General features: G+C 65.0%; 42 protein-coding genes, 3 tRNA genes and 1 pseudogene (1 of these 46 running past the window's edge). 20 read left to right on the top strand and 26 right to left on the bottom strand.

The window, feature by feature from the left end; genetic code table 11:
* Window positions 1-605, top strand: the 3' portion of a protein-coding gene (locus tag A6A04_RS00275; RefSeq protein WP_068489248.1) for a cytochrome c. Its footprint begins 121 nt before the window's first position; 605 of the gene's 726 nt are visible here — the last part of the coding sequence; the start codon falls outside the window, past its left edge; its stop codon occupies window positions 603-605.
* Window positions 606-617: 12 nt separating this feature from the next.
* On the opposite strand, the gene A6A04_RS00270 is transcribed toward A6A04_RS00275, so the two are convergent.
* The 10 genes from A6A04_RS00270 to A6A04_RS00225 all read right to left on the bottom strand — a co-directional run bounded on the left by A6A04_RS00270 (window position 618) and on the right by A6A04_RS00225 (window position 9010).
* Window positions 618-1304 carry an ABC transporter ATP-binding protein gene (locus tag A6A04_RS00270; RefSeq protein WP_068489246.1) on the bottom strand — a complete coding sequence of 229 codons (687 nt, stop codon included), beginning with the start codon at window positions 1302-1304 and terminating at the stop codon, window positions 618-620.
* Between the two features lie 2 nt (window positions 1305-1306).
* Entirely contained in the window at window positions 1307-2440 is a 1134-nt protein-coding gene (locus A6A04_RS00265; RefSeq protein ID WP_068489244.1) for an ABC transporter permease, read from the bottom strand.
* The gene (locus A6A04_RS00260) at window positions 2437-3549 is read right to left on the bottom strand and encodes an efflux RND transporter periplasmic adaptor subunit (protein ID WP_245651029.1); all 1113 of its coding nucleotides are present in this window, start codon (window positions 3547-3549) and stop codon (window positions 2437-2439) included. Before A6A04_RS00260 ends, A6A04_RS00265 begins: the two co-directional genes overlap by 4 nt.
* Before the next feature lie 128 nt (window positions 3550-3677).
* A complete protein-coding gene (locus tag A6A04_RS00255) occupies window positions 3678-5300 on the bottom strand; it encodes an ABC-F family ATP-binding cassette domain-containing protein (protein ID WP_068489240.1) in 1623 nt (540 codons plus the stop codon).
* A gap of 69 nt (window positions 5301-5369) precedes the next feature.
* Window positions 5370-5446 (bottom strand) — tRNA-Arg (locus A6A04_RS00250).
* A 14-nt stretch (window positions 5447-5460) separates the two neighbouring features.
* Window positions 5461-5769 (bottom strand): ETC complex I subunit, encoded by a 309-nt coding sequence (locus A6A04_RS00245; RefSeq protein ID WP_068489238.1) that lies wholly within the window; start codon window positions 5767-5769, stop codon window positions 5461-5463.
* 187 nt (window positions 5770-5956) lie between these two features.
* Window positions 5957-6033 (bottom strand) — tRNA-Pro (locus A6A04_RS00240).
* A 42-nt stretch (window positions 6034-6075) separates the two neighbouring features.
* Entirely contained in the window at window positions 6076-6540 is a 465-nt protein-coding gene (locus A6A04_RS00235) for a DUF192 domain-containing protein (protein ID WP_068489236.1), read from the bottom strand.
* A gap of 463 nt (window positions 6541-7003) precedes the next feature.
* The gene (locus A6A04_RS00230) at window positions 7004-8284 is read right to left on the bottom strand and encodes a hypothetical protein (protein ID WP_068489234.1); all 1281 of its coding nucleotides are present in this window, start codon (window positions 8282-8284) and stop codon (window positions 7004-7006) included.
* A gap of 30 nt (window positions 8285-8314) precedes the next feature.
* Window positions 8315-9010 carry a fumarylacetoacetate hydrolase family protein gene (locus tag A6A04_RS00225; protein WP_068489232.1) on the bottom strand — a complete coding sequence of 232 codons (696 nt, stop codon included), beginning with the start codon at window positions 9008-9010 and terminating at the stop codon, window positions 8315-8317.
* A gap of 101 nt (window positions 9011-9111) precedes the next feature.
* Here A6A04_RS00225 and A6A04_RS23350 point away from each other — a divergent pair, with 101 nt between their 5' ends.
* Window positions 9112-11115 carry a methyl-accepting chemotaxis protein gene (locus A6A04_RS23350; protein WP_156612398.1) on the top strand — a complete coding sequence of 668 codons (2004 nt, stop codon included), beginning with the start codon at window positions 9112-9114 and terminating at the stop codon, window positions 11113-11115.
* 4 nt (window positions 11116-11119) lie between these two features.
* On the opposite strand, the gene A6A04_RS00215 is transcribed toward A6A04_RS23350, so the two are convergent.
* Together A6A04_RS00215 and A6A04_RS00210 are read right to left on the bottom strand one after the other, a co-directional pair.
* Window positions 11120-11674, bottom strand: coding sequence for an SCO family protein (locus A6A04_RS00215; RefSeq protein ID WP_082914575.1), 555 nt, complete (start codon window positions 11672-11674; stop codon window positions 11120-11122).
* A 58-nt stretch (window positions 11675-11732) separates the two neighbouring features.
* Window positions 11733-12893, bottom strand: coding sequence for a GGDEF domain-containing protein (locus A6A04_RS00210; protein ID WP_068489226.1), 1161 nt, complete (start codon window positions 12891-12893; stop codon window positions 11733-11735).
* Window positions 12894-13163: 270 nt separating this feature from the next.
* Here A6A04_RS00210 and A6A04_RS00205 point away from each other — a divergent pair, with 270 nt between their 5' ends.
* From A6A04_RS00205 to A6A04_RS00175, 7 genes are all read left to right on the top strand, one after another.
* Window positions 13164-13508 (top strand): DUF2946 family protein, encoded by a 345-nt coding sequence (locus tag A6A04_RS00205; RefSeq protein ID WP_068489224.1) that lies wholly within the window; start codon window positions 13164-13166, stop codon window positions 13506-13508.
* Window positions 13509-13603: 95 nt separating this feature from the next.
* Complete coding sequence (locus tag A6A04_RS00200) at window positions 13604-15757, top strand: TonB-dependent receptor (protein ID WP_245651028.1); 2154 nt, start codon at window positions 13604-13606, stop codon at window positions 15755-15757.
* Window positions 15758-15840: 83 nt separating this feature from the next.
* Entirely contained in the window at window positions 15841-16542 is a 702-nt protein-coding gene (locus A6A04_RS00195) for an energy transducer TonB family protein (RefSeq protein WP_172822705.1), read from the top strand.
* 68 nt (window positions 16543-16610) lie between these two features.
* Complete coding sequence (gene hemN / locus A6A04_RS00190) at window positions 16611-17966, top strand: oxygen-independent coproporphyrinogen III oxidase (protein WP_068489220.1); 1356 nt, start codon at window positions 16611-16613, stop codon at window positions 17964-17966.
* A gap of 53 nt (window positions 17967-18019) precedes the next feature.
* On the top strand, window positions 18020-18445 hold the full coding sequence (locus A6A04_RS00185) for a deoxycytidylate deaminase (protein WP_245651027.1): 426 nt from the start codon (window positions 18020-18022) through the stop codon (window positions 18443-18445).
* Between the two features lie 149 nt (window positions 18446-18594).
* Window positions 18595-19971: a ribulose-bisphosphate carboxylase gene (locus A6A04_RS00180; protein WP_068489216.1), complete on the top strand. Its 1377-nt coding sequence runs from the start codon at window positions 18595-18597 to the stop codon at window positions 19969-19971.
* A 27-nt stretch (window positions 19972-19998) separates the two neighbouring features.
* Entirely contained in the window at window positions 19999-20892 is an 894-nt protein-coding gene (locus tag A6A04_RS00175; protein WP_068489214.1) for a phosphoribulokinase, read from the top strand.
* A 56-nt stretch (window positions 20893-20948) separates the two neighbouring features.
* Here the strand turns inward: A6A04_RS00175 and A6A04_RS00170 are convergent, their stop codons facing one another.
* The 3 genes from A6A04_RS00170 to A6A04_RS00160 are packed head-to-tail and all read right to left on the bottom strand — an operon-like array spanning window position 20949 to window position 26026.
* Entirely contained in the window at window positions 20949-22052 is a 1104-nt protein-coding gene (locus A6A04_RS00170) for an Ntn hydrolase family protein (RefSeq protein ID WP_068489212.1), read from the bottom strand.
* A complete protein-coding gene (locus A6A04_RS00165; protein WP_068489210.1) occupies window positions 22045-25455 on the bottom strand; it encodes an acyl-[ACP]--phospholipid O-acyltransferase in 3411 nt (1136 codons plus the stop codon). Before A6A04_RS00165 ends, A6A04_RS00170 begins: the two co-directional genes overlap by 8 nt.
* Complete coding sequence (locus A6A04_RS00160; RefSeq protein ID WP_068489208.1) at window positions 25448-26026, bottom strand: TetR/AcrR family transcriptional regulator; 579 nt, start codon at window positions 26024-26026, stop codon at window positions 25448-25450. Before A6A04_RS00160 ends, A6A04_RS00165 begins: the two co-directional genes overlap by 8 nt.
* 269 nt (window positions 26027-26295) lie before the next feature.
* On the opposite strand from A6A04_RS00160, the gene A6A04_RS00155 reads away from it, so the two are divergent.
* From A6A04_RS00155 to A6A04_RS00125, 7 genes are read left to right on the top strand one after another with little or no spacing between them, the layout of a single operon-like run.
* Window positions 26296-26883: a DUF4337 domain-containing protein gene (locus A6A04_RS00155; RefSeq protein ID WP_172822704.1), complete on the top strand. Its 588-nt coding sequence runs from the start codon at window positions 26296-26298 to the stop codon at window positions 26881-26883.
* Window positions 26884-26935: 52 nt separating this feature from the next.
* Window positions 26936-34144, top strand: coding sequence for a LamG-like jellyroll fold domain-containing protein (locus tag A6A04_RS00150; protein ID WP_068489205.1), 7209 nt, complete (start codon window positions 26936-26938; stop codon window positions 34142-34144).
* Window positions 34145-34158: 14 nt separating this feature from the next.
* On the top strand, window positions 34159-37224 hold the full coding sequence (locus A6A04_RS00145) for an ABC transporter substrate-binding protein (protein WP_068489202.1): 3066 nt from the start codon (window positions 34159-34161) through the stop codon (window positions 37222-37224).
* Window positions 37225-37234: 10 nt separating this feature from the next.
* The gene (locus tag A6A04_RS00140; protein ID WP_068489199.1) at window positions 37235-38893 is read left to right on the top strand and encodes an ATP-binding cassette domain-containing protein; all 1659 of its coding nucleotides are present in this window, start codon (window positions 37235-37237) and stop codon (window positions 38891-38893) included.
* Entirely contained in the window at window positions 38890-40194 is a 1305-nt protein-coding gene (locus A6A04_RS00135; RefSeq protein ID WP_068489197.1) for an HlyD family type I secretion periplasmic adaptor subunit, read from the top strand. Before A6A04_RS00140 ends, A6A04_RS00135 begins: the two co-directional genes overlap by 4 nt.
* A gap of 2 nt (window positions 40195-40196) precedes the next feature.
* Window positions 40197-41498 carry a TolC family protein gene (locus tag A6A04_RS00130; RefSeq protein WP_068489195.1) on the top strand — a complete coding sequence of 434 codons (1302 nt, stop codon included), beginning with the start codon at window positions 40197-40199 and terminating at the stop codon, window positions 41496-41498.
* A 16-nt stretch (window positions 41499-41514) separates the two neighbouring features.
* On the top strand, window positions 41515-41883 hold the full coding sequence (locus A6A04_RS00125; RefSeq protein ID WP_068489193.1) for a hypothetical protein: 369 nt from the start codon (window positions 41515-41517) through the stop codon (window positions 41881-41883).
* A 196-nt stretch (window positions 41884-42079) separates the two neighbouring features.
* On the opposite strand, the gene A6A04_RS00120 is transcribed toward A6A04_RS00125, so the two are convergent.
* On the bottom strand, window positions 42080-42481 hold the full coding sequence (locus A6A04_RS00120; protein WP_172822703.1) for a TerB family tellurite resistance protein: 402 nt from the start codon (window positions 42479-42481) through the stop codon (window positions 42080-42082).
* Between the two features lie 70 nt (window positions 42482-42551).
* The gene (hrpB, locus tag A6A04_RS00115) at window positions 42552-45056 is read right to left on the bottom strand and encodes an ATP-dependent helicase HrpB (RefSeq protein WP_068489189.1); all 2505 of its coding nucleotides are present in this window, start codon (window positions 45054-45056) and stop codon (window positions 42552-42554) included.
* A 125-nt stretch (window positions 45057-45181) separates the two neighbouring features.
* Here hrpB and A6A04_RS00110 point away from each other — a divergent pair, with 125 nt between their 5' ends.
* Window positions 45182-46660 (top strand): hypothetical protein, encoded by a 1479-nt coding sequence (locus A6A04_RS00110; protein WP_068489332.1) that lies wholly within the window; start codon window positions 45182-45184, stop codon window positions 46658-46660.
* Window positions 46661-46786: 126 nt separating this feature from the next.
* Here A6A04_RS00110 and A6A04_RS00105 read toward each other — a convergent pair whose 3' ends face one another.
* Window positions 46787-49147 (bottom strand): Orn/Lys/Arg family decarboxylase, encoded by a 2361-nt coding sequence (locus tag A6A04_RS00105; RefSeq protein WP_068489187.1) that lies wholly within the window; start codon window positions 49145-49147, stop codon window positions 46787-46789.
* 318 nt (window positions 49148-49465) lie between these two features.
* Between A6A04_RS00105 and A6A04_RS23000 the strand changes: the two genes are divergently transcribed.
* Window positions 49466-50281 carry a hypothetical protein gene (locus A6A04_RS23000; protein ID WP_245651026.1) on the top strand — a complete coding sequence of 272 codons (816 nt, stop codon included), beginning with the start codon at window positions 49466-49468 and terminating at the stop codon, window positions 50279-50281.
* Between the two features lie 33 nt (window positions 50282-50314).
* Window positions 50315-50890, top strand: a complete 576-nt coding sequence (locus A6A04_RS22995; protein ID WP_245651025.1) for a GGDEF domain-containing protein — start codon at window positions 50315-50317, stop codon at window positions 50888-50890.
* Between the two features lie 27 nt (window positions 50891-50917).
* Here the strand turns inward: A6A04_RS22995 and A6A04_RS00095 are convergent, their stop codons facing one another.
* Window positions 50918-52276: a TrpB-like pyridoxal phosphate-dependent enzyme gene (locus tag A6A04_RS00095; protein WP_068489185.1), complete on the bottom strand. Its 1359-nt coding sequence runs from the start codon at window positions 52274-52276 to the stop codon at window positions 50918-50920.
* Window positions 52277-52453: 177 nt separating this feature from the next.
* Here A6A04_RS00095 and A6A04_RS00090 point away from each other — a divergent pair.
* Window positions 52454-52529 (top strand) — tRNA-Lys (locus A6A04_RS00090).
* Between the two features lie 100 nt (window positions 52530-52629).
* On the opposite strand, the gene A6A04_RS21430 is transcribed toward A6A04_RS00090, so the two are convergent.
* From A6A04_RS21430 to A6A04_RS22800, 7 genes and pseudogenes are all read right to left on the bottom strand, one after another.
* Window positions 52630-53049, bottom strand: coding sequence for a tyrosine-type recombinase/integrase (locus A6A04_RS21430; protein ID WP_407670230.1), 420 nt, complete (start codon window positions 53047-53049; stop codon window positions 52630-52632).
* Window positions 52983-53444 carry an HD domain-containing protein gene (locus A6A04_RS22990; RefSeq protein ID WP_245651024.1) on the bottom strand — a complete coding sequence of 154 codons (462 nt, stop codon included), beginning with the start codon at window positions 53442-53444 and terminating at the stop codon, window positions 52983-52985. Before A6A04_RS22990 ends, A6A04_RS21430 begins: the two co-directional genes overlap by 67 nt.
* Window positions 53441-54250, bottom strand: coding sequence for a hypothetical protein (locus A6A04_RS00075; RefSeq protein ID WP_156612394.1), 810 nt, complete (start codon window positions 54248-54250; stop codon window positions 53441-53443). The genes A6A04_RS22990 and A6A04_RS00075 overlap by 4 nt, the downstream gene beginning before the upstream one ends.
* A 40-nt stretch (window positions 54251-54290) precedes the next feature.
* Entirely contained in the window at window positions 54291-55487 is a 1197-nt protein-coding gene (locus tag A6A04_RS00070; RefSeq protein ID WP_068489179.1) for a FliG C-terminal domain-containing protein, read from the bottom strand.
* Entirely contained in the window at window positions 55484-56884 is a 1401-nt protein-coding gene (locus A6A04_RS00065) for a FliG C-terminal domain-containing protein (protein WP_068489177.1), read from the bottom strand. The genes A6A04_RS00070 and A6A04_RS00065 overlap by 4 nt, the downstream gene beginning before the upstream one ends.
* A 240-nt stretch (window positions 56885-57124) precedes the next feature.
* A pseudogene (locus A6A04_RS21425) lies at window positions 57125-57436 on the bottom strand (IS5 family transposase); the annotation flags it as partial.
* A gap of 35 nt (window positions 57437-57471) precedes the next feature.
* A partial coding sequence (locus tag A6A04_RS22800) for a hypothetical protein (RefSeq protein WP_216636063.1) occupies window positions 57472-57671 on the bottom strand: 200 nt, incomplete at its 5' end.

Below are 57671 nucleotides of genomic sequence, written 5' to 3'. Positions count from 1 at the left end.
GGCGCGTCGAATTCGCCATCCGCGATGGCGGCGTTCGGGCCTGGGTGCGCGACCACGACGACAAGCCAGTCGCCGCCTCGGGCAAGGTCGTCCTGCTGGTGGGCGGCAAGAAGGTCGAAGCCGCGCTCAAAGCCGATGGCGAGGCCCTGAGCGCGGATATCGCCGTCAATGCCGCGGACAAGGTCACGGCCATCCTGTCACTATCGGTGGGCGGCAAGCCGAGCTCGGCCCGCTTCGCTCAGGAAGCGGTGACGATCCCGGCCCTCAATCCCCAGGCGGCCGCGGGCAAGCAAACCTTCGATCGGGTCTGCGCCACCTGCCACGGCCCGGCCTTGCGGGGATCGGACGCGGCACCGCCGCTGCTGCACCCGCTTTACGCTCCCGGATCGGGACACGGCGATGATGTGGTGCTGGCGGCAATCCGTACCGGGGCCAAATCCCATATGTGGAAATTCGGCGACATGCCCAAGCCGGAAGGGGTGAAATCCGGCCAGGAGACCGACATTCTCGCCTATATCCGGTCCATTCAGGCGGCCAACGGGCTCGGAAATGCCCCGGCCATCACCGATCCCGCCGCACCCCGGCCCCATGCCGGCCATCATTGACCATGCCGCCGGTCATCCCAGCACGCCGTCCCGGACATGCAGCATCCGGTCGAACCGGTCGAAGATCTTCTCGTCATGGCTGACCACCAGAACGGTTGCGCTCTGTTCCGTGGCCACCTTGCGCAGCAGGTCCATGACGATCCCCGCCCGCTGCGAGTCGAGGGCGGCGGTCGGCTCATCCGCCAGGATCAGGCGCGGATGATTGGCCAAGGCGCGGGCGATGGCGACCCGCTGGGCTTCGCCGCCGGACAATTGCGAGGGAGACGCCAAGGCGCGATTGGAGACCTCCAGATAATCCAGCAATTCGTCGGCCCGCTGGCGGGCTGCCGATCTGCTTTGCCCGGCCAGTTCCAGGACCACCGCCACATTGTCGCGGCTGTTCAGGAAGGGCAGCAGGTTGTGAAACTGGAAAATGAAGCCGATCTTGTCCAGGCGCAAACGGCGCAGATCGGCGCCGGAGGAGCGGCCATCGAACACCAGTTTGCCGTCAAGTGCCATCCGGCCCTGGTTGGGCTCGATGACGCAGCCGATGATGTTGAGCAGGGTGCTTTTCCCGGAACCGCTGGGACCGAGCAAGCCCACCACTTCCGAGGGATAGAGCGACAGCGTGACATCGCGGAGTGCGTCGACACGGGTTTCGCCCTCGCCGAAATGCTTGGAAATGCCGCTCAATTCAGCCAGCGGTGCCCTGGGCGTCATGGTCAGCCTCCCAATGCCGCCGCGGGTTCGATCCGAAGGGCAAGGCGCACGCCCAAGGAACTGGCAAGAACGCAAACCAGCACGACCGTGCCCGCCAGCATCACCGCATCCTCGGGCATCAGCAGAACCCGCCGGGGGAACCTGTCCGCCACCAGATTGACCAGGACCCAGCCAAACCCAAAGCCGATCAGGCCCATGGCCAGCGCCTGCTGCAAAATCAATCCGACAATGGTGCGATCCGACGCGCCAATCAGCTTCAAGGTGGCGATGTCGCGCATCTTGTCCATGGTCATGGTGTAGATGATCAAGGCGATGACAACGGTGGAGACCGTCATCAGGATGACGGTGAACAGACCGATCTGGCGGCGCGCCTTTTCCACCACGGATTGGACCAGGATGGCTTCCTGCTGGGCCTGGGTGTTGGTGCCGAGATGCTTCCAGCGCCCAATCTCGCGCGAGACTTCTTCCGGAGAGATGCCCGCCCCCAGTCTGGCCACCACCGCATTGATGGTATCCAGCGCCGGAGGCGGCGCGCCGCGCGCCTGGTCCCGGCGGTAGGTCGCGGGCTTGGGGAGGAATTGCAGGTCCTGGGCATCGCGCAGACTGAGAAACAACACGGGGTCGCCGCCGGTGGAAACATGATGGCGGGTCAGGCCGACCACCAGATAATCGTCGCGTCCCAGATGGATACGATCGCCAAGAGCCATTCCCGCCCGGATATCGGCGACGACCTCGCCATGGCGGATGGCGATGGCGCGTCCCTCGGCGATGGCGGCGGGGCCGCCCATCCGCCCCGGCTCGTAGCCAACCACCTGCAGGCGCAGGGTCTGGCCGCCATAATGGGTCTCCACCGTCTGATAGGTCACCGAACCGGCCTCGGCCACGCCGGGAATGCGGGCCACCATCTCGCGGGTATCGCCGGGCATGCGGGAGGCCTCGGCGAAGGGGCCTCGTGTCCCGGCCTCGACCACCCAAAGATCGGCGGCCGGAGCACGAACCAGAGACAACGCGTCATCCACGAGCCCCCGGTAGATGCCGATCATGGAGAGCACGACACCCAGCAACAAGGACAGCCCCAGGCAGGTCAGCAGGAAGCGCCCCAGCTTGTGACGAATGTCGCGTAGCGCCAGATTCACGGTGACGCCTCGGTCGTTCGCACCGAACGCCCCTCGCCCAGGCCGGAGACGATCCGGGTGACGATCCGCGCTCCATCGGGCACATCGCCCGCCACCTCCAACCGGCCGTCCAAGGTGCGGTGGGCGAAGAAGATCTTGCGCCGCGCCAATTTTCCGGCCTCGACCGTCCAGACCGTGCCTTGACGGCCGTCGAAGCCTTGGATGGCGGCGATGGGAACCAGCAAGGCATTATCCAGACGGGCGGTGTCGATCATCACCTCGGCCTGCTCCCCCAGATGTTGGGGGCAATCACGGCAGGCGATGTAGATTCTCCGCTCCTCGGTGGTGCGGTCACTCTCGACATCGATGCGAACCACCGAACCGGCAAAGCGCTTGGCCGGAGCCGATCGCAACCGGACCTCGGCGGATTGCCCCACCGCGACACCACCAGCCAGGGTCTCGTCCACATAGGCGAGCACCCAGACCGTTTCGGGATCATAGACGGTGAAGACAGCCTCGCCGGGGGCCAGAACGCTCCCCAATTCCTTGGAGCGGAACGCCACACGCCCGTCATAGGGAGCGACAAGGGTATGGCGGGCCAGCAGAACCTCGTTCAAGTCCAATTGGGCCCGGGCGTCGGCCAGGGTCGCCAGCGCCAGCGCCACCTCGGCCGAAGCCGACTGGGCGTCCGCCCCGGCGCTGATCGCTGCCGCGTGGGCATCGCCGTAGGTTTCCTCGCTGACCGTGCCCGATGCCACCAGGGATTTGCGCCGTTGACTGACCCGTTCCTTTTGCGCCCGATTGGCGGCAGCCTTCGCGACGATGGCACGGGCCGAGGCCGATTGAGCCATGGCCTTGTCATACTGGGCACGGGCCGCCGCGAGCCTGGCCTTCTGCTCCCCATCGTCCAGCCGACCGAGCACGGCCCCCTTCGCCACCATCTCGCCCGCATCGACCCTGAGCTCCGAGAGGGTTCCGCCAACAGCGAAGCCGAGCTTGGAGGACACTTTCGCTTCGATGGTGCCGAGACCGTAAACCTTGATCGGCACGTCCTTGGATGGCACGGCCACCTCGACCGTCAATCCGCCGAATGCCAGACGAAGGAGTGCCGCGACGGCGAGAACGGCCACGGCCCCCGCGATCAACGTCCGGCGAGAGGGAAGCGATAGCTTGGGGGGCATCAGGAGCCTCTGCCGGAATTGAATATAACTTTAGATTATACTAATATTTTGAATACCGGAAGGGAGGAGTTGCTCCCTCAGCTGTGCAGGCCGGGAGCTTCCTGGCCGGTGCTCTCCACGTATTCCGTATAGCCGCCGGCGTATTGATGGATGCCCTCGGGCGTCAGTTCCAGGACCCGGTTGGACAGGGTCGCCAGGAAGTGCCGGTCGTGGGAGACGAACAGCATGGTGCCTTCGTAATTGGCCAGGGCCTTGATCAGCATTTCCTTGGTATCGAGGTCGAGATGGTTGGTCGGCTCGTCCAGCACCAGGAAATTGGGCGGATTGAACAGCATGAGCGCCATGACCAGCCGGGCCTTCTCGCCCCCCGACAGAAAGCGGCACTTCTTTTCCACGTCGTCGCCGGAAAAGCCGAAACAGCCCGCCAGCGCCCGCAGCGACCCCTGATTGGCGGTCGGAAAGGTGGAGTCCAGGGTCTCGAACACCGTGGACTCGCCGTCCAGAACCTCCATGGCATGCTGGGAGAAATAGCCCATGCGGACGCTGCCCCCGACCGAGACGGTTCCCGTATCCGGCTCGGCAGCCCCCGCCACCAGTTTCAACAGCGTCGACTTGCCCGCGCCATTGACCCCCATGACGCACCAGCGCTCCTTGCGGCGGATGGTGAGATCAAACCCCTGATAGATGCTGCGGCTGCCATAGCTCTTGTGGACATTGCGCAACACCGCCACGTCCTCGCCCGAGCGCGGAGCGGGCGGGAAGTCGAAGGCCACCAGTTGGCGGCGGCGCGGCGGCTCGAACCGTTCGATCTTGTCCAGCTTCTTCACCCGGCTTTGCACCTGGGCCGCGTGCGAGGCCCGGGCCTTGAAGCGTTCGATGAATTTGATTTCCTTGGCCAGCATGGCCTGCTGGCGTTCGAACTGTGCCTGTTGCTGCTTTTCGTTCAGCGCCCGCTGGCGCTCATAGAACTCATAGTCGCCGGAATAACTGGTCAGGGTTCCGCCATCGATCTCGATGATCTTGGTGACGATGCGGTTCATGAACTCGCGGTCGTGCGAGGTCATCAGCAGGGCACCGTCATAGCCCTTGAGAAAGCCCTCCAGCCAGATCAGGCTTTCGAGGTCCAGGTGGTTGCTGGGCTCGTCCAGCAGCATGGCGTCGGGCCGCATCAGCAGGATTCGGGCAAGGGCGACGCGCATCTTCCAGCCGCCCGACAGCGTCCCCACATCGCCGTCCATCATCTCCTGGCTGAAGCTGAGGCCCGCGAGCACTTCGCGGGCGCGGCCCTCCAACTCGTAGCCGCCCAGTTCCTCGAAGCGGGCCTGAACCTCGCCATAGCGCTCGATGATGGTGTCCATCTCGTCGGCGCGGTCGGGATCGGCCATGGCCGCCTCAAGCGCGGCCAGCTCTTCCGCCACGGCGCTGACCGGCCCGGCGCCGTCCATCACCTCGGCGACCGCGCTACGGCCCGACATCTCGCCCACATCCTGGTTGAAATAGCCGATGGACACCTGCTTCTCGATGGACACCTGACCGGCGTCGGGCGCTTCCTCGCCGGTGATCATCCGAAACAGCGTGGTCTTGCCCGCCCCGTTGGGACCGACCAGTCCGATCTTTTCACCCCGATTGAGAGCGGCGGAGGAGTCGAGAAAGAGAATCCGGTGACTGTTCTGCTTGCTGATATTTTCGAAACGGATCATGTGCGGCAGGATTCCCGAAGCGTGGCAGGTCTTCCGGCGCGCCAGAGGTTGTCTTGATTGCCGTGGAAATGGCGCGCCCTGCTGGATTCGAACCAGCGGCCTGCCGCTTAGAAGGCGGCTGCTCTATCCAACTGAGCTAAGGGCGCTGTTGGCCTATTGATCAGAAACGGCCGAATTCCAGCTTGTCGTAGCGGAAGTTGTCGGCGTAGTTCTTGGGCTTCTGCTGACGGGCATTCTCGGCGAACACCTGATAGTCCAGCCCCTTCTTCTTGGCGAACGCCACCGCCGCGTCACAGCTGTCGAACTTGATGCGCAACTGCGACCGGGTATCGTCCGAACCCAGCCAGCCCATCAGATTGTCCGGCTGCTTGGGAGCGGCGGGCTCATACTCAAGCACCCAGGACTTGGCATTGCCGGAACGTCCGGACTGCATGGCGGTCTTGGCCGGGCGATAGATGCGGACCTGCATCGGGGTTCTCCTGCTCGTCAATCCAATGATGGCGCTGGGCGCCGCGTCCTGTCCCGGGCATCGGCAAACCAATGCCCCAAATTGTCCGACGAAGGGTTAGCACAGCCGCGCAAAACCGGCAATGCGCGTTTCCGCTCGACCTTTGTCATCGACATGGCCGACACATCGAACCAACGCGGCTGGGAAATGGTCGGGGCGATAGGATTCGAACCTACGACATCCAGCTCCCAAAGCTGGCGCTCTACCAGGCTGAGCTACACCCCGATGGGCGGTTTGTAAGGGGTTTCGCCCCGAATGGCAAGGCCATCAGGGCTGCTTGAACATGGGGTGCTCCACCCGATCGCCGGGCTTCAGCCCCAGGCGCCGCGCCGTACCGGCCGCCAGTTCCAGCACGCCAAGAATCGGTTCGTTGGGTCCTCGGGGAATCAGGCTGCCGGGAACCGCGAATTCCTCCACATGGACAACCCGCCCCCGCCGGTCCATGAACAGCATATCGAGCGGGATCAGGGTGTTCTTCATCCACATGGAAACGGGCCGCGACTGACCGAAATCGAACAGCATGCCCGCATCCGGCTCCAGTGACCGGCGAAACATCAGTCCCTGGGCCAGTTGGTCAGGGCTTGAGGCCAATTCGACCCGGAAGGAATGGCGACGCCCCTGGTCGGTGACCAGGTCGAGATGCGATGTGGGAAAGGTCACCGACTGCGCCAGGGCGGGAGGACCAGTCAAGACCAGCAGCATCAGGATAGAAAAAAGGACTCGTGGCATCATCCCCCACCTTCCCCAAAAGTTTCTCTTCCAAGCTGCGCCGCTTCCACTTCGGAGACAAGCGCGCCCATATATAGGATTTTATTCTAGACGCAGATAGACGCCATCGGCTGGAACTATACCATCTCGCCTCAGCCGAAGCCTAAAACCACTCCAGACTGGTCGGACCAAAGGCGCTGAATTCCTATAAAGTCAGCATTTTCATAAAATTTTATGCAAATGCATTATTAAATAGCCACGTAGTTGATCTTTGATTTGAGTAAAATTGAGCGGGTGATCTTCCTGTTTTAATCCACCGAATACTTTGCTAGTCTAACTTTTGTGAGCCGGACAGAGGCAACCGCCGAAATCCCGGTTCCGGAAAATCTGCTAAGGGGGGCCTTCCCGCCCATCCCCACCCTCCTCAGCAGGGAAACGCCGCCGCACAGTGCGGCGTTTCCGCTTTCCGGGCGCCCGTGCGGGCCTTTCACAAGCTGGTGTAAAGCCGCCCCAACTCCGCCCCCACCGCCCGAACCTCCCCCGCCATCTTGCCGTGCTTGTCGTCCTCCTTGGCCTCGGCCGAGACGATATCCGCGATGGCATCCACCAGGGGCATCCCCAGCAGATGGCGCAGATCGCCGAAGGCAAGCGGCAAGCCCCGAACCTGGAAATAATGGCTACACGCCAACAGGGCCGCCTGGTCCAACTGCCAGGTCAGCAGGCTGGGATGCCCCAATTCTGGCAGGCAATAGGCCTGAAGGGCGTGGATGAAGCCGCGGGCGTCGGCAGAGGTGCCGAACCACATCACCGAGGCTTGCCAGACCGAGCCCGGCTCGTCGCGGCCAGTGCCGAAGCAGGCGAAATCCAGGTTGCGACAGGCCGAGGCCAGCCCCAGCCCTTCCACCGCCGCCCTCACCTCGCCATCCAGCGAGATCATCGGCCGTCCGAACCGGGCAAGCAATTGCTCCACCACGAAAAAGCGGGCCGAGGCGAAATAGGTCACCGTCGAGAAGAGCGGCCGGTCCTCGACGCTGGCGGCAAAGCGTCCGGAAAAAGATAGCGCCAGGGCCTCCAGCCTTTCCAGGCTCGCCTCCGACGGTCCGATGACATGCAGCACCAGCGGCGTGGAGGGATTGGCGGCCAGGTTGGCCTCGACGAAGGCCGGGCCGAACAGGGTGAAATAGCGATCGTCCAGGCAGGTGAACAGCACAGGCCCCTCGCCCGCCGCGATCTCGCCCACCAGCCGCGACGCGGGCGAAGTCCTTGGGGTGGCGAGACGGCGATCGATCTCGTCGGGACCGGCGATGCAGCGCCCCTGGCGATAGACCATGCTGAGCAGCGGATGGGCGCTGAAATTGATATGGGCGGCATAGAAGCGAACATGGCGGCGGAACCAGTCGAAGCGGTCCACCGCGCTGCCCATGTCGCCCAGCATCATGCGGGCGCAACCGCCGAAATAGACGGCCAGGATATGGACCGGGCTGTCCTGGGCGATGGATTGCTCGGCCGCCACCAGCTCCTGGTGATGACCGTCGCCCAACAGGCAATGCAGCACGGTGGCGGTGATGATCCAGCCCTTGGCCTCGCCCGCCGCCAGATTGAGATGCTCGGCCAGCCGGGGCAACTCGGCGGCGCGGCCCAGCATGACCAGGGCGCAGCCCATGGCGCAGGCGGCGCCCTCGTCGGCGGGATCTCCCGCCAGCGCGGCATTGGCCACGGTCAAGGCTTCGGCGGGGCGACCGGCGCGATAGAGGTCGAAGGCGGTCATGACGGGTGGCACGACGCGGCCCGACCCTGTCTATTCCGCCGGGCCGATGGTCAGGCCGATGGAGCCGACGCCGTCGATGCTGCCCTCGATGCGGTCGCCCGCCTTGACCGGCCCCACCCCTTCCGGCGTGCCGGTATAGATCAGGTCACCCGGCTCCAGATGATAATACTGGGACAGATAGGCCACCAGCGCCGGAACCGGATGGATCATCTGGTCGATATCGGAATCCTGGCGGGTCTGGCCGTTGACCGACAGGGTGATGCGGGCCTTGGCGGGATGGCCGATGCGAGTGGCGGGAACAATGGCCGACAGCACCGCCCCGTTCTCGAAATTCTTGCCGAAATCCCACGGCCGCTGCTTGTCGCGGGCGGCGAACTGCAGGTCGCGCCGGGTCATGTCCAGGCCGCAGGCATAGCCGAAGACATGATCCGCCGCCGTCTCGGCCGGAATGCGGAATCCCGCCTTGCCGATGGCGGCCACCAGTTCCATCTCGTGGTGCAGATTGGCGGTGCCCGGTGCATAGGGAATGGTGGCGTCCGATGGGCAATAGGCGTAGCTGCCCTTCATGAAATAAAAGGGCGCCTCGCGATCCGCCACCGCGCCCATCTCCTTGGCATGGGCTTCGTAATTACGGCCGACGCAGAAGATGCGGTGAATGGGAAAGCGATCGGCGCTACCGTCGATGGGAGCGGAGACGGTCGGGGGGGCGGGAAAGATCAGGCTCACCGCGGGCACTCCTGTTCGTCACGGTTCGACATCATCGCCGAGAAGATGCCGCGCGACAAGCCGTCCGAGGGTTTCTCGCCGGACAGCACGGCCAGCCCCCCTTGCAACAGAGCAACCACGGTTCCTCGCCACAAGGCAATTATGACATAATTGTGCAACTCATGTATCATGAGTATCCTCTGCCATGGTCAATCAATGACACAGCGCAGAAATTCGCAAATGCGCCAAAAAAATACTCACTCATTTGTGACAGTTTTATTTCACTTTTGAGTCATTCTCGGGGGGTGCCGGGCACTATGCTCTCACGAATTCGCAGCAGCATTGCGCGCGAGCTGATAACGACCTTGGCCATCGTCCTGGGGGCCACGGTCGCCGTATCCTTCACCATCGCCCACGCCACCATCTCCGCCATAGAAAGCGGCTACGAAAGCATCATCTTCGGCCGCATCATCCCGAATATCCAGTCCATGGGAGAAGCCGGATTCGCGGCCGAGGAGAAGGCCATCATCCGCGAAGCCACGGCCACCGTCGAACAGTTGCTGGCCGAGGCGGCAGCCATGTCGACATCCCGTTCACAACTGACATTCGGGGCCGAGGACTACCGTGACCGAATCGCGGACCGACGGGTTCGTGGCGGCATAGACAAACTGGGATCGCTGTTCATTGTCGCCGACGAGGCCAAGCAGTCCGTGATTTTCTATCGCGGGCAACATGACATGGCGAGCAAGTTCATTGGGGTTGTCGTGGAAAGCATGACAATTCCCGATCCGGCCCATGCCGTTGAGCAATTGCGCGCCCGCCATCAGGAGCGCACCGCGACGTTCGACCGTCGCCAGGCCGAACTGGCCGACCGTCGCCTTTCCTTCGCGCGCTTCAAGGGCGTTATTGACCAGACGATCGATCAGATTCATCAATCCCGCGATGACATGGCCGAATTCAAGCTTCGGAATCGGATATCCGGATTGCTGGCCGTTCTCGCCACCGCCACCATTGGCGGGGGCATGCTGGGATGGATGCTGCTCAGGCTTGCGCGCGCGGTGATCCGCCAAGGCCGGGCCATCGACGAGATCATCGCCTCGGCGCATCAGCCCGAGTTATTGGCGGGCGTCATCGTTTCCGATATTGATCGCCCCGATCAACTGGGTACTGTGGCTCGCGGCATTGCACGGGCGAAAGAAACCTTCCTCCGGGTTCATCAGTTGGAGGAAGAACGCCGTAACGCCGAACGGGCCGCCGAGATGGACAAGCTCTTGGCCTTGACCACGCTGGCCGACCACTTCGAATCCACCGTCAAGGCCAGGGTTCTCGAAGTATCGAAGGCGTCGTCCTCCATCGGGCGGACCGCCCATTCCATGGCGAGCCAATCCGAAAAAAGCGGTGGCTGCTCCATGGCCCTGGGGGATATCGCAAACAAGACCACCGAACGGGCAGCGGTGGTGTCGGCGGCAACCCGTCAGCTGGCCTCCTCGATCAACGGCATCGCCCATCAGGTCCGCCAATCCACGGAAATCGCAGGCCGCGCCGTTTCCCAGGCCAATTCAACCTCCGATCAAATGCGGGACCTGTCCAGAACCGTCCATTCCATCGAGGAGATTGTTTCTCTGATCAACGCCATCGCGGCCCAGACCAATCTGCTGGCCTTGAACGCCACCATCGAGGCGGCGAGGGCGGGCGAAGCGGGCAAGGGCTTCGCCGTTGTGGCGGGCGAGGTCAAGAACCTGGCCACCCAAACCGCCAAGGCCACCGAGGAAATATCCGCGCAGGTGGCGGCGGTTCAGGACTCCACTCTCCAGATGACATCGGCGATCGATGGCGTGGTCTCCACCATCCAGGCCATCGACACCGTCACCGCGACCATCGCGGGCGAGGTCCAGCAACAGGAAGCCGCCACCCGCGACATTGCCGCCAATATCGATCAGGTCGCCCAGGAAGCCAATGATGTGGTGGACAGTGTCATAACCTTGGCCAAGGCCTCGACCATGGCGTGTGCCGGCACCGTCCGGGTCATCTGGAGTTCCAACAGCCTGTCCAAGGTGGTGCATTCCCTGGAGGGCGATGTGAACCACTTCATGGCAGAAATCCGAACCTCGGGGACCCGTGCATGAATTCTCACCGGGCCAGCCTGCGCCGGATGGCCTCGGCCATGGCGGCGGGAGCCACTCCGGATTTGTACCACTCCACGAAGGCGCCATTCGGCCCGACCAGATAAAGGGTGGTGGTATGGTCCACCGAATAGGCCCCCTGGGCATCGGGCGGATTGCGCACCCAGCGGACGCGATAGCGCCGCGCCACCTCGTCGATCTGCTCGACGGAACCGGTCAGCCCCCTCAGCCGGGGATGGAACATGCGGACATAGTCCGTCAGGACCGACGGGGTGTCGCGGGCGGGATCCAGGGTGATCAACAGGGGCTGGATGCGCTCGGCCAGCGGTCCCAGGGCATCCAGGGCCTCGGTCATGCGCTGGAGATCGGTGGGACAGGCATCGGGGCAAGAGGTATAGCCGAAATAGATCAGCATCCATTGGCCGCGAAAGCGGCTATCGCTGATGCTCTCTCTCCCCTCCCCGACCAGGGTGAATGGCCCGCCGATGGCATCGGCAAGGACCGGGGACGCGCTGTGCAGCAAACACAGCACCAACAAGGCGAGTCTCAGAAAGATCGACATGGGAGTCTCCTCGGGCGCAGACATTGCCTCCGCCCCGATTCCCCCGCCATGATCGAGATCAAGCCAGGGGCTGGATGCCGACCACCCGGTTCCGCCCCAGATTCTTGGCCTGATACAGCCGCTGGTCCGCCAGCGACATGGTCTGCTCCAATCCATGGAGCGAGGCGAGATCGGCAACCCCAAAGCTGGCGGTGATACGAAGGGAAACGCCCTCTACCGTGATGGGAGTCTCGGCCAGGCCCAGCCGCAGCCGTTCCGCCACTTCCATCGCCGCGGCCACGGGCGTCCCCGGCAACACCACGGCGAATTCCTCGCCCCCCAGGCGGCCGCAGACATCCACATCCCGGAATTGCTTCCGCATCAACTCGCCGATGGCACGCAGGACGGCATCGCCGGTGGCATGGCCATGGACGTCGTTGATCCGCTTGAAATTGTCCACATCCATCATCAGCAGGGAAATGGGCTGGCCGGTGCGCAGGCATAGTTTGCGGCGATCCTCGGCCTGGAGCATGAAGGCCATGCGATTGGCCAGGCCGGTCAGGCCATCCACCGTCGCCATGCGCAGCAGGTCGCGGTCGGCGTCTTCCTTCACCAGCAGCAGGAAGCCGAAGCCGTCGCTGATGGAAAAGATGAAACCGGCCAGGAACAGAGCCTGATTGGCCAGCATGCCCTGGTGTGGATCCCAGCTTTCGCTCAACCATGCCACCAAGGCGCGGGCCAGAGCCGTGACGGCGATCAGGCCATTGCTGGCGATCAACAGCCTCTGGACCAGCGACCGCCGACGCCCCGACGCCAGCAAGGCCAGGGCATTGAGGGTATAGAGGATGCACAGGGACAGCGAAAACAGCACCGCCATATGGCGAGGCTCGGCTCCGAACGGAATCAAGCCCACGGCCAGATTGTACAGCGCCAGCAACCCCAGCAGCACTCCCAGGGCTTGCCCCCGTCGGCAGGACTGTCCCGCATAGGCGAGAAACGCCAGCAGTTCGAGGAAGTGGCCAACCATGTAGAGGGAGTTGCCGACGAAGCTGACCGGATAGGGCAACGCCGTCTTCAGGACGATCAGGACGATGGCCACCCCCTTGACCACCTGCCCGATGGCCCAGGTGCGGCTGATGGAGCGATCGCCGCCGGGATTTGCATAGGCCAGCATCAACAGGCCGAACAGCATGTTGCTGACCGCCAGCGCTACCCACAGGGTCTTGGTGTCGAAACTCACCCCTATTCCTTCAGCCCTAGACCCATCCCTCCGAGACATTAGATCAAATGGATAGGAAGTTGAAGTGACGCCTTGTCACAGACCGAAAACATCGCTGCCCCCCCCGTTCTTGACATGGGTCATGCCGACAGATGGTGGTCTTTGCTACTGGTGGCGTGTATCAAGAGCTTGGCCTTCTGGATTCAAGAAATTCTCCAGACACCATCACTGAATATTATGGACCGCTAAAGTATGAGCCCCCGTTTGTCGACGACCAGAACCTGGCGAAGCATGGCAGCGATCCTGCTGGCCGTGTCGCTGTTCGTCGGCTCCCTGTCCGAGGCACTCTCCCATCTCGGGACGAATTGGCCTGACCCCCTGGTCGCCGGGGAAATCTGCCACAGCCCCCGCTCGGTCAATGATGCGGGAGACAGTGCCCCCGGCAAGACCGGCTCGGTCCACGACTGCTGCACCTATTGCCAAGTCGGCCGGACGGCCATGCTGCCCCCGCCCTCGGCGGATCAGACCCTTCCGTCGCGCCTCGCCTCGGATGTTACCTATGCATTGGCCCCGACCCAGGCACGTCCTGGGCGTATCGCCTCTGCCTATTCGGCCCGCGCCCCTCCCCTCGCCTGACGCTTCCGTGTCGATCATCGGCGTGCCGCTTCCAGGCGACGCGTCCCATCGGAATTCGCCCAAGGCCGCGAGCCTTGGCGCAGGGGAATCACATCATGTTCAGACCGTTGAATTACACCACCTCCGCCCTTGCCCTGGCGGCGGGGCTGACGGCGGCGGCGCTTCCCGCCGCCGCCCAGACCGCCACCCCGTTGCCGCCGATCCAGGTGGAAACCGTGGGTGACATGGCCTTGCCGCCGACCGAGGCCACCGTCTTCGCGCCCGAGCTCTATCGCAAGCGGGCCGGGGCGACGGATTCCACCTCCTTGATCCAGGACGTGCCCGGGGTGGACTTCTATACCGGCGGCGGCGTCTCGGCCCTTCCCACCATCCACGGCCTGGGCGACGACCGCATCAAGATCACCGTGGACGGCATGCAGTTGACCTCCGCCTGCCCCAACCACATGAATCCCGCCCTGTCCTATATCGATCCGTCGCGGATATCGGTGCTGGACGTGTGGACCGGCCTGTCGCCGGTCAGCGCCGGTGGCGACAATATCGGCGGCTCCATCGTCGTGAAGTCGCTGCCCCCCGTCTTCGCCCCGGCGGGCAAGGCATTTCATACCGAGGGTCAGGTGTCGGCCTTCTACCGCAGCGTCAATGACGGCTTCGGCACCTCGGCCGCCCTGACCGCCGCCAACGAGACATTCAGCCTGGGCTATAACGGATCGCTGGTGAAAGGCCGCGACTACTACGCGGGCGGCGAGGACCACAAGGCGGTCCACGCCACCTTGTACGAATCCCGCAACCATGCCGTCACCCTGGCGGCACGCAGCGAACGCCACCTTGTCGCCCTGCAGGGCGGCGTGCAGCAGATACCCAAGGAAGGCTTCGCCAATCAGCGCATGGACCTGACCGGCAATATCGGCCGCTTCGTCAACGGACGCTGGGAAGGCGAGTTCGACTGGGGCAAGGTCGAGGCCAAGGCCTACTGGCAGTTGGTCCAGCATTCCATGGACATGATCGCCGGAGAAAAGCCCGGCACCATGCCCATGAAGACCAAGGGCACCGATCTCGGCTATTCGGTCAAGGCCGAGATCCCGGCGTTCAAGACCCACACCTTCCGCATCGGCAACGAGTTGCACAGCTTCCGCCTGGACGACTGGTGGCCGCCGGTCAAGGGCTCGGCGATGATGGCCCCCGACAGTTTCAAGAACATCAATGACGGCCGCCGCGACCGTATCGGCACCTTTGTCGAGTGGGAGAACAAGTGGACCCCGGAATGGACCACCCAGTTGGGCCTGCGCAACGACACTGTCATCATGAACACCGGCAACGTCAATTCCTATGGCTGCGGCGCCATGATGTGCGGTACCGAGGATGCAGCCGCGGCGGCGTTCAATTCCCGCGACCGCAGCCGGGTCGACTATAATTTCGACATGACCGCCCTGGTCCGCTTCGAGCCGACCACGCAAAGCACCAATGAACTGGGTTATGCCCGCAAGAGCCGTTCGCCCAGCCTGTACGAGCGGTATTCCTGGGGCGTCAATTCCATGGACGCCTACATGAACAACTGGTTCGGCGACGCCAACGGCTATGTGGGCGACATGAACCTGAAGCCCGAGGTGGCCCATACCGTCAGCGCCTCCATCGGCCTGCACGACGCCGCCAAGTCGGATTGGAGCGCCAAGGTCACCCCCTATGCCACCTATGTGGTGGACTATATCGGCGTGAACTACGACTCGGTGGTGACCTCCAGCAACAGCGCCTTCCCCTTGCTGCGGCTGGCCAATCACGACGCGCTGCTTTACGGCGTCGACGTTTCGGGCTCCACCACCCTGCTGAAGGACGAGTCCTACGGCAAGGTCAGGCTGTGGGGCGTGCTGGGCTGGGTGCACGGCGAGACCGTGAATACCGGCAAGAGCCTCTATCACATGATGCCCATCAATGCCAAAACCACGCTGGAACACAGTATTGGCGGCTGGAGGAGTGCCTTGGAACTGGCCCTGGTCGGCGCCAAGAGCCAGGTGGACAATCTCCGGCGCGAGCCGAAGACCCCCGGCTATGCCTTGCTCAACATCCGCTCGGGCTATGACTGGGAGAGCGTCTCGCTCAACCTCGGCATCGATAACCTGTTCGACAAGCGCTACTACCACCCGCTGGGCGGCGTCGATTACGCCGACTGGCGCTACAACAACCAGGCGGGCCAGGTTGGCGCCCTTCCCGCGCCGGGCCGCTCGTTCAACGCGGGCGTGACCGTGAAGTTCTAACCCATCCCCGGAGGGAGGATGGCCCGCGTGCCGCGCCTCCCTCCGGACTTTTTGAAAAGGCTCCTTCCATGGGCCACGGCGACATGATCCACAGCGCGGAGATGCCCCGCCCCGTATCCACGGGACCCGGCGGCCGCGCCTGCGCCGCGCTGTCCCTGGTCATGCATGCGGCGCTGCTGGCGGCCATGATCCACGCCACCACCATTCCCGTCGCCCCCAGCCAGTCCGAAGGACTGATCATCGACATTCTGCAGGCCGAATCGCCGCCCGCCGCCGAAGAGACGGCGCCACCGGAGCCCGAGCCGCCGAAGCCCGCCCCACCGGAGCCCAAGCCCCTCCTTCCCCTGCCCAAGCCGCCACCGCGTCCGCCCATCCTGCCCAAGCCGGTGGCCGCACTGCCCACCGCCGCGCCGCAGCCGAGCAGCGGGACCGGCAGCCAGGACAGCGTCGCTATCGCCGCCGTCCAGCCTTCACAGCCTGCCGCCCCGGCGGCCAGCGGCCCACCGGCCCCGGATGATGCCCTGCGCCTCTACGGCCAGATGGTCTGGGCCCGCATCGCCGCCCACAAGCCGCGTGGGGTCAGGCTGCCCGGCAGCGTTACCGTCACCTTCGCCCTCGATGCCGACGGCCAGGTGGTATCGGCCGAGATCGCCGACGGCAAGGCGGATACCTCCCTCGGCCAGGTCGCCCTGGACACCGTGCGCCGCGCCGCGCCCTATCCGCCGCCGCCGCCCGGCGCCTCGCGCGGGCAATTGACCTTCGCCATTCCCTTCCAGTTCAGATAGCCCGATTGTTGCCAATTCCCGGCCGAGGGGAGTAGGGTCACTACCCCCGCCCACCCAGGACCTTTGCCATGCGCCCCGACCTCGCGGCCAAATATGACCTTCGCGTCCCCCGCTACACCTCCTATCCCACCGCGCCGCATTTCCATCCCGGCGTTACCGGCGAGACCTGTCGCGGCTGGCTGGCCGAGATGGACCCCAAGCTGGAACTGTCGCTTTACCTCCATATCGCCTTTTGCGCCGAGATGTGCTGGTTCTGCGGCTGCCACACCAAGATCACCAAGAAATACGGACCCGTCGCCGCCTATATGGAAGCGCTGTGGCGCGAGATCGAGCTGGTGGCGGATGCCCTGCCCACCCGCATGAAGGCGCGCCACATCCATTTCGGCGGCGGCAGCCCCACCATCCTGAAATCCGGGGATTTCGTCCGCACCCTCGACCTGCTGAAGTCGCGCTTCCTGCTGAAGGACGGCGCCGAGGTGGCGGTGGAGTTGGACCCCCGCACCGCCGACGAGGCCTATGTCAAGGCCATGGCCGGGGCGGGCGTGACCCGGGCCTCCATCGGCGTCCAGGACCTGGACGCCAAGGTGCAGCAGGCCATCAACCGCATCCAGCCCTACGAGGTCACCGAGCGGGTGGTGGGTTGGCTGCGCCAGTACGGCGTGCCCGAGGTCAATATCGATCTGGTCTACGGCCTGCCGCACCAGACGGTGGACGGGCTGCTGGCCACCATCGACTCGGCGGTGAAAGGCTTCCAGCCCCGCCGGGTGGCGCTGTTCGGCTATGCCCATGTGCCGTGGATGAAGAAGCACATGCGGCTGATCCCCGACGAGACCCTGCCCGACACCGAGACCCGCTGGAAGCAGTATGAACTGGGCTGCAAACTACTGACCGAGACCCTGGGCTATGTCCAGATCGGCCTCGACCATTTCGCCGCCCCCGACGACGCCATGGCCGTCGCCCTGCGCGACAAGAAGCTGCACCGCAATTTCCAGGGCTATACCACCGATTCCGCCACGACTCTGATCGGCTTCGGGGCGTCGGGAATCGGCTCGCTGCCCCAGGGCTATGTCGCCAATGAGGGCGAGGTCCACGCCTATCAGCGCCTGATCGCCGAGGGCAAGCTGGCCACCTCGCGCGGCGTCGCCATCAATGCCGACGACCGCCTGCGCCGCGAGATCATCGAGCGCCTGATGTGCGACCTGGAGATCGACCTGGACGCGGTGGCCGCCCGCCACGGCGCCGATGCCGGTCAGTTCGAGGCCGAACTGGCCTCGCTCGCCCCGCTTCAGGCCGACGGGCTGGTGGTGGTGGATGGCCATCGCATCAGCGTCACCCATGACGGCCGCACCCTGGTCCGCGCCGTCTGCGCCGCCTTCGACCGCTATCTCAAGGCGGGCGAGCAGCGCCATTCCAAGGCGGTGTGAAGCGTGAATCGACGAGCCGGTCCATCGGCGATTGAGGGACTTTGATAATGACCATGAGCTGGCCCGACTATTTCATGGGCTTCGCCCGCCATGCGGCGGCCAAGTCCAAGGACCCCTCCACCCAGGTGGGCGCCGTGGCGGTGGGACCGGACGGCGAGATCAGGGCCACCGGCTATAACGGCCTGCCGCGCGGCGTCGAGGACCGGCCCGAGCGCATGGAGCGCCCGGCCAAGTATCTGTGGACCTCCCATGCCGAGGAAAATCTGGTGGCCCATGCCGCCCGCGTGGGCGTCAGCCTCAAGGGCTGCCGGGTCTATGTCACCCATTACCCCTGCTCGCGCTGCGCCCGCTCGCTGATCCAGGCCGGGGTGACGGCGGTGACGGTGGCGGGCGGCACCACCTCCATGCCCGCCGAGGAGTTCGAAACCGCCGCCACCATGTTCAGCGAGGCCGGGGTCGACGTCACCCGCCAGGAGTAACCCCTACCCATCCGCAGCCTGTTCTGGTGGTTTTTCACCCACCCATGTCATTTCGCCGCACTCCCCGCACGGGTGTTCTCCCGCCGGACCGATCCGGGCACAGTGACGCCAACAACAAAGCAGGATCGTTCAAGGGAGACGAGACAGCCATGGACCAGTCCAAGCGCTATGCCCAATTGGGCCTGACCGAGCAAAGCCTGATCCAGGGCGGCGCCCATGTGCTCTGTGCCTATCGCATGAAGCCGAAATCCGGCCATGGCTATCTGGCCACCGCCGCCCATTTCGCCGCCGAATCCTCCACCGGCACCAATGTGGAGGTCTGCACCACCGACGACTTCACCCGCGGCGTCGATGCCCTGGTCTACGAGATCGACGAACAGCGCGAACTGATGAAGATCGCCTTTCCCGTGGATCTGTTCGACCGCAACATCATCGACGGCCGCGCCATGATCGCGTCCTTCCTGACCCTGACCATCGGCAACAACCAGGGCATGAGCGACGTGGACTACGCCAAGATGGTGGATTTCTACGTCCCACCCAAATTCCTCCAGTTGTTCGACGGCCCGGCCGCCAATATCGCCGATATGTGGCGGGTGCTGGGCCGCCCCCAGAGCGACGGCGGCATGGTGGTGGGCACCATCATCAAGCCGAAGCTGGGCCTGCGCCCCAAGCCCTTTGCCGATGCCTGCTATCAGTTCTGGCTGGGCGGTGACTTCATCAAGAACGACGAGCCCCAGGGCAACCAGGTCTTCGCGCCGCTGAAGGAAACCATCCGGCTGGTGGCCGACGCCATGAAGCGCGCCCAGGACGAGACCGGCCAGGCCAAGCTGTTCTCGGCCAACATCACCGCCGACGACCCGGCCGAGATGCTGGCGCGCGGTCACTACATCCTGGAAACCTTCGCCGAGAACGCCAGCCATGTGGCCTTCCTGGTGGACGGCTATGTGGCGGGACCGACGGCGGTGACCACCTGTCGCCGCAACTTCCCCGCCCAGTTCCTGCACTATCACCGCGCCGGGCACGGCGCCGTCACCTCCAAGCAGTCCAAACGCGGCTATACCGTGCTGGTCCATATGAAGATGGCCCGCCTGCTTGGCGCGTCGGGCATCCATACCGGCACCATGGGCTATGGCAAGATGGAAGGCGCCCCCGATGAAAAGGACGTCGCCTATATGCTGGAGCGCGACGTGGCCGATGGCCCCCATTTCCGCCAGGACTGGTGCGGCATGAAGGCCTGCACCCCCATCATCTCGGGGGGCATGAACGCGTTGCGGCTGCCGGGCTTCTTCACCAATCTGGGCCATGCCAATGTGATCCAGACCTCGGGCGGCGGCGCCTTCGGCCACAAGGACGGACCGGTGGCGGGCGCTTTGTCGTTGCGCCAGGCGCATCAGGCCTGGGCCGAGGGGATCGATCTGGTGGACTACGCCAAGGCCCATCCCGAGTTGAAAGCGGCCTTCGAGTCCTTTTCCGGCGATGCCGACGCACTCTATCCGGGCTGGCGCGAGAAACTGCGCATCGCCTGAACCGGGGGACCTTGGGGGGAAGAAAGAATGTCGAGAAAACATCCCATCATTGCCGTCACCGGCTCGTCCGGAGCCGGAACCAGCACGGTCAAGGAAGCCTTCGAGCACATGTTCCGGCGCGAGGGCATCAAGCCCGCCATCGTCGAGGGCGACAGCTTCCACCGCTATGACCGCGCGGGCATGAAGAAGGCCATGGCCGAGGCGGAGAAAAGCGGCTGCCGCACCTTCAGCCATTTCGGCCCCGAGGCCAATCTGTTCGGGGAGTTGGAGGAACTGTTCGCCACCTATGGCGACACCGGACGCGGTCGGCGCAGGCTTTACATCCACAACGAGGAGGAGGCCGCCGCCTATGCCCATCTCGGGCTTGGCGCGGGCCAGTTCACCGACTGGGAGGAAATTCCCGAGGACACCGACTGCCTGTTCTACGAGGGCCTGCACGGCTGCGTCGCCACCAAGGACGCCAATGTGGCCCAGCATGCCGATGTGAAGATCGGGGTGGTGCCGGTGATCAATCTGGAATGGATTCAGAAGATCCACCGCGACACCAGCCAGCGCGGCTATTCCGAGGAAGCGGTGATGGACACCATCCTGCGCCGCATGCACGACTATGTTCACTACATCGTGCCGCAGTTCAAGCTGACCGATATCAACTTCCAGCGGGTGCCCATCGTCGACACCTCGGACCCCATCATCGCCCGCGACATTCCCACCGCCGACGAAAGCCTGGTGGTGATCCGATTCAGGAAACCCGACCGCTTCCGGGTGGATTTCCCCTTTCTGCTGCAGATGCTGAAGGATTCCTGGATGAGCCGCCGCAACACCATCGTGGTGCCCGGCGGCAAGATGGGCTTGGCCATGGAGCTGATCCTGACCCCGATCCTTCGCCGGATCATGGAGGACCGCCGGTCCGTCCTTGGCTGACGGGGGAGTCTCCGCCTGGGCCGGTGGCGCTCCCCTCCCCACCGGCCCGCTTTTTCCTATGCCGCCCCGCGCACCCAGGCATCCAGCCCGCCGGTCGCCGGAATCATCCGTGCCCATTGGGCTGTCTCGTGGCTCCAGACCGGGCGCCGGGCGAAGACCCGCCGCAGGGCATTGTCCAGGCCCTCCTCCTGAGCATCGCTCAAGCCCTGCTCGATCAGCGTCTTGCGCGCCCGCGAGGTCTGGCGTATGCCGTGGGCGTCCCAGGCGGGATCGTCCCAGGCCGCCTCGGGCGCCTGCGCCACCCGATGCCGGGCGAAGGGACCGCCATCGGCGAAATGGTTGGTCTGGACCAGGACCTCGCCCTCTCCCATCTCCACCACATGCCAGGGGCCTTGCCCGTCCCAGGCGGCGCCGAACTCGAAGACGCAGGCCTCGCCCCGTTGGATACCGCAGAGCGAGATGAACACGGGCGCACCGGGCCGCCAGCCCTCGATCACCCGGCGAGCCTCGGCATAGCTGTCTGCGCCGGCTTCCATCAGGCGGCGCACCAGGAAGGTGGGATCGGAATTGAGTGACAGCGATGCCCCGCTCCAGGGCGCGAAATTGATGGACACCGAAAAGCCCGGCTTCACCGCCGTCAACAGCCCCACCATGCCCAGGATGCCAACCGCCCGGAAGGCGACTTCGCCATCGGCGCGCACGCCGTCCAGCACCCGGCTGGCCCGGGCGATGGCCGGGGCCGAAGGCCAGTCCAGGCTGCGAAAATGCACCATGCGGGCTGCGACCTTGTCCCAGGCCATTACCGACGAGCATCCGGCATGAGCCAGGGTGTAAAGCCGCTGCAGCCCCGCCATGTCGGGCCGGGGGGTGTCCAGCAGCCGGGCGAAATGATCGCTTTCCGGCATGAAATGGCCGAAAGGCTTGTAGAGGGCGGCATAGGCCAGCCGGGTGACGACGTTCCACCCCAGCGACCAGGAGGGCTTGCGCCGCACATCGCCCATCACCGCCCGCACCAGGTCGCGCATGGCGTCCATGTCGTCGGCGCGATAGACGTCGCGCCACAGCTCGGCGGGATCGGCCGCCTCGATGAAGACCCGGCGGGTCTCGGCCAGCGACACCACCCGATCCGGTGTCTGGCCGTGGGAGAGAGGGTCAGGCATGCCCCCCTCCTTCCACCAGGGACTTCAAGGCGACATAGTCGGTCTTGCCGGTGCCCAGCAGCGGCAGCTTGCCCACCACCATCACGGTCCGGGGCACCAGCAGTTCCGCCAGCCCCCGCATCTTGAAATGGGCCAGCACCTGGGCACGATCGGCCCCGGCCCGGTCGGTGACCAGCACCAGTTGCTCGCCCTTCCTGTCGTCGGGCACGGCCACCACCGCCACCTGGGAGTCGGGCCACAGCAGGGCGGCCTCGGCCTCCACCTTGCCCAGCGAGACCATCTCGCCCGCGATCTTGGCGAAGCGCTTGATCCGGCCGACAATGCGGACGAACCCCATCTCATCCAGGGTGACCATGTCGCCGGTATCGTACCAGCCATCCTCGGGCGGTTGCAGCACACCGGGCGCCTCGGCCCGCAGATAGCCCTTCATCACATTGGGGCCGCGCACCAGCAGCCTGGCGCCCTCGTCGATGCCGGGGACCGCTTCCAGCCGCGCCTCGATACCGGGCAGCAGCCGGCCCACGGTTCCCGCCTTGTGATGCATGGGCGTGTTGACCGCCAGCACCGGGCCGGTCTCGGTGGCACCGTAGCCTTCCAGGATGCGAATGCCGAACTTGTCCATCCAGACTCTGCGGGTCTCGTCCTTGACCTTCTCGGCCCCGGCGAAGACATAGCGCACCGAATAGAAGTCATAGGGGGCCGCCACCCTTCCATAGCCCGCCAGGAAGGTGTCGGTGCCGAAGACGATGGTCGCGTTGGTGTCGTAGACCAATTCCGGCACGATGCGGTAATGCAGCGGGCTGGGATAGAGGAACACCCTCAGCCCGTTGAGCAGCGGCAGCAGCAGCCCGCCGGTCATGCCGAAGGAATGGAACACCGGCAGGGCGTTGAACACGATATCCTGGGGGCTGAACGCCACCCGCGCCGCCAATTGGGCGCAATTGGCCAGCAGATTGGCATGGCTGAGCACCACGCCCTTGGGGGTGCCTTCCGAGCCCGAGGTGAACAGGATCAGCGCCCGGCTCTCGGGATCGCCCTGGGGCGCGCCGCCGAACCTGGCCTTGGCCAGGGCCGCCAGTCGGGCGAAGGGGCCGATGGCCGGGGCGAGGTCCTCGAGATAGAGCACCCTCACCGCCCCCGCCAGTGCCGTCACCAGACCATCCAGCCGGGCCTGGGCGATGAAGCGGCGCGAGGTCACCACCGTCTCCAGCCCGGCGGCACGGCAGGCGGCCAGCACGGTGTCGGCGCCGGTGGAGAAGTTCAGCATGGCGGGCACCCGGCCCACCGACTGCAGGGCGAAGAACGCCACCGCCACCGCGTTGACATTGGGCAGCAGCAGCCCCACCGCCTCGCCCGGGCGGGACTGCCCGGCCAGGACGCGGCCCAGGGCGTGGCTGGCGGCGATCAGCCTTGTATAGGTCAGGGGCTTACGGCTGACATCGTCCAGCACCACCCCATCGCCGCCGTGATGCCGCCTGGCCTGCACCAGCGCCTGGAACAGGGTGTGGTGACGGTCCGAGGTCTCGAACATCATGCCCGACATCACGTCATAGAGAGCGGCACCGATATACTGGCGCCGGGCACGGCCCTTGATCCGCTCGGGGACCTCGAAGCGGCGGGGCGCCAGGATGGTGATGGTGATGCGAGGGAACCAGTGACGCCGGACCTTGCCCTTCAGCCGCGAGAACAGGGTGAACTGGGCACCGTCGATGCGCACCGGCACCACCGGAGCATCGGACTTGTCGGCGATCATGCCGGGACCTTCGTAAATCTTCATCAACGCACCGGTGACGGTGATGCGTCCCTCGGGAAAGATCACCATGCGCCGCCCGCCCTGCACCGCGTGGATCAGGGTCTTGGTGGACATGGGATTGGTGGGGTCGATGGCGGTGGCGTCCACCACCGACAGGAAGGGACGCACCCACCACAGCCGGGCGACGAAAGTGTTGATGGCGAAACTGGGCCGCCCGGGCAGGAAGGCGGCCATCAGCACCGCGTCCAGGAACGAGACGTGGTTGACCACGATCACCGCCTTGTCGCCCGCCGCCGCCAGATGCTCCAGCCCCTCGACCCGGACGCCATAGGCCCGGCGCAGAACCCAGGCGAACAGACCCTTCAGGAAGGCATCGGGCAGCAGGCCGCAGATATAGACCGCCACCACCAGATTGGCCCCGGCCTGGACCAGGAACACTTGTGGCACCGAGAAGCCAAGCCCCAGCATCAGAGCACCCGCCGCCGCCGAGATCACCATGAAGGCGGCGTTCATGATGTTGTTGGCGGCGATGGCCCGCGCCCGGCTGCCCTCGTCGGCGCGGCTTTGCAAGATGGTGTAGAGCGGCACGATATAGAGGCCGCCGCAGATGGCGATGGCCAGCAGGTCGCCCAGCACCCGCCAGTTGGCGGCCAGGGACAGGAACTCGGCCACCCCGGCCAGGGCGGCGCCCGGCATCGCGGGGACCGCGCTCGCGAAATAGAGGTCGAACGAGAACAAGGTCATGCCCAGGGCGGCGAAAGGCACCGGCCGGGCGGAAATCTCGCCCTTGAGCAGGCGGCCGCACAGCACAGAACCGATGCCGATGCCCACCGAGAACACCGTCAGCAGCAAGGTCACCACATGCTGATCCGCCACCAGCACATCCTTGGCGAAGGCGGGAAACTGGGCCAGGAAGGTGGCGCCCATCAGCCAGAACCACGAGATGCCCAGCACCGACAGGAACAGGTCGCGACGCCCCCGGATCAGGCGCAGCACCGCCAGGGTTTCGGCCATGATATTGGCCGAGACCCTGACCGAGGCATTGCCGGGATGGGCGATGGGCAGGAACAGGCTGGCGACGTAACCGGCGGCAGCCAGGGCCAGCATCAGGACGGAGACCAGCATGACGCCGCCCTCGGCCAGGATCAGCAGCCCCCCGGCGATGGTCCCCACCAGGATGGCGATGAAGGTGCCGCCCTCGATCAGGGCATTGCCGCCCACCAGTTCGGTCTCGGCCAGATGTTCGGGCAGCACCGCGTATTTCAATGGCCCGAAGAAGGTGGCCTGGACCCCGAAGCCGAACAGCACCACCAGCATGGCGGTGACGCTGCCGGTGAACAGGGACCAGACACCCAGGGCCGCCACCGCGACCTCGGCCAGCTTGACCCGCTTGATCAGGCCGCTTTTCTCGAAGCGGTCCGACATCTGTCCCGCCGTGGCCGACAGCAGGAAGAAGGGCAGGATGAACAGCCCGGCGGCCAGGGTCACCAGGATTTGCGGCGGAAGCGCCAGCCCTTCCCCCAGACGGTAGACAATGAGAATGACCAGGGCATTCTTGAACAGGTTGTCATTGGCCGCCCCCAGGAACTGGGCCGCGAACAGCGGCAGGAAACGACGGCAACGCAGCAGGTGGAAAGACCCGTCAGACATGGGCGTTACTCCCCAGCGCCGCCAAGCAGGCGGCGGTGATATCCTCGGCGTATTGGGAAAACGGCAGGCTCAGGCGTCCGTAAGCCAGGCCAAAGGCCGGTTGCAGCACCAGCCCCAGCACCATGGCCGCCGCCAGCCCCACCGGACGTCGGGGAATTTCACCCCGCTCCATGGCCAGGGCGATGACGCCGTGGACCAGTTCCACCGGGTTGTCGGCATCATTGGCGACCCGAGGCAGCGCCTGGTGCTGGACCAACATCAGGAAGCGGAACAAGACCGGCTCGGCGTCGAAGAAGCGGCAGAACTCGGCGATGATGGCCGCCAGCTTGCCGCCGAACCCGGCCTGTCCGGACTGGGCGACATCCAGGCGGCGGGCGAAGGCGCGGTAATGGGTCGAGAACAGATCCCAGACCAGATCATTCATGGAGGCGTAGTGGCGGTAAAGCGTGCCCTCGGCGATGCCCGCCCCCTTGGCCAGATCGCGCACCGTCGTTTCCGCCACCCCCTTTTCCACGAATAGCCGCAAGGCGGTTTCGTGAATTCTTCGCCGGGTTTCGCTTCCGTCCCTCATGACCAACCCCAATGTGAGCGTTTGTTCACTCACATTGGGCCTCGGCGGCGGCGGAGTCAATGGCCTTGGCGAATCATCTTTTGAAACAAGCCCCCCGGACTCCACTAATACTAATGGAGTGGTTGGATAGGAACCGGACCCTGCGTCACAAACTGCGCCTTCACCTTGTGCGTCAAATTCAGTATAGAAAATTCTGTTCAAAGGCTTGATTATCGCAGCAACCTATCAATCTGCATTCATTTAGCAGCCGAAAAATTTCGGAGCAAATCGTGACGAAACTTGACGAATTGAAGGATGACGCGAAGCATGGCGGCGATAACCGCCGCGCAGCCTTGTACATCTCTATTCTTGCCGTTCTGCTGGCCGTGACCAATCTGGGTGGCGGCAATGCCACCAAGGAATTTATGGCAAACTATATAGCCGTTTCGGATACGTATAATTTTTACCAGGCCAAGACCCTGCGCCAAACCTCCTACCAGCTCGCGGCAGACAGCCTGAAGCTCCAGCTTGCAACCCAGCCCGACATGCCCGAACCAGCCCGGACAGCGATCCAGGCCAATATCGACAAGTATCAGGCCGCCATCAAGAAATACGACAGCGACCCGGAAAAGGGCGAAGGCAAGAAGGAATTGCTGGAAAAGGCCAAGATCTACGAACAGCTTCGGGACACCGCCGCCCGGAAGGACCCCTATTTCGATCGCGCCGTCGCCCTGCTGGAAATCGCCATCGTCACCGCCTCGGTGGCCACCATGGTCGAAGTGCCCGCCATCATGGCGGTGAGCGTCATCCTGGCGATCATCGGCTCGATTCTGACATTCAACGGCTACACCTTGATGTTCTCCTTTCCGTTTTTCTGACCCAGCCGTCCGGCCTGGCGGGGGCTAGGTAGGCTTTGGGGAGCTCGGACAGATGATTTTTGACCTGAAGGATTGGACACCTCCCCAGGCGTTGCTGGAAAGCTTCGCCTCGGGCAAGGGCGTGTCCGAGGCCCTGGCGGTCACCCAAAAGTCCATTGCCGCCCACTTCGCCAAGCTGGGTGTCCCCGCCGACAAGGCTGCCGATGCGGCCAAGTCCTTCACCCAGGGCCTGTCCAAGTCCCTGGGCGAGGGCGTGCCCCCTGGCCAGGCCATCGCCGTGGTCAAGAGCGAGACCAAGGTCAGCACCGAGGCCGAAGCAACGGAAGGCGCCAACGCCAATGCCCTGGTCCAGGCCCTGGCCAAGGGCGACAATGTCCAGGCCGCCCTGGCCAATGTGGTGGGCAAGGGCGCCGTGACCAAGCAGCATGTCGATGCTTTCATCAATACCTTGCAGAACGCCATCGCCAAGGGCGTCGACATGGCCACCGCCCTCAAGCAGGCCGAGGCCGGAGTCAAGGCGGTGGATACCGCCAAGGGCGCCCAGGCCCCCACCACCGCCGCCGCCGGGCTGATGAGTTCGCTGGCGGGCGGCACCGACTCCGCCAATGCCTTGAAGACGGCCACCGCCGGGATGCCGCCGGATCAGGCCAGCGCCTTCCTGAAGACCTTCCAGGCCGCCGCCGCCTCGGGGGCCGACACCAATACCGCCCTCAAGGCCGCCGGACAGGCCGCCGCCGCCCAGGCCGATATCGCCAATGCCCAGACGGTACCCATGTCCGCCGCCGACCAGATCATCGCCGCCCTGGCCAATGGCGGCGCGGCGGGGCTGCAGAATGGCGCCGGTCTCCAGGCCATGCTGAATTCCCTGGCCAGGGGCGGCAGTTCCGGCGATGCCGCCAAGGCCGCCACCCAGGCCACCGAAGCCCAATCGCGGCAGACCGAGGCCCAGTCCGTGCCGGTGTCGCCGGGTCAGGCGCTGATGAACGCCCTGGCCACCGGCAAGGATACCGGCACCGCCCTGGCGGGGGGGGCCGAATTCGCCAATGCCCTGACCCAGGCCCTGGCCAAGGGATCGGACATCGCCTCCGCCACCCAGACCGCCCAGCGAGCCTCGGACGCCGCCCAGACCCAGACGGCCTCCGCCTCTGTGCCCTTGTCGCCCGCCGCCCAGTTGGGCGCCGCCCTGGCCAGCGGCCAGAACGCCCAGGGGGCCATCAACTCCATGGCGGGAAATTTCGGCGGTGATTCCGCCGCTTTCGTCGCCAACCTCTCCTCGGCCCTAGCCAAGGGCGGCGATTTCGGCGCTGCTGCCCAACAGGCAGGAAGCGCCGCCCAGTCGTCGCAACAGCAGACCAGCCAGGCCAGCCAGGGCGTGACCTCCGATCCCACCCTGATGGCCATGGCCAGCGGCCAGGGGGTGCAGTCGCTGTCTTCCTTCGGTCCCTCCACCAGCCCAAGCGAGGCCATCGCCCCGGTCGGGCAGTCGGCGCCCCAGTTGTTCACCTCCTCGGCTCCCAGCCTGACGCCGCCCGCTCCGACGCCGGGGGGGGCCACCGGCCCGGGGACCAGCGGCAGCGGCTCGACCAATCTGTCGCCGGGCGAGACCGTGGCCATCACCTTCACGCCGCCGCCGCCGCAGATCCTCGGCACGTCGAGCAACACCAGCAATAACACCAACAACACCCAGGATACCGGCCCGGTCAACACGCCGCCCACCACGCCGCTTCCCAATCAGGCGCCGTCCCTGTCCGTCCCCGGCACCGTGGCCGCCTATACCGAGAACGGCGCACCGCTGAGCTTGCAGCCGCTGCTGCGCGTCACCGATAGCGATGACGGAGCCTTGTCCCTGGTCCAGGTGAAGTTCACCGGATGGCTTCCCACCGAGGACGAGATCACCTACACCCTGCCCACCGGCATGACCGCGACCATGAACTCGGCTACCGGGCTTCTTGAATTTTCCGGTGGAGCCTCGCTCATTGCCTATCAGGATGTGTTGCGCAGCCTCGCCTATCGCAATCTCAGCGACGACCCCCATACCACCGTTCGCAAGGCCCTGATCACCGTCAGCGACGGCGAGGCCTCGGCCAGCGCCGAATTCGACATCACCGTGGCGGCGGTGAACGACGCCCCGGTCAATTCCGTCTCCTCCGGCCGGACGGTGGACGAGGACAATGATCTGGTGCTGAGCGGCGCCACCAAGCTGTCCATTTCCGATCTGGACGACCAGGGCCAGACCATGAAGGTCAGCCTGGGTGTCGGTCACGGCGTCGTCAGCCTGGGCCAGACCACCGGTCTCACCTTCACGGCGGGCGACGGCACCAATGATGCCGCCATGAGTTTCAGCGGCACCAAGACGGCGCTGAACGCCGCCCTGGCGTCCATCACCTATCGCAATACCCTGAACTACAACGGCACCGACACCCTGACCATCACCACCCTGGACGGCAATGGCGACGGCCATTCCGGCAGCGGCGGCGAGAAGCAGGACCAGGACAGCGTCGCCATCACCATCAATCCGGTGAACGATGCTCCCGTCCTGACCGCCGCCGCGCCGTCCCTGGAATCCCTGACCTATTCCCAGACCGACACGCCGGGTCAGCGTGTTTCCACCATCTTCCAGTCCAGCATCAGCGAGGTGGATGCCACCCCGTCGCAAGGCATCGCCATCACCGGAACCTCGGTGCCCAATTCCTACGGTACCTGGCAATACATGATCTACGATGCGGCAACCCCGACCTGGGCCAATTTTCCGGCCATCGGCGCCAACTCGGCCCTGCTGCTGCGCCCCGACGATTATGTCCGCTTCGTGCCCGATGGCAGCCACACCCTGGCCAGCGGCAACCCCGCCACCTTCACCTATCGGGCCTGGGACCAAACCTCGGGCTCGGTGGGCTATGCCGCCAACAACATGTCGGCCACGGGCGGCATCACCGCCTTCTCCACCGCCACCGACACCGCCAAGATCGTCATCACCCAGCCCGACCCGCCCATCGTTGTTTACTCGGGCATCGGCAGCAATGCCCTGCCCTATGATCCCGGCAGCAAGTCGGTGCTGACCGGCCTGTCGGGAACCCTGTCCCCCTATGGTTCGGCCGACGACACTTACTGGGCCTTGAACATCGCCTCGGCCTTCGCCAATGGCCTGAAGCTGGGCAGCACCACCTATACCAACCTGTTCGCCGGGTCCAACGGCTACATCACCTTCGGCACCGGCTCGTCATCCTATTCGCCGCGTGGCATCGCCGGATCGACCCTGCCCATGGTGGCGGGCATGTACAACGACATCGATACCCGCAAGGGCGGCAGCATCACCACGGCCGTCAACGCCACCGATGGCATCGTGGTGACCTATTCCAACGTCCACGCCTACAACATCTTCGTCTCCAGCGCCGACACCTTCCAGATCCAGCTGAAGCCCCTCTCCGGCATCGCGGGCTATGCTGCCACCGACTTCCAGATCATCCTGCGCTACCAAAGCATCAACTGGAGCCAGGGCGCCACCGGCGGCTGGACGGCGGGGGTTCCCGCCACCAAGAACTACGGCGAGGTAGTGGGATCCGGCACCTCGTCCATGACCAATCTGGAAAACACCAGCAATGTGGGAATCAATGGCGTCTACAGCTGGGTGGTGAAGGACGGCACGGTCCTCAATCCCATTCCCAACATGAACGAGACCGACAAGGCGGTGGGCGGGACCGTGGTGGCGGCGCTGAGCACGGCGCGGGCGGCGACGGGAGCCACCACCACCTATTCCCTGGTAAGCAATCCCGGCGGCATGTTCGCCATTTCCGGCACCAATCTGGTGCTGGTGGCCGGGGCCGATATCGACTTCGCCACCAATGCTAGCCATTCCTACGACGTGCAGGTCAAGGCCACGGTCAACGGTGTCGACACCGACCCCACCACCATCAGCGTGACGGTCAACCAGTCCGGCAACACCACCCTGGCCTTCACCGGCGCCGCCGGAACCGCCTATACCGAGGACACCCCCATGGCGCTGGTGTCCAGCGTCGCCATCAGCAATCCCAAGGTCCATTCCTATGGCGGCGGCGATCTGATGGTCACCTTCGACAGCTATGCCACCACCGACCGCCTCAGCGTCGCCGAAACCGGCGGCATCACCGTGGCGGGCGGCACCATCCGCTATAACGGCACCACCATCGGCACGGTGGACGCCAATACCCTGAACGGCCAGGGCACCGGCCTCAAGATCGCCCTGGCCACGGCGGCCAACCGGGTCTCGGTGGAGGCCCTGGTCTCGGCGCTGCGCTACACCACCGCCAGCGATACTCCCACCGGCGACCTCAACCGGGCGGTGACGGTCACCCTCAACGACGGCGCCGGGCCGACCCCCAGCATCACCGGCACCTTCACCATCACCGCCACCAACGACGCCCCCACCATCGCGCTGAGCGCCGCCTCCACCCTGGCCGAGGACGGTGTTCTGAGCATCACCGGCACGGTGGGAGACGTTGACGCGCAGGCCAATGACCTGATCAAGGTCACCCTGTCCTCCACCAATGGCGCCGTCACCCTGGCCTCGACCACCGGTCTGAGCTTCACCACCGGCGACGGCACCAGCGATTCCAGCATGGTCTTCACCGGGACCCTCGCCAATCTGACCACCGCCCTGGCGACGCTGAATTACAGCCCCACCGCCAATTATTCCGGCACGGGCAGCGTCAGCGTCACTGTGGACGACCAGGGCAATTCGGGAACCGGCGGCGCCAAGACCGCCACCGCCACCCATTCCCTGACCATTACTTCGGTCAACGACGCCCCGGTGCTGAACACAAGCTACAGCCCGACCCTGTCTTCCATCGACAAGATCGCGACCACCAATCCAGGCAAGCTGATCTCGGACATCATACCGAACGGCTCCATCACCGATGTGGACGTGACCAGCGGTTCGGTCCCGAAAAGCATCGCCGTCACCGGTGTCGATAACAGCCTGGGCCAGTGGCAATATTCCATCAATGGCGGCACCAGTTGGACCAATCTGCTGAGCGCCTCCTTCAACGGCTCCAACGGCTTGCTGCTGACCGCGACCGACCGCCTGCGTTTCGTGCCCGATGGCGCCACCACCGGCAACGCCACCTTCACCTACAAGGCCTGGGACCAGACCAGCGGCAACGCGCATGACTGGGTCAGTCTGACCGGCACCGCCTTCAGCACAGCGACCGAGACGGCTTCCATCAGCATCAGTTCGAACACCCTGGTATCCGATGCCTTCAACGCCGATCTCGGCAGTTGGTGGCTGGGCGGTTCCGCCAGCATCGGCGGCGGCGTCTTGCACCTGAACGTCAATGCGACGGACCAGAAGGGCAGCGCCATCTTCAAGTCCGGCCTGTCCACCGCCCAGGGCTTCAAGGTGACCTTCGACTACTGGGTCGGAGGCGGCACCAACGTCAACCATCCCCGCACCGCCGATGGTTTCGCCCTGGTCATGCTGAACGGCACCGCATCCGGCCCCACATTGGGCGGTGGTGGTCCGCTGCTGGGCTTCGCCGGCATGCTTTCGTCTGACGTCCACAGCATGTCCAACCTGCTGATGGGGGTCGGCTTCGACGAATACGGCAACTTCACCAATTCCAACGCGGGCCTCAGCTGGGGCGGCCCCTTCACCGAGACCACCCCGAATATCGTCGCCATGCGGGTCGGTAACGCCGTCACCGGCAACGACCATACTCCCTATGTGAGCGGCTCGGCGGTCAATGTCGCAGGCTGGAATGTCGGGCTGGTCGGAAGTCGCAAGGTCGAGTTCACCATGAACGCCAACAAGACCTTCAATCTGAAGATGAGCTTCGATGGCGGCGGGACCTGGCTGGATCTGTGGAGCAACTTCCAGTACACGCAGCTAGCCGACGCCATCGGCGACACCGTGTCGCTGGGCTTCTCCGGCGCCACCGGCGGCGCCACCAACAACCACGAGATCGACAACGTGGTGGTGACGGTACTGAACCCCGTCACCACCACCGACCTGTCGGCGAGCATCAGCGGCCCAGCCACCGCCAATCTGGGAGATGCCCTGACGCTGACCGCGACGGTGACCAACAGTGGCTCGGTCACCGATCCCAGTGCCCATTTCGTCTATACGGCCCCCAACGGCTTTACCGTGAACAATTGGAGCTACACCACCAATGGCGGCGGCTCGGGGAGCGGTACCGGCGGCATCGACACCACGCTGAAACTGTCCCCCAATGAGGTCGCCACCTTCAGCATCAACGGCACGGCCTCGGCGTCGTGGTCCAGCCTGGCGCAAACCGCCAGCGTCACCGCCAGCATCGGCGACAGCAACACCGCCAACAACACGGCGACCGCCTCGACCACGCTCAACCTGCCGATCAACCTGCCCAACCAATACTCGACCCATTTCAGCGGGGTGAGTGGCCTGAGCTTCAACAACGGGGCGACCGGACTTTCAAGCATGGCCGCCAACTACACGGTGGAAACCTGGGTCAAGATCACCGGCAGCACCGCCAATTGGGTTGGTCTGGTCAATTTCATGGATCAGCCGGGGGGCAATGGCCTGAAAGTACTGGTGGGGCCATCGGGCCAGGTCCGCCTCGACACCACCGGCGGCGGCGGCCATGCATCTTTGGACAGCTCCATCAGCGTGGCCGATGGCAAATGGCATTTCATCGCCGCCACCTACGACAATAACCAGATGACCATGTATATCGACGGCGTCGCCGATACCTCGGCCACGCCCGGTGCCGGCAAGTTCAACCTGCCGACCAGCAACCTGATCCTTGGCAATGACACCGACCCCAGCTACACCGGACAGCGCTTCCTGAATGGCGACCTGGCCGGTGTGAACGTCTGGAACACCGCACGCAGTTCCCAGGAGATCCAGGCCGACATGACCCACAAGACCCTGGGCACCGAAAGCGGATTGCTGGCCTCGTTCCATCTCGACGAGACCTCCAACAGTCTCGCGGACGCCACCGGGAAGAACGGCAGCGCCGGCCGGTCGAGCGGGATAACCGCCAATGACTGGGATGACTTCTCCGTCGCCCACGGCAGCAGCTACAAATCCATGGTCCTGGGGACCACCTCGACCAATGATTCGCTGAGCTACGCCCTCCATAACGATGGTGTGCACCCCAATGGCGGCGCCCAATATGGAAGCGTCTCGCTGAGCGGCGAAACCTTTACCTATACGGCGGGCGGCACCGCCCATTCCGACAGTTTCGTGATTGATATCAGCGATCAGCACGGACATACCACCGCGCATACCATCCACGTCACCGTCACCTAGGGGCCTCTTCGTCCATGGACCTGATCCGCACCATCCAAGACCGCCTGTCGAACATGTCGAAGCGTGGCCTGTTCCTGACCATGCTGGGCGTGGCGGCGGCCGTCGCCGGGCTGGTTTCCCTGGTGATGTGGATCGCGTTCCTGGACACCAGTTCCAAGAAGCCGGTCTCCATCGCGGTGCTGGCCCCGGCCTCGGGCCGGGCGGCGGATCAGGGCGAGTCCATCCGTCGCGGCGTCGAGTTGCTGGTGCAGCAGGTCAACAAGGCGGGCGGCATCGGCGGCCATCCCCTGGCGGTGCTGCGGATCGACGATGGCGACGACCCCGTCCAGGCCAAAGCGGCGGCCGAGAAAGCGGCGGCCAGCGATGTCATCGGCGTCATCGGCCATGCCTCGGGCGCGGCGGCGCGGGCGGCGGCCGAGGTCTATGCCGCGCGCGGCATCCCGGCGCTGACCCCGGCCACGGCGCAGCAGGAAGCCCTGCCCGCCGATCCCTGGCTGTTCCGCACCACCTTCGACGAGACCTTCGAGACCCGCTTCCTGGCCAATTACGTGCGCAATGTGGTGGGCGAGAAGACGGTTTCCATCATCCATTCCGGCAGCCCCCGCGACGAAGCCCTGTCCACCGTGTTCGACGAGGTATTGCAACGCTTCGGCACCAAGGTGCTGTTCCGCTGGGCCTATGACCCGGCCGCGGCGGGGCTGGACCAGGATATCGAGCGCATCGCCGCCGACATCAACGACAAGAAGCTGATCGGCGCGGTGTTCGTCCTCGGCGACGCCGAGGCGGCGGGCCGCATCGTGGCGGGCCTGCGCAAGGGCGGCGTGCGCAACAAGGTGGTCGGCCTGCGCGCCCTGGCCACCGACGCCTTCCGCGCCAGCCTGGCCAATCACTGGAAGGGCGAGGGCTCGGTGGGGGCGGCACTGAACGGCACCCTGGTCAGCGCCCCCATGCTGCTGGACACGGCGGGCGAGCGGGCGCAACGCTTCCGCAACGGCTATATCGAGAAATTCGGTGCCTCGCCCGACTGGCTGGCGGGCTATGCCTTCGACGGGGCACGGTTGCTGAGCGAGACCTATCGCGGCCTGTCCTCGGCCGAGCGCCAGCCCGGATCGGTGCGCAAGGCGCTACGCGACGCCCTGGCCGCCATGAACCGGGTGGACAAGGCCTTCCCTGGCATCAACGGGCCGCAATATTTCGACGCGCGCGGTGTGTCGGCGGCCCCGGCCTGGATCGGCCAGTATGACGGCATCGAGATGATCTCGGCCCTGACCCAGCTGTCGCCCATCCGCGAGGAGGGCGTCGCCAACTACCTGCAGGAGCTGATCGCCGGGCGCGCCCTCTACGTCAACGACCGCTTCATGTACAAGACCAATGTGGTCTTCGCCGGGGTCAAGGTGGACAAGGTGTCGGCCATGGACACCAAGGCCAATACCGTCGACCTGGACCTGACCATCTGGTTCCGCTGGCGCGGCGACATCAACCCCCAGGACGTGGTCTTCACCAACGCCGTCACCCCCATCAAGCTGGAGCATCCCGAGCGCGAGGGCCAGGACGGCGACATGCTGTACCGGTCCTATCGGGTGCACGGCAAGTTCTTCCGCAACTACTCCCAGGTCAGCCGCGCCTATGGCACCCAGCTGGTGGGCCTGTCCTTCCACCACCGCATCCTCAACCGCAACAACCTGATGTACGTCTCCGACGTGCTGGGCATGGATCTGGGCAGCGGCGGCACCCTTCAGGAGCAGTTGAAGAAAAGCCGCATGTCCATCAGCGAGGGCGATGGCGGCAATTCGGTCAAGGCGCTGCTGGCCGGATTGAGCGGCGGCATGGTCAATGCCGATCCGCTGGTGGACATGATGATGCGGGCCCATGTGCTGGCCGGGTTGTCGGGCTGGGAGATCGAGCGGGCCTGGGTATCGCAGGAAGCCTCGCTGCAGGGCTCGTCCGGCGATCCCACCTTCGTCGGTTTCGGCAAGCCGCTGCCGTCCTTCTCGCTGATCGACATGGGCATGATCCTGAAGCCGGACGGCTTCAAGGCCCGCGACGCCTTCCCGGCGGATTCCTTCATCTATTTCGCCATCTTCTCGCTGGTGGGCTCGGTGCTGGCCAGCCTGCTCGACCGCAAGGATCGCGGCCAGTTCTGGCGCATGCAGACCCTGGTCCTGCGCGCGGTGACCTGGCCCTTGCTGCTGGTCTCCGTGGGCAACCTGATCCTCGACTACGCGCTGGCCAATTTCAGCACCTCGGCCATCGACGCCATCTATTTCGTCTACGAGACCCTGTGGTGGATCGTTCCGGCCCGCATCGTCACCATCTCGCTGGAACGTTTCTTGTGGGTGCCCATCGAAAGCCGCACCAACCGCAAGATTCCCAACGTCATCCGCATGCTGTCGTCCTTCGTGGTCTATGCCCTGGCGGCCTGCGGCGTGGTGGCCTTCGTCATGGGCCAGACCCTGACCAGCCTGCTGGCCACCTCGGGCGTGCTGGCCATGATCATCGGCCTGGCGGTGCAGGCCAATATCGCCAACATCTTCTCGGGCGTGGTGCTCAACATCGAACGCCCGTTCAAGGTGGGCGACTTCGTCAAGATCGGCGGCATCGCCGGACAGATCAAGGACATCACCTGGCGCACCGTGCGCATCCGCTCCAACGGCTATATGGTGTCCCTGGCCAACGGCAAGGTGTCCGAGGCCGAGGTCCACAACTACAGCAGCGCCAAGGGTGCCTATACCGGCCTGATCATCCACGCCGATCCCAGCCACGACCCGGTGCAGGTGGTGGAACTGCTCAAGCATTCCCTGGTGGGGGTCAAGGAATTCATCGCTGGCGAGGACCCCGAGGGCGGCGGCACCACCGAGGGCGCCGAGATCCATTTCGCCGGAGTGGAATGCATCGGCGGCCATTGGGTGGCGCGCTACAATATCCGCTTCAGCATCAAGCATATGGGCCGCATGCGTTTCGCCACCGATGAGGTCTGGACCCGCATCTGGCACGCCTTCAACGAGGCCGGAATCGTCTGGAAGCCGCTGTCGGAAGACAGCCCGGACCCCGCCGACACCCCCATGCCGGTGCGGGCGTGAGGATAGCCGCATGAAGGAGTTGCTGGCACGGCTGTCCCGGCATCCGGCAGCCACCGTCCGGCTGTTCCTGGCATCGCTGCTGGTCAATGCCCTGGGGCTGGCCTCGTCGCTCTATGTCATCCAGGTGTTGAACCGCTATGTGGGCCATGGCGTCGGCGCCACCTTGTTCACCCTGACCGTGGGCGTGGTGATCGCGGTGCTGGCGGAACACGTCTTCCGCACCCTGCGCCTGGAGCTGGCGGCCGAGATCGTCGGCGGCGACGACGAGAAGCTGGCCACCGGATTGTTCGGCCTGATGCTGACGGCGCGCCCCACCGCCCTGGACGCAAGGCCACGCGGCGAGGCCGAGATCCTGATGCGCGGCGTCGAGCGGGCGGAAGCCGCCTTTGGCGCCCCCAATCTGGCCGCCCTGGCCGACGTTCCCTTTTCCGTCTTCTTCCTGCTGGTTCTGGCGCTGCTGTCGCCGCCCCTGGCCCTGATCGCCAGCATCTTCACCGCCGCCACCGTTGCCTCCATCTGGTTTGGCCAACGCCGAACCGTCGCCCCCATCAAGGCCGCCCAGGCGGCGGGCCAGGCGGTGGCGACCCTGGTGGAAGCGGCGGGAAGCGGCGGCGACGCCATCCGCCAGTTCCGCGGCGCTTCGCTGTTGATGCGGCGCTGGGTCCAGGTCTCCGCCCGCGCCAGGGAGTTGCGCGGCCAGTTGGCGGCCCAGGCTAATGGCGCCACCTCGCTCAATCAGGCACTGCAAGGGCTGATGGGCGCCGGTATCATCGCGGTGGGTGCCATACTGGTGGTAGACGGCAAGCTGGATGTGGGCGCCCTGATCGGCGCCAACCTCATCGCCGCCCGCGCCCTGGCGCCGGTGGTGCGGCTTGCCCAGTTGAGCCCCTCGCTGCAGCAGGCCGAGGGCGATCTGCGCGCCGCCCGCGCCTTCGCCGTCGACATTCCGGTGGAGCCCGGGCGTGGCGCGGTGCTGGCCGCCTATCACGGTCGGCTGGAACTGCGACGGCTGGCCTATGCCCCTCCCGGCCAGCCCATGCCGCTGTTCTCGGCCCTGGACGTGGTGGTGGAACCCGGCGGCGTCCTGGCCATCACCGGGCGCAACGGCTCGGGCAAGTCCAGCCTGCTGCGCCTGATCACCGGCCTTGCCGATCCCGACGAGGGTCAAGTCCTGGCCGATGGCGTCGATATCCGCCAATTGGACCCGGCCTGGTGGCGGGCGCAGGTTTCCTATCTGCCCCAGGAACCCATCTTCCTTGACGGCAGCATCGCCGAGAACATGGCCGCCGTTCGCCCCGGCCTGGGTGAGGCCGAGATGCGGGCCTGCCTGGACAAGGTCGGGCTGGGCCGCTTCGTCGACGAGCATCCCGACGGGCTGCATCGTCGCCTGACCCTGGGAGGCCGCAGCCTCGCCCTGGGACAGCGCCGCCGTCTCGCCCTGGCCCGCGCCCTGGCGGTGAACGGCCCGCTGGTGGTGCTGGACGAACCGTCCGAGGGCCTGGATCGCGACGCCGTCGAGGCCGTCTATTCCCTGTTGATCGAGTTGGCACGGCTGGGCCGCACCATCGTCGTGGTCTCCCATGACCCCAATATCCTGCGCGGCGCCCGCCAGGTCCTGGAGATCGATCCCAGCGGCTGCCGCCTGACCGCGTCCGAGGTGGCGGCATGACCCCGGCCCAGGCCATCCAATCCTTGCGGGATCACGCCCGGACCGCCACTCCCGCCCAGCGCCTGCTGGCCTACAGCCTGGTCCTGGCGGCGGTCCTGGTCGCCTGGGGTGCGCTGGGCCGGCTGGATGTGGTCAGCAGCGCCGTGGGCGAAGTCATGCCCATGAGCCGGGTCAAGGCGGTGCAGCACCTGGAAGGTGGCATCGTCAGCGCCATCCTGGTGGAGGAAGGCGCCCGGGTGGAAAAGGGCCGCCCGCTGATCCGCCTGGACCCCATCCGCGCCAGTTCCGAGTTGGAGGAGTTGGGGGCAAGACTCAATGGGCTGCGCATCGACATCGCCCGGCTGGAGGCCGAGGTGCGGAGCGAGGACAGGTTCGTGCCGCCGCCTGCCCTGGCCCGCGAGGCCCCCGATCTGGCCAAATCCGCCACCGAGGTGTTCGAGACCCGCCGCCGCCGCCTCTCCCACGATATCAGCACCCAGGAAACCCAGATCGTGCAGCGCCAGCAGGAACTGAACGAAATCGGTATCCGCATCGGCAACAACCGCCGCGCCCTGGGGCTGGTCAGCGATCAGGTCGGCATCAGCGAGAATCTGCTGTCGCGGGAATTGACCAGCCGCATGGTCCATCTCGATCTGGTCCGCCAGCAGCAGACCCTGAAGGGCCAGTTGGACGCCGACCAGGCCGCGGTGCCCCGCATCGAGTCCGCCTTGAAGGAGGCGCGCGAACGCCTGGGCAGCCTGAAGGAGAATTTCATCGAGCAGGCCCGCAAGGAACTGTCCCAAGCCTATCAGTCGCTGGAGGAACTGACCCAGCGCATGCACAAATTCCAAAGCGCCCAGGACCGCACCGTGCTGCGGGCGCCGGTGGACGGCATCGTCAAGACCATCGCGGTGGCCACCGAGGGCGGCGTGATCCAGCCGGGCCAGACCGTATTGGAGATCGTGCCCATCGAGGACCGCCTGATCGTCGAGGCCAAGCTGCGCATCGAGGATATCGGCTATGTCCGCCGTGGCCAATCGGCGCGCGTCACCCTGGTCTCGTCGGAGGCGGCGGCCTTCGGCCATATCCACGGCACCGTGGATACCGTCAGCCCCGACGCCACCGTCACCCAGGATGGCCGCGCCTTCTACAAGATCCGCGTCGTCACCGACAAGAATCGATTCGAGAGCGGCGACAGGGTATATCAATTGTATCCTGGCATGCAGGTGCAGTGCGGTATCCTGATCGGATCGCGCAGCGTCTTCGCCTATCTGCTGAGTCCCTGGTTCCAGTCCCTACGCTTCGCCTTCGAGGAACGTTGACCTTGTCCGCGCATCTGCCCGCCGCCCGAGTGATCCTGAGCACCCTGCTGGCCTGGGTGGTTTACTCAGGCCCCGCCTCGGCCGAGCCGTTGCGGGAAGCCCTGGACCGCATGCTGCAAAGCCACAAGCGCCTCGCCGCCGCCGAGGCCGATGTCCGGGCCTCGGACGCCGGGGCGCTGAAGGCGCGCGGCGGCTACTTTCCAGACCTGAAGCTGACCGCCAACAAGGGGCGCCAGCACGTCCACAAGCCGGCGCCCAGCCAGAGCACCGACATGATCAACCGGGATGCCACCATCTCGCTGACCCAGAACCTGATCGATTTCGGCAAGACCGATGCCGAGGTGGACAAGGCCGATCTGGCCAATACCCAATCGCGCACCACCCTGGCCAGTGTCCGCCAGGATCTGGTGCTGGAAGGCATCTCGTCGCATATCAACCTTTTACGCGCCTATCGGTCGCTGGCCTTCGCCGAGCAATCCGTGGAAAACATCCGCCGCCAGACCGGATTGGAGGAAAGCCGGGTGGAGCTTGGTGCGGGCATGCCCACCGACGTGCTTCAGGCCAAAAGCCAGTTGGCGGGCGCCCAGGCCCGGCTGGTGCGGGCGCGCGGCAGCCTGGTGGCGGCCATCAACCGCTATCGTGCCGTCTTCGCCTCCGAGCCGCCGCCGTCCAAGGAGGTGACGACGGTGCCGGTTCCCGATGGTTTGCTGCCCAAAAGCCTGGACGACGCGGTGGAGATGGCGCGGGACAAGAATTATCAGTTGCGCGCCGCCCGCCTGACCGGCCAGATCGCCCAGGCCGAGGTCCGCCGCGTGGTCGGAGCCGAACTGGCCCCCAAGCTCAATGCCGTGGCCGAGTCCAAGGTCAAGATCAATGTCGACGGCACGCCGGGCAACCAGCAGGAGCAAGTGGTCAAGCTGGAACTCAGCTACCCCTTCAACCTCGGGCTGGCTCCGGTCCGCTCGCTGGCCGTGGCGCGCGAAGGCGTCCTGGCCGCCGACAACCGTCACGCGGACACCCGCGACGTGGTGGAGGAACAGGTTCGAAATGCATGGCAAGCCCTTGCCACCGCCCGTGAAAACGCCGACTATCTCCATAATCAGGCACGCATTTCGGCAGAGTTCCTGTCCATGGCCCGCGAGGAGCGTCTGCACGGACGCCGCTCGCTGATCGATGTCCTGGCGGGGGAAACGACGCTGATCAATGCCCAGAGCGATGCCGCCTCGGCCGAGGCCGATGTGGGAATCGCCGCCTTTACATTGCTGAAATCCGTCGGGGTCCTGAACGAAACCCTGATCGACTAGGAAAGGGGGCGGGGTTATGGATCACTATCTCAAGGACCTGAAGATGTCGGTCTATGAAGATGGCTCCATCGACGAAAGCGAGGTCAAGACCCTGCGCTCGGTGCTGGCGCGCGGACTTGGTCGCGACGAGGTCCAGGTGCTGCTCGACATCAACACCATCCTGAGCGGCAGCGACTATCCGTCCAGTTTCGAGGATCTGTTCGTGGACTCGCTGACCACCTTCGCCCTGGATGGCGGCACCACCATCAGCGACGACACCTGGGCCTGGCTGAAGGGCCATCTGCTGCGCGACGGCACTGTCGACGATTTGGAGCGCAAGGCGCTGCAAGCCATCCGCGCCGCCGCCGAGTCCGTGCCCGACGACCTCGCCGCCCTGGCGGGGTGATCGGTTCGGGCGAGGATGGTCCTGGGCAGCCGGATGAAGGAATTGGAGCGGCAAACGCATCATCGGACAGACTCCTCCCCCCGCCACGGGTGGGGGGAGGTCGGGAGGGGGGCCTCCGCACGCCGACATTCCTGCATCCGCCACCCACTCCCGCGTCAAGTATGTCGGCAACGGCACAGAACAACCAAACCCTGTATCACCCCTCAACCAGCCGACGGGCCTCTTCCACCAAGGCGGTGTGGCGCTGTCCCCACTGGTCCAGGGCGGCGACCTCGGCCTCGGTCAGGCCGATCCGCCGGGCATAGTCGTCCAGCATGGCCCGTTCCTTGGGGTGAATCTTGCGGTCGGCATGGGCCACCGCGTAGAGCTTCAGCATCACCGCCATGCGCGATCGACGGTCCGGGAACTCGCTGAACAACGGTTCCACCAGCATCTCACCGGGATGAATGCACCCCTCCAACCCCAGTTCATGTTCCAGCGCCGCGACGATGGCCAACTCTTCCGGAGCCACTTCGTTATCGGCCGCCATGACATAATAGGCGAAGATAACCAGGGCGCGACGCTGCCCGGCGTCCAGGTGCTGAAGAAACATTGTCATAACTCCCGTCTCCCTCGGCGGTAGTTTATCACGCCATCGGCACCTTACCAATCCCGACCCGGATTCCGGTCTATTTTCGCGGCTTGACCCGGGCGGTGGGTTCGGCCTGCATGGGGTCATCGGGCCACCAATGCTTGGGATACTGGCCCTTGAGATCGGCCTTGACCTGCCGATAGGCATTGGCCCAGAAGCTGGCGAGATCGCGGGTCACCTGGACCGGACGCCGCGCGGGCGACAACAGGTGCAGCAGCACCGCCACCCGGCCCCGATTGACGCGGGGGGTATCCGCGCAGCCGAACATCTCCTGCAGACGCACCGCCAGCACCGGGGTCTCGCCGGAATAGTCGATGGGCAGGCGCGAGCCCGAAGGCACCTCCACATGGCTGGGGGCCAGCTCGTCCAGGCGGCGCCTGGAATCCCAGTCCACCAGTCCGCCCAGGGCAGCCCCGAGGTCGAGGCGGGCGAGATGGGCGCGCCGCGTGATGCCCGCCAGATGGGGCTCCAGCCAGTCCTCGATACCGTCCAGAAGGGCCTGGTCCGACAGGTCCGGCCAGCCCGCCTCGGGGTCCTGGGAGCGCAGGAAGGCCACCCGCTGGCGCAGTTTCTCCAGTTCCGGTGTCCAAGGCAGGCAGCCCAACCCCATGGCGCGCACGCCTTCGGCCATGGCGGCGGCCAGCCGGGAGGGCTCGGCCTCCTTCAGCGGCTTGTCCTCCAGCACCAAGGCGCCCAGCCTGCGGCGACGGCGGGCGCGGACCACCTCCTCCCGCCCGTCCCAGTCGCACAGGGTCTCGGTCTCGATCCGCTCGGCGAACCGCTCCTCGATCCCGGCCAGGGTCAGGGGCGCCGCCAGGAAGATGCGGGCCTCGCGGCGGTCGCCGTCCAGATCGGCGGCCACCAGCCATTCCTCCGCCGCCAGGGGTTCGTGATCGGCAAAGGCGGCACCACGGCCATTGGCCAGGGAATAGCGCGGTTCGCCCCCCGGCCGACGCCGGGCGATGCGATCGGGATAGGCGAAGGCCAGCAGCGCTCCGGCATCCGCCCCTCGGCCATCCCCGCCCTTCACCCCCAGCCTGCGGCGCCACTCCTTGGCCGACTGGCGGGCTCGGGCCAGGGCACCGCGGTCCACGGTCAAGCCATGGCGGGGATCGCCCATATCGCCGCCGCGCAGGGCGTCGACGCGCAAGCGGATGTCGGAATCACGCAAGCCCCGCCCGGCGCGCAGGATGTCGCGTTCCTCCAGCAGCGCCGCCAGATCGCAGGCCAGCCCGCCTTCCCCCATCTCGCGCGCCTTCAGCGCCATATGGGCCAGGCGGGGATGCATGGGCAGCCGCGCCATGGCGCGGCCATGGGGAGTGATGCGCCCGTCCTTGCCCAGCGCCCCCAACTCGGCCAGCAATTGGCGGGCCTGGGCCAGATGGGGAGCGGGCGGCGGGTCCAGCCAGGCCAGCGACAGGGGGTCGTCGACGCCCCATTGCGCCAGATCCAGCGCCAGCGGCGCCAGATCGGCCTCGGTGATCTCGGGCGCCGTCCAGGCTTGCAGGGCGCGATCCTCGGCCTCGGACCACAGGCGGTAGCACACTCCAGGCCCCTGCCGCCCGGCGCGGCCCCGGCGCTGGTCGGCGGCGGCGCGCGACACCGCCAAGGTGACCAGCCGGGTCATGCCCGAGCCGGGATCGAAGCGGGGCAGGCGCATCAACCCGCCATCCACCACCACCCGCACGCCGTCGATGGTCAGCGAGGTCTCGGCGATGGAAGTGGACAGCACCACCTTGCGCCGCCCCTGGCTGTCGGGACGGATGGCCCGGTCCTGGGCCTCCTGGGTCAGATCGCCGTAAAGCGGCGTGATCACCGCGTCTCGGGCGGCGGGATGCTCGGCCAGCAGGCCTTCCACCCGGCGGATTTCCCCGGCGCCGGGCAGGAAGACCAGGATGTCGCCCTCGTCGTCGCGCAAGGCGCTCGCCACCGCCGCCGTCACCTCGTCGGCCAGACGGCGGGGATCGGGACGCGACAGGAAGCGGGTCGCCACCGGATAGGCCCTGCCCTCGCTGCTGAGAAGGGGAGCGCCGCCCATCAGGGCCGCCACCGGCCCGCCATCCAGGGTGGCCGACATCACCAGCAGCCGCAGGTCATCGCGCAAGCCCTGGCGGCTTTCCAGGGCCAGGGCCAATCCCAGATCGGCATGCAGCGAGCGTTCGTGGAATTCGTCGAAGATCACCAGCCCGACGCCGTCCAGCGACGGATCATCCTGAAGCATGCGCACCAGGATGCCTTCGGTCACCACCTCGATGCGGGTGTCAGGGCCGACACGACTGTCGAAGCGGATGCGCCAGCCCACCGTGGCGCCGGGGGCCTCGCCCAGGGTGGCGGCCATGCGGGTGGCGGCGGCCCTGGCCGCCAGGCGGCGGGGCTCCAGCATGACGATGCGTTTGCCCGCCAGCCACGGCGCGTCCAGCAGCGCCAGCGGCACCCGGGTGGTCTTGCCCGCCCCGGGAGGGGCCTGCAGCACCAATTGCCCGGCCTGGGCCAGGGCATCGCGGATGCCGGGCAGAATGGGATCGATGGGAAGGCCGTTCATGCAACCTTTATAGCGATGCCCGATCTAGGGTCAAAAACCGATTGTGAGACGAGGCCGCGAAAGTTAATGATGGTGTGACATTTTGTGAGGCGATGGCCTCTACATTACCGATGGGCGATATTTCGATGGCGCTACCAACCAAGGAAGATGTGGATGCCGCTCCGGAAGCGTTGCTGGATGGCGCCTATTGCACCAAGGTCGAGGATTTCTATTCCGCCGGGTCGCGCGACCTTATCGGTCGATTTCTAACCAACTTCATCGAGTCCCTGGTCATTACCCCTACGGAACTTGTGTTTTCCTCCAAGTACCAGAAGCGGCTGAATGACGCCGGCCGGGTGATGATGAACGCGGTCGACAAGATCGCCACCCTGCAGGCCAAGACCAGGAACGAAAGCGCCGCCCAGCGCCTCAAGGACCTCAACACCCTGATCAGCGCCGGGATGAAGAAGGTCTGGGACGACGACAAGGAGAAACCCGTCTCCGCCATCACCCCCGAGACGTTCTGCGCCTTCGTGGCCGGGGTGAAGGCCACCGGGGCCGAGCGCGACTATGTGATCAACCGCACCCTGGCCGAGTACCTGTCCCAATTCAAGGTCTGGAAGGACAAGGTCGGCGCCCTGCTGAAGCTGTTCGCCGCCAGCAAGGGCAAGGACGAGAATGCCTATATCGAGCTGATCCTGTCGGAATGCGCCAAGAGCGACGCCGCCCTGGACCAGATGCTGGGCCTGTGCGAAACCCTGGAAGAGCGCTGTGGCGACCTGATCGAGCTGTGGAAGGGCGAGTGGAAGCCGCGCCCCAATGCCAATCCCGGCACGGCGGCCATCAACGCCATGATCGCCGCGGGCGAAGCACCCAATGTCAAGGCCTCCGTTGAATATGCGTTGCTGCGGACCCTGGCGGCCAAGGACCCGTTGCGCTCCGCCGAACCCGAGATCGAGATCCAGGCGCTGTTCGACATGTTCAAGCGCATGTGGACCGGCACCACCCTGATCGGTGGCACCAAGGCCATGGCCTCGCTGGAGCGGCGCCAGGCCCGCTATCTCAGCAAGGAAGGCATCACCGACCTGCTGCGCGAACGCAAGGTGCTGGCCGACCGCTATGCCTTCCTGATGCAGATCAGCGCCATCGCCATCGGCCAGAGCAACCGCGCCACGCTCAAGACCTTCATCGACCATTATTTCGGCGACAAGGATTTCGTGCCCCGGGTCATCGGCGGCCAGGAACCACCGGTTCCCAAGCTTCAGACCCTGACCACCATCCACAAGGCCATCAAGGCGTCCTGGCTGCCCGAGGGCGACAAGGCGGTGTGCATGGCCCAGGTGGAAGCCGCCCAGGGCCAGTTGCTGCGCTCCTCGCGCCTGTTCGAGCAGGTGGACAAGAAAGGCGGATCGGCGTCGCAGAAGGTGCTGACCCTGCTGGACCTCTGTCGCAAGGGCACCTTCATCGATGGCCCCAACATGGCCGCCGTGCGCACCATCATGGAAACCTATCTGCGCGATCCCAGCTTCCTGCCCGACTATCTGGCCGGGGCGTCCGGCGAGGAGAAGGAGCGCAAGATGACGCTGCTGACCAAGACCCTGTCCGCCTTCGGCATCCAGGTCTGAGGCCGCCGGGACGGGTGAGGGCGCCCGCGTCGGCGCGCCATTCGACATCAAGTCGCGGCTACCAGTCCCTCACCCCGACCCTCTCCCGCAAGCGGGAGAGGGGGGAAGTGGATATCCTGCCCGCCCCTACTCCTTGGCGACATAGGTGTAGAAGCGGATGGAGCCATCGGGCTCGATCTCGCGGTACAGACCCTGGATTTCTGCCTCGAAGCCGGGGAACTGATTCGACGCGCTTTCGAACATCTTCAGGTAGTCCAGCATGGGCTTGGCCCGCGCGCACAGCCGCTCGCCGGGAATGATGGTGGCGATGCCGGGGGGATAGACCACCCACAGGGTGGTGGCGATGCGACCCTCGATCTGGTCGATGGGCAGGTAATCCACCTGGTTGCGGGTCAGCATGCGCACGGCATCGTTGGGACGCATGACCATCACGGGGCGATGCTCGGGCGAGAACTGGGCGCGCTGCAGGGCGCTGACATTGCGTTCGCGGTAGAAGGCGTGCATGGCGGCGCACAATTCCTGCATGCGGATGCCCTTGTAGCGTTCGGGACGGCGGCGAACGAATTCGGGAATGGCGTCGTCCAGCAGGGCATTGTCGTCATGGCGGCGCTTGAAGGCCACCAGGGTGGAGAGCAGGGTTCCGGCCTTGCTCGACTCGACGCCGGGGGTCAGCAGGAACAGCAGCGAGTTGAGGTCGTTCTTTTCCGGCACCACCCGGTTCTCGCGCAGATACTGCGCCACTACCGGCGCCGGAATGCCGTAATCGGCATAGGTGCCGGTGGCGCGGTCGAAGCCGGGGGTCAGGAGGGTCAGCTTGTTGGGATCGGTCATGGCATAGCCCGACCGGGTAACATGCGTGAAGCCGTGCCAACGGGCACCGGGGGTGAATTCCCAATAGCGCGGATTGGCGGCCAGGGTCTCGGTGGGCAGCTCCTCCCAGGCCACCTCGGCCCCGTCGGCGGCGCCGTCGCCCTGGCCCGCCACCACCCGGTCGGGCACGAAGGGTTCGAAGAACCAGTGCCGCGCCTTGTCCTTTTCCTTCTCCATGAACTCGCGCTTGATGGCGCGGATCTTCTTGCGCAGCTCGATGCCGAGATCGACGGTGTCGTCCCACAGCACCTCGCCCGAGCGGCCGCGCATCATCTGGGCGCCCACGTCCAGCGAGGCGAACAGCGGATAGAACGGCGAGGTCGAGGCGTGCAGCATGAAGGTCTCGTTGAACCGCTTATGCTCGATGCGGCGGGGCTGGCCCTTGATGTGGCGGTCGCGCACATGGATCTGCGACGCCTGCGAGAAGCCCGCCATCTGCTTATGGGTGGACTGGGTCGAGATGATGCCGGGCTGGTCCTCGCCCAGATCCTTCAGCCCCATGGCGTAGCAGCCCCGGAACAGGGGATGGAATTTCAGGAATCCGGCCCAGGCCTCGTCGAACAGGATGTAGTCGCACAGATGGCCGATCCGCTGCAGGATCAGCTCGGCATTGTAGATGGTGCCGTCATAGGTGCACTGCTCGATCACCGCGACGCGGAAGGGACGCGGCCGCTGCCAGGCCTCGGGGTCCTTGACCAGCGGATTGTCGCGAATCTTGGCGCGGATGGCGTCTTCGTCGAAGGCCTCGGTATAGATGGGACCGATCAACCCCTGGGCGTTGCGGTCGGTCTCCAGGAAGATGGGAATGCCGCCGCCCAGCAGCAGGGCGCCGTGATGGGCCGCCTTGTGGTTGTTGCGGTCGAACAGCACCAGATCGTCCTCGGCCACCAGGGCCGACAGCACGATCTTGTTCGACGCCGAGGTGCCGTTGAGCACGAAATAGGTCTTTTCCGCCCCGAAGATGGCCGCCGCCTCCTTCTGGGCCTGCAGGGCCGGGCCTTCGTGGATCAGCAGGTCGCCCAGTTCGAGCACCGAATTGTCCAGGTCGTCGCGGAACACCGCCTCGCCCAGATGCTCGACGAAGATGCGGCCGATGGGGCTGCGGTTGTAGAAGATGCCGCCGTTATGGCCGGGACAGGTCCAGAGCTGGTTGCCTTCCTCGGCATAGTCCACCAGAGCGCCGAAGAACGGGGTCTTCAGGGTCTCGGCGAACTGCTTCAGGCGGCTGACCAGATTCTTGGCGATGAATTCCGGGGTTTCCTCGGCCAGGAAGACGTAACCGTCGATATAGTCCAGCACGTCCACCGGGATGTCCTCGAAGCGCTCGCCGCGCACCAGGATGACGATGGGCATTTCCAGGCCGCGCCGCCGCATCAGATTGATCAGCTCGGTCGCATCGCCGCCCTGGCCGCCCTTGGCCCAGTCCACCAGCACGCAGCCGATGGCGGCGTCGGTCTGCACCGCGATCTCGGCGTCCTCGATCCTGCGGGCGCGAACCACCTCGAAGCCCAGGCGCTCCACCTCGTGGATGATCTGCTGGACCCGCGCCCCCTCCAGGTCGTCGGTACCGAATGCCGGAGCACAGACCAGGAATGTCAGCCGCCGAAAGAACTCCATCACCTGCTCCTAAGTCCGGATCATTATCGGGCCTTGCCGGGCCGCAGCGCAGCCTAGCGACACCGGCCCCAGGGTTCCATGCCGCCGAGGACGTGACATGGAAACTTCACGGAGCCTTGCTAGCAGGAATCGAGGCGTTGGTATAGCGCCAGCACATGACGGAGATGCCACATCCGGTCACAAGCCGCGCCAATTCGCCACCAACTCTCCGTTGAGTTCCGGGTTAGGCTGCTCCTCATCCATCGCTGACAGGCAATATTCGTGCCCCCCTCCCCGCCCCAGAGCCACCCGCCACTGTCCTTTCTGGCTGTATGCGGCATGATGCTGCTGGCCTTCGCCCTGGCCGCCGGGTGGCTGGCCCTGGACCTGTCCGGCAGCCGCGACCGGATCATTGAGGAACGCTCGCGCCTCGCCGCCCAGAAAAGCCAGTTCATGAGCCAGTGGTTCGGTACCACCATCCTGACCACCGATTATGTGCTGCGTGACGTGCTGGGGCGGATCAGCACCGACGATCTGGTCTATCCCGACCCCGATCCCGACCACTTCCAGCGGATGCGGGCGATGCTGGCGGAAAAGACCGCATCCCTGCCCGCCATCCTCGACATCGCGGTCTACAATAAGGACTGCGTCTTCACCGCCACCGGCAGTCGACCGGTGGATGGGTTTCGGAGCAGGCAGGTCTTTTGCGCCACTCCCGATGCCAAGGTCAGCTCCGACAGCTATGTTCAGTACATGCCCACCGAGAAATCCGCGTCCAAGCGGCCGGTGATCCTGATCTCGCGCAATCTGGTGACGCAGGAAGGCAGGCTGGTGGGAGGCGCCCTCGCGGCATTGGACCTGGATCAGGCCCAGGAATGGATCGCCGACTTCCAAGTCGACCCCCACGACGTCCTGGCCATGGTCGATATCCAGGGCATCCTGCTGGCCCGCAATCCCCCCATTCCGGACGCAATCGGCACCATCACCCCACCACCTCCGGGCCAACCGGCCTTCGGCTCCGCCCGCGCCTCGGCCACCTTCGTGGCGGTCTCGCCGCTGGACGGGCGGGAACGCATCTTCGGCGTCAGCAAGATCGAGCAGATTCCGGTGGCCATTATCGTCGGCTTCGACAAGGCCAGTGCCCTGGCGGAATAGCGCAAGCGCGCCTGGCAGCTCTCGGGGGGCTTCGTGGTGCTTGTGCTGGCCGCCCTGCTGATGATGCGGGCGCACCTGACAACGCTGCGCCAGCGCGAGGAAATGCGCAAGCTGGCCACCACCGATGCCCTGACCGGTATCGCCAACCGCCGCCATCTGGTGGATACCGGGCGGCTGGAGGTTGGGCGCGCCCGGCGCTATGCCCACGGACTGTCGACGATGATCCTGGATATCGACCGCTTCAAGGCCATCAACGACAGTTGGGGCCACCCCACCGGCGACCGCGCCATCCAGGCCCTGTCGCGGACCATGCAGACCATCGTCCGCGACCAGGACATGGCGGGGCGCCTGGGCGGCGAGGAATTCGCCGTGATCCTGCCGGAAACCGATCTGGCCGGAGCCTTGGTGATCGCCGAGCGCATGCGGGCGGCGGTGGCGGGCGACATCGAGGTGGCCGCCGATGACGGCCAGCCGGTGCGCTTCACCGTCAGCATCGGCGTTGCCGCCCTGGGCGAGGCTGACGCCAATTTCGAGGATTTGCTGACCCGCGCCGACAGGGCGCTGTACCAGGCGAAAGACTCCGGCCGCAACCGCGTCGTCGCCGCATAGACGAAGACACGGCCGCGGCCGGGGGACTCAGCCGACCTTGGGCAATTCCGCCAGGGCGGCATCCAGCGCCGCCTGGTCATAGACGGTATCCTTCAGCTTGCCCGCGAAATAGTCGGTATAGGCCTGCATGTCGAAATGGCCGTGGCCCGACAGGTTGAACAAGATGGTCTCGGCCTTGCCCTCGGCCTTGCAGCGCAGGGCCTCATCCACCGCCGCCTTGACCGCGTGCGAGGATTCCGGGGCGGGCACGATGCCCTCGGCCCGGGCGAAGCGCACCGCCGCCTCGAAGCACTCGGTCTGGTGATAGGCGCGGGCCTCCATCAGGCCCAGCTCCTTGACATGGCTGACCATGGGGGCCATGCCGTGATAGCGCAGGCCACCGGCATGGGAGCCCGGCGGCATGAAGGTGGCGCCCAATGTGTGCATCTTGACCAGGGGCGTCAGCTTGCCGGTATCGCCGAAATCATAGGCGTAGAGCCCCTTGGTCAGGGTCGGGCACGAGGCGGGCTCCACCCCGACGACGCGGACCTTGGCGCCCTTCAGGTTCTCGCGGATATAGGGAAAGGCCAGACCGGCGAAGTTGGAGCCGCCGCCGGTGCAGGCGATGACGATGTCGGGGGAATCGCCCGCCATCTCCATCTGCATCATGGCTTCCTCGCCGATCACCGTCTGATGCAGGCAGACATGGTTGAGCACGCTGCCCAGGGCATATTTGGTGTCGTCGCGCGAGGCGGCCATTTCCACCGCCTCGGAGATGGCGATGCCCAGCGAACCATTGGACTCCGGGTCCCGCTCCAGGATGGCGCGCCCGGCATGGGTCAAGGGCGAGGGGCTGGCGATGCAGGTGGCGCCGTAGGTTTCCATCAGGGCGCGGCGATAGGGCTTTTGTTGGTAGGAGATCTTCACCATGAAGACCTCGACCTCCAGGCCGAACAGCGATCCGGCGAAGGCGAGCGAGCTGCCCCACTGACCGGCCCCGGTCTCGGTGGACAGACGCTTGACGCCCTCTTGCTGGTTGTAGAAGGCCTGGGGCACCGAGGTATTGGGCTTGTGGCTGCCCGCCGGGCTGACGCCCTCATACTTGAAATAGATGCGGGCCGGAGTGTCCAGCGCCCGCTCCAGACGGCGCGCCCGGATCAGTGGCGACGGCCGCCACAGGCGATAGACCTCGCGCACCGGCTCGGGAATGTCCACCCAGCGCTCGGTGGTGACTTCCTGGGCGATCACCGCCATGGGGAAGATGGGGGCAAGGTCGTCGGGACCGATGGGCTGGCCGGTACCGGGATGCAAGGGCGGCGGCGCCGCAACCGGCAAATCGGCGTTCAGATTGTACCAGGCCTTGGGCATCCGATCCTCGGACAGCAGGTACTTGGTGCTCTCGGTCATTTCCACGACCCCCTATTGGCGGGTGTAATTCTCCGGGCGGTTTTACGCCTCCCACCACCGCTTGCAAAGGGGCTGCGTCGGCTTTGGCCGCCTTGCGCATTTTCCCCTTGCGCCCTGCCCAGGATCGACATATAAAGCCGCCCTCCGCCGGGAGACACCAAGCCCCGACGGCCCTATGGGTGCATAGCTCAGTTGGTAGAGCAGCTGACTCTTAATCAGCGGGCCCAAGGTTCGAGTCCTTGTGCACCCACCAATCCAAGACCCTGATTTCTCAACGGAAATCGGGGTCTTGCTCTTTCGGGACCAGCCTTCAAAATCAAGAGTTTGGCAGTCCGCGGAAAAAAGTTTGGCAGTCATGAATTCCGCCCCGCATCCAGCAGCTTTTCGAGCTTGCCAATGGCCGAGGCAGAACGCTCCTTCTGTCGGGCGTGGCCGAGATAATGCTGCACCATTTGATCGGTCACATGCCCAGTAACCGCCTTGATTTCCGGATTGGTGCAACCTGCCTCCGCAAGCATGGCAGTCATGGTGTTGCGCAGGCCATGGAAGGTCAGACCTTTCAACCCCGCCTGCCTCATCGCCTTGGCAAAGCGATGGCGAAAATTGTCTTCGCGGTATGGCCGCCCCTTCGCCGAGATCACCATGGTCATACCCTGCCTCGGTGCCCCGTCCAGGGCCTCCGCCAACGGACGCGCAATCGCAAGGGTCAGAGGCTGAGCCGTTTTTGACTGGGTGAGAACAATCTCACCATTTTGATACTGATCCCAACGCATGGTGATGATGTCGCGCTCGCGCTGACCAAGATATAGCCCCAGCATGAACGCCAGCCGGATCCCTGGTTCGAGCTCAGAGCGGAGAAAAGCGTCAACCTCATCAACCTCCCAGTGACGGTGACCGCTGCCAGGATATCGGGACCGAATCGCTCCGCCACCATCTCGGGGCTGGTGGCGGTATCCTCGATCACGTCATGGAGCAGGGCGGTCGTTACCGCCAGGGTGCCATTACGTCCGGGCTCTGTCGCCAGGGCGGCCATCACCTCCTGCGCCACCGACGCCAGATGGGTGACATAGGGAAAGCCTGTCGGCGTCTTCTGGTCGCCATGCCGTTCGGCGGCAAAGGCCAGGGTGGTCAGGAAGGAATCCTGGGACCAGGGGCTGTCCGGCATCATGTCTTTTCCTCACCGTTCATCCGCTTCCACAGGGCCAGCAGGTCAGCTTCTTCCGTGGTCCCGACGGTTGGTTCCCCGGAATCGGCCTTGGCCCCAATTAGATCGAGCACCTTACTCCGGGCGGCGACCGTGCCAACGGCGGGGATGGATGTGCTGTGCGCGCCAAGGGCCTCGTCCAGGTCGAAGACGCTCGGCCTCAGGGCCGGTGGCAGGACGGAACGGGCATTCTCGGCGCAGACCCGTGGCACGTAGCCGTTCAGATAAGACAGGCAGCCCTCGATCATGGCGTCGAGAACGCCGAGGCGTTGATCGACGATGGATCGAAGGCGGATCCGCCAAAGTCCCGACACCACGCCAGCGGCGGCCAGCGAGGCCGCCCACCAGGCCAGCGCCGTGATGCCCGCCTCACCCAGCACCGCCAGACCGGCAAGCCACAGGCAAAGCCCCAGTGGCCAGACAAGCGATGCCTGCCGCAGAACTTGCTCCAGGGCACGCCGCTCGGTTTCCCGATAGGCCTGCAACAGACGCCGGGCCTGCTTGGCATTATTGGAGCCCAGGGTCAGCCGCCGAGCGAAATCCACCAGTGGCGTCAGCAGCCAGGGCAGATCGCACACGGCCTTGTGATGGAGGAAGAGGGAATCGGAGAGTGGCGCCTCCACATGGGCCTCCAACGCCAGATCGCCCTTGTCCCTGGCAAATGCCCACAGTTCGTTCAGGCAGAGCAGCAAGGCCAGGGTGGCTTCCCGCGTCGGCGCCTCGCGGTGCAGCGCGCGCACTGGCTGGATTACGGATGTAAATATCGTCACTCGAATGCTCCCGCCATGAATGCCATTGCGATGATTTGCGTCAGGATAGGGGGCCGTCCAGGGATGAGAGCTGCGCGAGAAACTCCCTGTTCAAGGTCGCCTGATCCGGCAAAGTTCCTGTCGCACGTAAGTTTCTGATCGTCTCGATGATCGTGCGCTGGGCCTCAAGAATCTCCACCGCCGTAGCGCCGTCCAGCGCCTCCATGTCCCGCATCAACAATCGCCCGGCGCGATGGCTGATACAGTCAAGGATGGACCGAGCCGTATGTGAGCTGGCTCCGCGCAGCGCCAGGGACCATACGTCCTTGTCAACGGAATGCAGCAAGACTCGGATGCCATCTGTTCCAAGGAGGGACAACCGGTTGAAGTCCACGGATACGGCGGAATGCTCGGGAGGCAGATCGTCGGAAAGATCGGTCAGCAGTTCATCCAACCTCTGATCTCGCTCGAAACTGTCAAGATCGGACGGCATTAGCCGGTCCAGCATGTCCTGGATGGCCGTGGTGCAGTCTTTTCCGCCGGCCTTGCCCGCAGGCAACAGCAGGGGGGCGCCGGGATAGAGGTGCCGTACGGACTCAGCCCTGATCATGGCTTCCAACTGGTCATGGCTCGGCCGTAGCCGTTGTGGCAATGCCATGCGGGCGGCATCCGCGCTCACCTGGGGGGCAAATGCGCCATCGGCGTGAAAGCAGATGCCTCGGCGCAGTGCCTCCAGCATGCCGAGCCGCTCGCTCGCGATCCATCCGATCCAAACCTTGACGCAATGAAGCGCCAGCATGGCCAGCCCCATGGGGACGATCCAGAGCGTGACCATGGGCCAGGCAAGGCTTCCTTCCATGACCAGGGGTGGTCTTACGATAGCCATGGCCATCGCCCATAAGGCGGTGATTGCCGTGGCAAGCAGCATCACCAAACCTTGGACGGTGCGCATCCGCCGCTCCTCAGCGGCAATGATGCCGTCGATCATTTGGCCGTATGCGGAACTGCCATCGGTTCCCAGGGTGAAGTGGCGCACCAGATCCATCAGCGGTTCCATCAGCCAGGGCAGTCGGGCCAATGACCGGTGCTGGTGGAGGATGACACTCCGTTCGGGATGAACGACGTGGTCTTCCAAAGCCAGCGGCCCTCTGGCCTTGGCCAAGGACCAAAGGTCGTAGAGGCACAGCAGCAGGGCCAGGGCGGCTTCCCGCGTCGGGGCTTCGCGGATCAATGAGCGGATCGAAGTAATCCCGCTCATGCGCCCGGACTCGCCAGAAGCTCCCGTATATCGGCCAGGACATCTTCAAGCGGCCGACAGGACCCGACGATTTCCTTCTGGATCTTTTCGATGTCGGAGGCCGTGACCGAACCGGACAGGTTTTTCATGTCATCCAGCATCATCTGGCGAGCCCTCTCGCTTAGGCGGTCGAGGAACCGTACCGCCACCTCGGCGGTGGTGCCCAGCAGCGCAATTCCCATCCGATCCTTCTCGATATTGCGCCACAACGAGTTTAGTTCGGCATCTTCCTTCTGGGCCAAGGCATCGAATGCGTCGCAGCCAACATGGGGATGCATGAACGTCTTCAACAGCGCAGCGCCGCCATCGGCAAGGCCACGTTGCTCAATGACATCAATGATGCTTTCGCGCACCTTGGATACGGCGCCAGGGGTCCGGCAAATGCCGTCGAAATCGCTTTCTTCTTCCATGTCCCGCAACAGCAGCGCTTGGGCGCGATTGCTCATCAGGCTGAAGACCCGACGAACCACCGTGGTTGGCAGGCCCAGGAGGCCTACACCCCAGTCATTCTTGTCGACCAGCCGGAGCAGCTCCATTAGCGCGGGCTTGCCGATCATCTCAAGGTATTCGGCCAAGCGGTCGACCGATCGGTGCCAGTCGCTATCGTCAGTGGCCCAGCCCTTGGCGATAGCGACCAGTCTGGCCTCGAGATCCGGCGGGGCCTCGACCGGCTCATCCTCCTCTTCGTCCTCGAAATTCTCCCCAAGCCGACGGGCCATCTGGTCGTCGTAATCGGTGGTGGTGGGGTCGATAGGGTCGACGGGAAGCAGCATCTCGTTGGGGCTTCGAATACGCTTGCCAGCCGAGTTGTTGATGCCGTCGAGAAACTCGTCATAGCCCAGTCGCAGGTGCTTCGGCAGGGAGAACCTGGCATAATCGGCCGAAACCTGCGGGGTATAGCCGCCCACATGGGCTGCCAGGGCGTTGCGCAGGGCACGCAGCACCAGCACCTTGTCGGCGGCGGCATCGTTCAGCCGCTCACGCAGATCTTCCCGCGCCGGTGTGTCGGCCATTCCGGCAAGAGTGTCGCGGATGTACCGCCTATCATCCTCGCCTACGGCCGCGATACGGGAATCGAGCAGGCGCTCGACCTGGACCTGCTCGGTCAGGCCCAAGGTGATGTGGCGGAAGATGTCGCGCAGCGGTTCCGCCAGCCAAGCGCGATCCCGTACATGGCGATAAGCGTAGAACAGCAGGCTGCGCTCGGGGTGATCCAGCGTGTCTTCCAGGACGACGATCTGCCGCATTTTGTCCAGGTGGCACAGATCGTTGATCAGCAGGCAAAGGTCGCGCGCCGTTTCCCTGGTCGGGGCCAGGGTGATGAGGTCGATGTCTGCCTCGGCAGGTGCTGATGTCATTTTGATTCTCCCCTCCTTGGTGCCGGGGATGATACCCGAATTTCAGGAATAGACGGATAGGTGCCAGGTCGAGCCCCCTCCAGATTTCCATGAGTGTCCTGGCGTTCTCCAAGGCAGGGCACTGCGGAGACCTTTTCACTGACTGCGATTCCACCTAGTCTACGCAAGGGTACAAGATAGCAGAAGCCACTTTGGCGTGTGTTTTTCATCAGTTGGGGATTGCCATGGAAGCGACAAGCGACTTCTCGATCTGGCGCGAACGATGGTGCTGTCGAGCATCAGGTACTGGTTGTCGCGATCGGCGGTGAGAACCTCGAACACCCGCTCCCATATTCCCGCATGGCACCAGCGGCTGAAACGGCGATGGACCGTCTTCCATTTACCATACCGTTCCGGCAGATCACGCCAATGCGCCCCGGAGCGCAGTACCCACAAGCATCCATTCACGAACAGCCGGTTATCTGCGCCCGTTCGCCCGGGATCGCCCGCCTTTCCAGGCAAAAGAGACGAAATCCTGGTCCATTGGGCTTCATTCAACTCGTATCGCTTGATCCCCATCGGTCGCTCCGCATCAACAAGGCGGAACCTTATGAATCACAGAAACGTCCGACGGGGAATCCTGAATGTCGATCCGACCTAGGGCTATCGGCGGCGTTCATCAACAGGGCGATCAGTCGATGCGAATGGCTGTGGCATATATGGGCACCTCCGGAAACCTCTTCATTCTGACGGTTTGAGAGTTGTTCCGGGCGTGAATTGCGGTTGATCGGCGTTTCCGGGTCTGTTT

Origin of the sequence: Paramagnetospirillum marisnigri, assembly GCF_001650715.1 — a bacterium.
Lineage (GTDB): Bacteria > Pseudomonadota > Alphaproteobacteria > Rhodospirillales > Magnetospirillaceae > Phaeospirillum > Phaeospirillum marisnigri.
This window is presented reverse-complemented; position numbering and strand designations above follow the sequence as displayed.

Excerpts from the sequence above, each read along its gene's own strand:
- A6A04_RS00270 (WP_068489246.1), bottom strand. The coding sequence starts at position 1,304 with ATGACGCCCAGGGCACCGCTGGCTGAATTGAGCGGCATTTCCAAGCAT.
- A6A04_RS00255 (WP_068489240.1), bottom strand. The coding sequence starts at position 5,300 with ATGATCCGTTTCGAAAATATCAGCAAGCAGAACAGTCACCGGATTCTC.
- A6A04_RS00245 (WP_068489238.1), bottom strand. The coding sequence starts at position 5,769 with ATGCAGGTCCGCATCTATCGCCCGGCCAAGACCGCCATGCAGTCCGGA.
- A6A04_RS00235 (WP_068489236.1), bottom strand. The coding sequence starts at position 6,540 with ATGATGCCACGAGTCCTTTTTTCTATCCTGATGCTGCTGGTCTTGACT.
- A6A04_RS00230 (WP_068489234.1), bottom strand. The coding sequence starts at position 8,284 with ATGACCGCCTTCGACCTCTATCGCGCCGGTCGCCCCGCCGAAGCCTTG.
- A6A04_RS00215 (WP_082914575.1), bottom strand. The coding sequence starts at position 11,674 with ATGTCGATCTTTCTGAGACTCGCCTTGTTGGTGCTGTGTTTGCTGCAC.
- A6A04_RS00205 (WP_068489224.1), top strand. The coding sequence starts at position 13,164 with ATGGCAGCGATCCTGCTGGCCGTGTCGCTGTTCGTCGGCTCCCTGTCC.
- A6A04_RS00200 (WP_245651028.1), top strand. The coding sequence starts at position 13,604 with ATGTTCAGACCGTTGAATTACACCACCTCCGCCCTTGCCCTGGCGGCG.
- A6A04_RS00195 (WP_172822705.1), top strand. The coding sequence starts at position 15,841 with ATGATCCACAGCGCGGAGATGCCCCGCCCCGTATCCACGGGACCCGGC.
- hemN (WP_068489220.1), top strand. The coding sequence starts at position 16,611 with ATGCGCCCCGACCTCGCGGCCAAATATGACCTTCGCGTCCCCCGCTAC.
- A6A04_RS00185 (WP_245651027.1), top strand. The coding sequence starts at position 18,020 with ATGAGCTGGCCCGACTATTTCATGGGCTTCGCCCGCCATGCGGCGGCC.
- A6A04_RS00180 (WP_068489216.1), top strand. The coding sequence starts at position 18,595 with ATGGACCAGTCCAAGCGCTATGCCCAATTGGGCCTGACCGAGCAAAGC.
- A6A04_RS00175 (WP_068489214.1), top strand. The coding sequence starts at position 19,999 with ATGTCGAGAAAACATCCCATCATTGCCGTCACCGGCTCGTCCGGAGCC.
- A6A04_RS00170 (WP_068489212.1), bottom strand. The coding sequence starts at position 22,052 with ATGCCTGACCCTCTCTCCCACGGCCAGACACCGGATCGGGTGGTGTCG.
- A6A04_RS00165 (WP_068489210.1), bottom strand. The coding sequence starts at position 25,455 with ATGTCTGACGGGTCTTTCCACCTGCTGCGTTGCCGTCGTTTCCTGCCG.
- A6A04_RS00160 (WP_068489208.1), bottom strand. The coding sequence starts at position 26,026 with ATGAGGGACGGAAGCGAAACCCGGCGAAGAATTCACGAAACCGCCTTG.
- A6A04_RS00150 (WP_068489205.1), top strand. The coding sequence starts at position 26,936 with ATGATTTTTGACCTGAAGGATTGGACACCTCCCCAGGCGTTGCTGGAA.
- A6A04_RS00145 (WP_068489202.1), top strand. The coding sequence starts at position 34,159 with ATGGACCTGATCCGCACCATCCAAGACCGCCTGTCGAACATGTCGAAG.
- A6A04_RS00140 (WP_068489199.1), top strand. The coding sequence starts at position 37,235 with ATGAAGGAGTTGCTGGCACGGCTGTCCCGGCATCCGGCAGCCACCGTC.
- A6A04_RS00135 (WP_068489197.1), top strand. The coding sequence starts at position 38,890 with ATGACCCCGGCCCAGGCCATCCAATCCTTGCGGGATCACGCCCGGACC.
- A6A04_RS00125 (WP_068489193.1), top strand. The coding sequence starts at position 41,515 with ATGGATCACTATCTCAAGGACCTGAAGATGTCGGTCTATGAAGATGGC.
- A6A04_RS00120 (WP_172822703.1), bottom strand. The coding sequence starts at position 42,481 with ATGACAATGTTTCTTCAGCACCTGGACGCCGGGCAGCGTCGCGCCCTG.
- hrpB (WP_068489189.1), bottom strand. The coding sequence starts at position 45,056 with ATGAACGGCCTTCCCATCGATCCCATTCTGCCCGGCATCCGCGATGCC.
- A6A04_RS00110 (WP_068489332.1), top strand. The coding sequence starts at position 45,182 with ATGGCGCTACCAACCAAGGAAGATGTGGATGCCGCTCCGGAAGCGTTG.
- A6A04_RS00105 (WP_068489187.1), bottom strand. The coding sequence starts at position 49,147 with ATGGAGTTCTTTCGGCGGCTGACATTCCTGGTCTGTGCTCCGGCATTC.
- A6A04_RS23000 (WP_245651026.1), top strand. The coding sequence starts at position 49,466 with ATGATGCTGCTGGCCTTCGCCCTGGCCGCCGGGTGGCTGGCCCTGGAC.
- A6A04_RS00095 (WP_068489185.1), bottom strand. The coding sequence starts at position 52,276 with ATGACCGAGAGCACCAAGTACCTGCTGTCCGAGGATCGGATGCCCAAG.
- A6A04_RS21430 (WP_407670230.1), bottom strand. The coding sequence starts at position 53,049 with ATGCGTTGGGATCAGTATCAAAATGGTGAGATTGTTCTCACCCAGTCA.
- A6A04_RS22990 (WP_245651024.1), bottom strand. The coding sequence starts at position 53,444 with ATGATGCCGGACAGCCCCTGGTCCCAGGATTCCTTCCTGACCACCCTG.
- A6A04_RS00070 (WP_068489179.1), bottom strand. The coding sequence starts at position 55,487 with ATGAGCGGGATTACTTCGATCCGCTCATTGATCCGCGAAGCCCCGACG.
- A6A04_RS00065 (WP_068489177.1), bottom strand. The coding sequence starts at position 56,884 with ATGACATCAGCACCTGCCGAGGCAGACATCGACCTCATCACCCTGGCC.